Origin of the sequence: Thalassospira lucentensis (assembly GCF_050516545.1) — a bacterium.
Taxonomy (GTDB): domain Bacteria; phylum Pseudomonadota; class Alphaproteobacteria; order Rhodospirillales; family Thalassospiraceae; genus Thalassospira; species Thalassospira lucentensis_C.
In genome coordinates this window covers 3,544,352-3,601,682 of the sequence record NZ_CP191544.1, presented here as the reverse complement: position 1 = coordinate 3,601,682, position 57,331 = coordinate 3,544,352, and the positions used below count along the sequence as shown (strand labels likewise).

General features: G+C 52.9%; 55 protein-coding genes and 1 other RNA gene (2 of these 56 cut by a window edge). 29 read left to right on the top strand and 27 right to left on the bottom strand.

The window, feature by feature from the left end; all coding sequences use genetic code 11:
• Positions 1-1,076, bottom strand: the 5' portion of a protein-coding gene (gene acs / locus ACQ0MK_RS16450) for an acetate--CoA ligase (protein ID WP_430473520.1). It extends 868 nt beyond the left edge of the window; the window shows 1,076 of its 1,944 coding nt (coding positions 1-1,076); the start codon lies at positions 1,074-1,076; the stop codon falls past the left edge of the window.
• Positions 1,077-1,588: 512 nt separating this feature from the next.
• Here acs and rmuC point away from each other — a divergent pair.
• Both rmuC and def read left to right on the top strand, forming a co-directional pair.
• Positions 1,589-3,133: a DNA recombination protein RmuC gene (rmuC, locus tag ACQ0MK_RS16445; protein ID WP_430473519.1), complete on the top strand. Its 1,545-nt coding sequence runs from the start codon at positions 1,589-1,591 to the stop codon at positions 3,131-3,133.
• A 115-nt stretch (positions 3,134-3,248) separates the two neighbouring features.
• A complete protein-coding gene (gene def, locus ACQ0MK_RS16440; protein ID WP_430473518.1) occupies positions 3,249-3,767 on the top strand; it encodes a peptide deformylase in 519 nt (172 codons plus the stop codon).
• 44 nt (positions 3,768-3,811) lie between these two features.
• On the opposite strand, the gene ACQ0MK_RS16435 is transcribed toward def, so the two are convergent.
• A complete protein-coding gene (locus ACQ0MK_RS16435) occupies positions 3,812-4,864 on the bottom strand; it encodes a methyltransferase type 12 (protein ID WP_430473517.1) in 1,053 nt (350 codons plus the stop codon).
• A gap of 30 nt (positions 4,865-4,894) precedes the next feature.
• Here ACQ0MK_RS16435 and fmt point away from each other — a divergent pair, with 30 nt between their 5' ends.
• Positions 4,895-5,821 carry a methionyl-tRNA formyltransferase gene (gene fmt, locus ACQ0MK_RS16430; RefSeq protein WP_430473516.1) on the top strand — a complete coding sequence of 309 codons (927 nt, stop codon included), beginning with the start codon at positions 4,895-4,897 and terminating at the stop codon, positions 5,819-5,821.
• Positions 5,821-6,390, top strand: a complete 570-nt coding sequence (locus ACQ0MK_RS16425; RefSeq protein WP_430473515.1) for a GNAT family N-acetyltransferase — start codon at positions 5,821-5,823, stop codon at positions 6,388-6,390. Before fmt ends, ACQ0MK_RS16425 begins: the two co-directional genes overlap by 1 nt.
• A 6-nt stretch (positions 6,391-6,396) precedes the next feature.
• On the opposite strand, the gene ACQ0MK_RS16420 is transcribed toward ACQ0MK_RS16425, so the two are convergent.
• Positions 6,397-7,380, bottom strand: coding sequence for a LysR family transcriptional regulator (locus ACQ0MK_RS16420; protein ID WP_430473514.1), 984 nt, complete (start codon positions 7,378-7,380; stop codon positions 6,397-6,399).
• A 139-nt stretch (positions 7,381-7,519) separates the two neighbouring features.
• On the opposite strand from ACQ0MK_RS16420, the gene ACQ0MK_RS16415 reads away from it, so the two are divergent.
• Positions 7,520-7,702, top strand: coding sequence for a hypothetical protein (locus ACQ0MK_RS16415; RefSeq protein ID WP_430473513.1), 183 nt, complete (start codon positions 7,520-7,522; stop codon positions 7,700-7,702).
• Between the two features lie 193 nt (positions 7,703-7,895).
• On the opposite strand, the gene ACQ0MK_RS16410 is transcribed toward ACQ0MK_RS16415, so the two are convergent.
• The 6 genes from ACQ0MK_RS16410 to ACQ0MK_RS16385 form a co-directional block, all read right to left on the bottom strand.
• Positions 7,896-9,185 (bottom strand): MFS transporter, encoded by a 1,290-nt coding sequence (locus ACQ0MK_RS16410; RefSeq protein WP_430473512.1) that lies wholly within the window; start codon positions 9,183-9,185, stop codon positions 7,896-7,898.
• 180 nt (positions 9,186-9,365) lie between these two features.
• Entirely contained in the window at positions 9,366-11,381 is a 2,016-nt protein-coding gene (locus ACQ0MK_RS16405) for a TRAP transporter permease (protein WP_430473511.1), read from the bottom strand.
• A 5-nt stretch (positions 11,382-11,386) separates the two neighbouring features.
• Positions 11,387-11,896: a DUF1850 domain-containing protein gene (locus ACQ0MK_RS16400; RefSeq protein ID WP_430473510.1), complete on the bottom strand. Its 510-nt coding sequence runs from the start codon at positions 11,894-11,896 to the stop codon at positions 11,387-11,389.
• Positions 11,893-12,858, bottom strand: a complete 966-nt coding sequence (locus ACQ0MK_RS16395) for a TAXI family TRAP transporter solute-binding subunit (protein ID WP_430473509.1) — start codon at positions 12,856-12,858, stop codon at positions 11,893-11,895. The genes ACQ0MK_RS16400 and ACQ0MK_RS16395 overlap by 4 nt, the downstream gene beginning before the upstream one ends.
• A 494-nt stretch (positions 12,859-13,352) precedes the next feature.
• A complete protein-coding gene (locus ACQ0MK_RS16390) occupies positions 13,353-14,750 on the bottom strand; it encodes a sigma-54-dependent transcriptional regulator (RefSeq protein ID WP_430473508.1) in 1,398 nt (465 codons plus the stop codon).
• Positions 14,747-16,480, bottom strand: coding sequence for a sensor histidine kinase (locus tag ACQ0MK_RS16385; RefSeq protein WP_430473507.1), 1,734 nt, complete (start codon positions 16,478-16,480; stop codon positions 14,747-14,749). The genes ACQ0MK_RS16390 and ACQ0MK_RS16385 overlap by 4 nt, the downstream gene beginning before the upstream one ends.
• 297 nt (positions 16,481-16,777) lie before the next feature.
• Between ACQ0MK_RS16385 and ACQ0MK_RS16380 the strand changes: the two genes are divergently transcribed.
• Positions 16,778-17,494: a response regulator transcription factor gene (locus ACQ0MK_RS16380; protein ID WP_350044246.1), complete on the top strand. Its 717-nt coding sequence runs from the start codon at positions 16,778-16,780 to the stop codon at positions 17,492-17,494.
• An 88-nt stretch (positions 17,495-17,582) separates the two neighbouring features.
• A complete protein-coding gene (locus ACQ0MK_RS16375) occupies positions 17,583-19,232 on the top strand; it encodes a stimulus-sensing domain-containing protein (protein ID WP_430473506.1) in 1,650 nt (549 codons plus the stop codon).
• Between the two features lie 140 nt (positions 19,233-19,372).
• On the opposite strand, the gene ACQ0MK_RS16370 is transcribed toward ACQ0MK_RS16375, so the two are convergent.
• Positions 19,373-20,545, bottom strand: coding sequence for an MFS transporter (locus tag ACQ0MK_RS16370; RefSeq protein ID WP_430473505.1), 1,173 nt, complete (start codon positions 20,543-20,545; stop codon positions 19,373-19,375).
• Between the two features lie 150 nt (positions 20,546-20,695).
• Between ACQ0MK_RS16370 and ACQ0MK_RS16365 the strand changes: the two genes are divergently transcribed.
• The 8 genes from ACQ0MK_RS16365 to ACQ0MK_RS16330 all read left to right on the top strand — a co-directional run bounded on the left by ACQ0MK_RS16365 (position 20,696) and on the right by ACQ0MK_RS16330 (position 27,844).
• Positions 20,696-21,607, top strand: coding sequence for a LysR family transcriptional regulator (locus ACQ0MK_RS16365; RefSeq protein WP_430473504.1), 912 nt, complete (start codon positions 20,696-20,698; stop codon positions 21,605-21,607).
• A 114-nt stretch (positions 21,608-21,721) separates the two neighbouring features.
• Entirely contained in the window at positions 21,722-22,162 is a 441-nt protein-coding gene (locus ACQ0MK_RS16360; protein WP_430473503.1) for an HPr kinase/phosphorylase, read from the top strand.
• A complete protein-coding gene (gene rapZ, locus ACQ0MK_RS16355) occupies positions 22,152-23,123 on the top strand; it encodes an RNase adapter RapZ (protein WP_430473502.1) in 972 nt (323 codons plus the stop codon). The genes ACQ0MK_RS16360 and rapZ overlap by 11 nt, the downstream gene beginning before the upstream one ends.
• A 19-nt stretch (positions 23,124-23,142) precedes the next feature.
• The gene (locus ACQ0MK_RS16350; RefSeq protein ID WP_350044250.1) at positions 23,143-23,547 is read left to right on the top strand and encodes a PTS sugar transporter subunit IIA; all 405 of its coding nucleotides are present in this window, start codon (positions 23,143-23,145) and stop codon (positions 23,545-23,547) included.
• Positions 23,548-23,610: 63 nt separating this feature from the next.
• Positions 23,611-23,886, top strand: a complete 276-nt coding sequence (locus ACQ0MK_RS16345) for an HPr family phosphocarrier protein (protein ID WP_350044251.1) — start codon at positions 23,611-23,613, stop codon at positions 23,884-23,886.
• Positions 23,887-23,953: 67 nt separating this feature from the next.
• Positions 23,954-25,750 carry a phosphoenolpyruvate--protein phosphotransferase gene (ptsP, locus tag ACQ0MK_RS16340; RefSeq protein ID WP_430473501.1) on the top strand — a complete coding sequence of 599 codons (1,797 nt, stop codon included), beginning with the start codon at positions 23,954-23,956 and terminating at the stop codon, positions 25,748-25,750.
• 307 nt (positions 25,751-26,057) lie between these two features.
• Complete coding sequence (ahcY, locus tag ACQ0MK_RS16335) at positions 26,058-27,353, top strand: adenosylhomocysteinase (RefSeq protein ID WP_350044253.1); 1,296 nt, start codon at positions 26,058-26,060, stop codon at positions 27,351-27,353.
• A 116-nt stretch (positions 27,354-27,469) separates the two neighbouring features.
• Positions 27,470-27,844 carry a 5-carboxymethyl-2-hydroxymuconate Delta-isomerase gene (locus ACQ0MK_RS16330; protein ID WP_430473500.1) on the top strand — a complete coding sequence of 125 codons (375 nt, stop codon included), beginning with the start codon at positions 27,470-27,472 and terminating at the stop codon, positions 27,842-27,844.
• Positions 27,845-27,869: 25 nt separating this feature from the next.
• Here the strand turns inward: ACQ0MK_RS16330 and ACQ0MK_RS16325 are convergent, their stop codons facing one another.
• Entirely contained in the window at positions 27,870-28,805 is a 936-nt protein-coding gene (locus ACQ0MK_RS16325) for a DUF294 nucleotidyltransferase-like domain-containing protein (RefSeq protein WP_430473499.1), read from the bottom strand.
• A 161-nt stretch (positions 28,806-28,966) separates the two neighbouring features.
• On the opposite strand from ACQ0MK_RS16325, the gene ACQ0MK_RS16320 reads away from it, so the two are divergent.
• Complete coding sequence (locus tag ACQ0MK_RS16320) at positions 28,967-29,326, top strand: DHCW motif cupin fold protein (protein ID WP_430473498.1); 360 nt, start codon at positions 28,967-28,969, stop codon at positions 29,324-29,326.
• Between the two features lie 9 nt (positions 29,327-29,335).
• Here the strand turns inward: ACQ0MK_RS16320 and ACQ0MK_RS16315 are convergent, their stop codons facing one another.
• Both ACQ0MK_RS16315 and ACQ0MK_RS16310 read right to left on the bottom strand, forming a co-directional pair.
• Positions 29,336-30,592 carry an HD domain-containing protein gene (locus ACQ0MK_RS16315; protein ID WP_430473497.1) on the bottom strand — a complete coding sequence of 419 codons (1,257 nt, stop codon included), beginning with the start codon at positions 30,590-30,592 and terminating at the stop codon, positions 29,336-29,338.
• Positions 30,589-30,777, bottom strand: a complete 189-nt coding sequence (locus tag ACQ0MK_RS16310) for a hypothetical protein (protein WP_430473496.1) — start codon at positions 30,775-30,777, stop codon at positions 30,589-30,591. The genes ACQ0MK_RS16315 and ACQ0MK_RS16310 overlap by 4 nt, the downstream gene beginning before the upstream one ends.
• A 76-nt stretch (positions 30,778-30,853) precedes the next feature.
• Here ACQ0MK_RS16310 and ACQ0MK_RS16305 point away from each other — a divergent pair, with 76 nt between their 5' ends.
• Positions 30,854-33,388, top strand: coding sequence for a PAS-domain containing protein (locus ACQ0MK_RS16305; protein WP_430473495.1), 2,535 nt, complete (start codon positions 30,854-30,856; stop codon positions 33,386-33,388).
• Positions 33,389-33,469: 81 nt separating this feature from the next.
• Here the strand turns inward: ACQ0MK_RS16305 and ACQ0MK_RS16300 are convergent, their stop codons facing one another.
• Both ACQ0MK_RS16300 and ACQ0MK_RS16295 read right to left on the bottom strand, forming a co-directional pair.
• Entirely contained in the window at positions 33,470-34,426 is a 957-nt protein-coding gene (locus ACQ0MK_RS16300) for a 2-hydroxyacid dehydrogenase (protein ID WP_430473494.1), read from the bottom strand.
• Positions 34,427-34,472: 46 nt separating this feature from the next.
• Positions 34,473-35,048 carry a hypothetical protein gene (locus tag ACQ0MK_RS16295; RefSeq protein ID WP_350044260.1) on the bottom strand — a complete coding sequence of 192 codons (576 nt, stop codon included), beginning with the start codon at positions 35,046-35,048 and terminating at the stop codon, positions 34,473-34,475.
• 214 nt (positions 35,049-35,262) lie between these two features.
• Here ACQ0MK_RS16295 and ACQ0MK_RS16290 point away from each other — a divergent pair, with 214 nt between their 5' ends.
• Positions 35,263-35,880, top strand: coding sequence for a hypothetical protein (locus ACQ0MK_RS16290; RefSeq protein ID WP_430473493.1), 618 nt, complete (start codon positions 35,263-35,265; stop codon positions 35,878-35,880).
• A gap of 53 nt (positions 35,881-35,933) precedes the next feature.
• Here ACQ0MK_RS16290 and ACQ0MK_RS16285 read toward each other — a convergent pair whose 3' ends face one another.
• From ACQ0MK_RS16285 to ACQ0MK_RS16270, 4 genes are all read right to left on the bottom strand, one after another.
• Complete coding sequence (locus tag ACQ0MK_RS16285; protein WP_430473492.1) at positions 35,934-37,421, bottom strand: DUF4139 domain-containing protein; 1,488 nt, start codon at positions 37,419-37,421, stop codon at positions 35,934-35,936.
• A gap of 200 nt (positions 37,422-37,621) precedes the next feature.
• On the bottom strand, positions 37,622-38,107 hold the full coding sequence (gene fliW / locus ACQ0MK_RS16280) for a flagellar assembly protein FliW (protein ID WP_430473491.1): 486 nt from the start codon (positions 38,105-38,107) through the stop codon (positions 37,622-37,624).
• Positions 38,108-38,211: 104 nt separating this feature from the next.
• Positions 38,212-39,591 (bottom strand): adenylate/guanylate cyclase domain-containing protein, encoded by a 1,380-nt coding sequence (locus ACQ0MK_RS16275; protein ID WP_430473490.1) that lies wholly within the window; start codon positions 39,589-39,591, stop codon positions 38,212-38,214.
• Positions 39,575-40,309 carry a Crp/Fnr family transcriptional regulator gene (locus tag ACQ0MK_RS16270; RefSeq protein WP_430473489.1) on the bottom strand — a complete coding sequence of 245 codons (735 nt, stop codon included), beginning with the start codon at positions 40,307-40,309 and terminating at the stop codon, positions 39,575-39,577. Before ACQ0MK_RS16270 ends, ACQ0MK_RS16275 begins: the two co-directional genes overlap by 17 nt.
• Positions 40,310-40,758: 449 nt before the next feature.
• Here ACQ0MK_RS16270 and ACQ0MK_RS16265 point away from each other — a divergent pair, with 449 nt between their 5' ends.
• From ACQ0MK_RS16265 to aroQ, 7 genes are all read left to right on the top strand, one after another.
• Positions 40,759-41,784, top strand: a complete 1,026-nt coding sequence (locus ACQ0MK_RS16265; protein WP_350044266.1) for a DctP family TRAP transporter solute-binding subunit — start codon at positions 40,759-40,761, stop codon at positions 41,782-41,784.
• 103 nt (positions 41,785-41,887) lie between these two features.
• On the top strand, positions 41,888-42,370 hold the full coding sequence (locus ACQ0MK_RS16260) for a TRAP transporter small permease (RefSeq protein WP_430473488.1): 483 nt from the start codon (positions 41,888-41,890) through the stop codon (positions 42,368-42,370).
• Positions 42,367-43,635 (top strand): TRAP transporter large permease, encoded by a 1,269-nt coding sequence (locus ACQ0MK_RS16255; RefSeq protein WP_430473487.1) that lies wholly within the window; start codon positions 42,367-42,369, stop codon positions 43,633-43,635. Before ACQ0MK_RS16260 ends, ACQ0MK_RS16255 begins: the two co-directional genes overlap by 4 nt.
• Before the next feature lie 11 nt (positions 43,636-43,646).
• On the top strand, positions 43,647-44,495 hold the full coding sequence (locus ACQ0MK_RS16250; protein WP_430473486.1) for a shikimate dehydrogenase family protein: 849 nt from the start codon (positions 43,647-43,649) through the stop codon (positions 44,493-44,495).
• A 9-nt stretch (positions 44,496-44,504) separates the two neighbouring features.
• Complete coding sequence (locus tag ACQ0MK_RS16245) at positions 44,505-45,161, top strand: GntR family transcriptional regulator (protein ID WP_430473485.1); 657 nt, start codon at positions 44,505-44,507, stop codon at positions 45,159-45,161.
• 112 nt (positions 45,162-45,273) lie between these two features.
• Entirely contained in the window at positions 45,274-47,151 is a 1,878-nt protein-coding gene (locus tag ACQ0MK_RS16240) for a bifunctional sugar phosphate isomerase/epimerase/4-hydroxyphenylpyruvate dioxygenase family protein (protein ID WP_430473484.1), read from the top strand.
• Between the two features lie 66 nt (positions 47,152-47,217).
• A complete protein-coding gene (gene aroQ / locus ACQ0MK_RS16235; protein WP_350161139.1) occupies positions 47,218-47,664 on the top strand; it encodes a type II 3-dehydroquinate dehydratase in 447 nt (148 codons plus the stop codon).
• Between the two features lie 89 nt (positions 47,665-47,753).
• Here aroQ and recR read toward each other — a convergent pair whose 3' ends face one another.
• From recR to ffs, 4 genes are all read right to left on the bottom strand, one after another.
• Entirely contained in the window at positions 47,754-48,347 is a 594-nt protein-coding gene (recR, locus tag ACQ0MK_RS16230; protein WP_430473483.1) for a recombination mediator RecR, read from the bottom strand.
• Positions 48,348-48,469: 122 nt separating this feature from the next.
• Entirely contained in the window at positions 48,470-48,793 is a 324-nt protein-coding gene (locus ACQ0MK_RS16225) for a YbaB/EbfC family nucleoid-associated protein (protein WP_430473482.1), read from the bottom strand.
• The gene (locus tag ACQ0MK_RS16220) at positions 48,790-50,661 is read right to left on the bottom strand and encodes a DNA polymerase III subunit gamma/tau (RefSeq protein WP_430473481.1); all 1,872 of its coding nucleotides are present in this window, start codon (positions 50,659-50,661) and stop codon (positions 48,790-48,792) included. The genes ACQ0MK_RS16225 and ACQ0MK_RS16220 overlap by 4 nt, the downstream gene beginning before the upstream one ends.
• 157 nt (positions 50,662-50,818) lie before the next feature.
• An RNA gene (gene ffs / locus ACQ0MK_RS16215) (signal recognition particle sRNA small type) lies at positions 50,819-50,913 on the bottom strand.
• 191 nt (positions 50,914-51,104) lie between these two features.
• On the opposite strand from ffs, the gene nudC reads away from it, so the two are divergent.
• Both nudC and ACQ0MK_RS16205 read left to right on the top strand, forming a co-directional pair.
• On the top strand, positions 51,105-52,031 hold the full coding sequence (gene nudC / locus ACQ0MK_RS16210; RefSeq protein WP_430473480.1) for an NAD(+) diphosphatase: 927 nt from the start codon (positions 51,105-51,107) through the stop codon (positions 52,029-52,031).
• A 96-nt stretch (positions 52,032-52,127) separates the two neighbouring features.
• On the top strand, positions 52,128-52,925 hold the full coding sequence (locus ACQ0MK_RS16205; protein WP_430473479.1) for a transporter substrate-binding domain-containing protein: 798 nt from the start codon (positions 52,128-52,130) through the stop codon (positions 52,923-52,925).
• A 40-nt stretch (positions 52,926-52,965) separates the two neighbouring features.
• Here ACQ0MK_RS16205 and ACQ0MK_RS16200 read toward each other — a convergent pair whose 3' ends face one another.
• Together ACQ0MK_RS16200 and ACQ0MK_RS16195 are read right to left on the bottom strand one after the other, a co-directional pair.
• Entirely contained in the window at positions 52,966-53,334 is a 369-nt protein-coding gene (locus ACQ0MK_RS16200) for a DUF1636 family protein (RefSeq protein WP_430473478.1), read from the bottom strand.
• Positions 53,335-53,395: 61 nt separating this feature from the next.
• Positions 53,396-54,274: a LysR family transcriptional regulator gene (locus ACQ0MK_RS16195; protein ID WP_350045294.1), complete on the bottom strand. Its 879-nt coding sequence runs from the start codon at positions 54,272-54,274 to the stop codon at positions 53,396-53,398.
• Between the two features lie 158 nt (positions 54,275-54,432).
• Here ACQ0MK_RS16195 and ACQ0MK_RS16190 point away from each other — a divergent pair, with 158 nt between their 5' ends.
• Complete coding sequence (locus tag ACQ0MK_RS16190) at positions 54,433-55,041, top strand: glutathione S-transferase family protein (protein ID WP_430473477.1); 609 nt, start codon at positions 54,433-54,435, stop codon at positions 55,039-55,041.
• A gap of 137 nt (positions 55,042-55,178) precedes the next feature.
• On the opposite strand, the gene ACQ0MK_RS16185 is transcribed toward ACQ0MK_RS16190, so the two are convergent.
• A complete protein-coding gene (locus ACQ0MK_RS16185) occupies positions 55,179-55,847 on the bottom strand; it encodes a glutathione S-transferase family protein (protein WP_430473476.1) in 669 nt (222 codons plus the stop codon).
• 178 nt (positions 55,848-56,025) lie between these two features.
• Between ACQ0MK_RS16185 and ACQ0MK_RS16180 the strand changes: the two genes are divergently transcribed.
• Complete coding sequence (locus ACQ0MK_RS16180) at positions 56,026-56,712, top strand: TetR/AcrR family transcriptional regulator (RefSeq protein WP_430473475.1); 687 nt, start codon at positions 56,026-56,028, stop codon at positions 56,710-56,712.
• Here the strand turns inward: ACQ0MK_RS16180 and dapE are convergent, their stop codons facing one another.
• Positions 56,713-57,331, bottom strand: partial view of a succinyl-diaminopimelate desuccinylase gene (dapE, locus tag ACQ0MK_RS16175; RefSeq protein ID WP_430473474.1) — the 3' portion only. 521 nt of this gene lie beyond the right edge of the window; 619 of the gene's 1,140 nt are visible here — the last part of the coding sequence; its start codon lies off the right edge, out of view — the gene reads right to left on this strand; the stop codon is at positions 56,713-56,715.

Here is a 57,331-nt window from a genome sequence, read left to right as displayed (position 1 = left end):
GCGGTTGGTGCGGTGTAGAAAATATTGACCTTGTGCTTTTCACAGACCTGCCAGAAGCGTGATGCGTCCGGATAGCTTGGCACACCTTCGAACATCAGGGTCGTGGCACCATTGGCCAGCGGGCCATAGACGATATAGCTGTGACCGGTGACCCAGCCAACATCGGCCGTGCACCAGTAAATATCGCCATCATGGTAATCAAAGACATATTCGTGGGTCATCGAGGCGTACACAAGGTAACCGCCCGATGTATGCAGAACGCCTTTTGGCTTGCCGGTCGAGCCCGAGGTATAAAGAACGAAAAGCGGGTCTTCGGCATTGACCTCGGTCGGGGGGCAATCAGGCGATGCTGCGGCACAGGCTTCGTGATACCAGACGTCGCGGGCATCATTCCATGCAACGTCTTTGCCGGTACGTTTGACCACAACCAGTTTTTCAACCGATTTCACACCCGGATGCGACAAAGCTTCGTCGGCATTGCGTTTAAGCGGAACCGCACGACCGCCACGCAGGCCTTCGTCAGATGTGATGACAACCTTGGCACCGCAATCTTCAACGCGACCGGCAAGGGCTTCGGGTGAGAAGCCGCCAAACACGATGGAATGGATGGCACCGATACGGGCACAGGCCAGCATGGCAACGGTCGCCTCGGGGATCATCGGCAGATAGATGACAACGCGGTCGCCTTTGCTCACACCCATCGATTTCAGGGCATTGGCGAAACGGCAGGTGCGCTCATACAGATCGCGATAGGTGATGTGTTCGGAAACGCTTGGATCATCGCCTTCGAAAATGATGGCGGTCTGATCGCCACGTTTTTCCAGATGACGGTCAAGACAGTTGGCCGAAACGTTCAGCGTGCCGTCTTCATACCATTTGATGTAAAGGTCTTTGGTGTCAAAGCTGACATTTTTGACCTTGGTGTATGGCTTGATCCAGTCGATGCGTTTGCCATGTTCGCCCCAGAAGCCGTCCGGATCTTCGACCGACTGTTTGTACATGGCGTCGTATTTCGACTTGTCGATCAGGGCGCTCTTTGCGATGTCGCCGGGGACGGGATAAACGTTCGCAGACATATGTGGCCTCTTGTTCGTTTCCTGTGGTCTTTCCATTCACATCCGACAGTGGCTTGTTGTTCTGTCACAGATCAGAAGCAGGCCCTTTGCCGATGCGATATTTCGGTGCGGTTCAGAGATCAGACTTTTGTCGTTGCAAGCAGTTCCGTAGCGGAAACGCAGCACCCTAAAAGTAATCCTGTCGCTTGCGCCCTATGCTAGTGCGCAGAAGATGTTCAGGAAATACAACTTAAGACGGGGGCCGTGATGCGGAAACTGGCGGATTGCTTGTTGAATTTCGGGGTTGAGTGTTTCGGGACGTCCGGTTGGTGGGGGTTTTAGAAAGGTTCAACCTTAACGTGATATCGTGACGGATCATAACTATCTATTTGATATATAGCGGAAATTTAAATTTTCGCCAGTCATCAGTGACATAAATTCAGATAGGTCTTGCGCGAAATTAAGGCCGTTCGGTTGTGGATTTGATGGAACAAAACAGATACAAAGAACGCAAATGATCATGGAATGGTGGGATGATGGATCCGATATATTTGGGCGCAGGGGCTTTGGCGGTTGCTGTGGCGGCAATTATCTATGGTGTGGTAGCGGTAAAGCGCGTCAAGGATGCGGCCAATAAAGATATAGAGTCGCGCACAGCCCTTTTGGCTTCTCAGCTTGAACAGACCGAAGCCACCCGGCGTGATTTGGCCGCTGAATTGGCCATCACCCGCGACAAGTTGTCCGAGACGTCTGAAAAACGCGCGATTGCCGAAACCACGGCCAACCGTGTCCCCATTCTTGAAGCCGAGATGAAAGAACTTCGCGTTACGCTTGATCATTGGCGAGAAAAAGGATCGGAACTTGAAACCGCGTTGGAAAAAGAACGCGAAGCCGCGGCTGAAAAGCTTGCGATGCTGGAAGATGCCAAGATCAAGTTGCTTGATAGTTTCAAGGCTTTGTCATCCGATGCGCTGAAGGTCAATAATGACGAGTTCATGAAGCTGGCGCGGGAAAACTTTTCGCGTTTGCAGGAAGGGGCCAAGGGTGACCTTGAAAAACGCCAGCAGGCAATTGACGGAATCGTTAAACCCATCAAAGAACGTCTTGAGGCCTTTGATACCAAGGTTAATGAACTTGAAAAAAACCGCAAGGAAGCTTACGGCGAATTGCGCGAACAGGTCGGGACCCTTGTGCAATCACAGACCCGACTGACCAAGGAAACCCAGACGCTAAGCTCCGCCCTTCGGTCGAGTTCATCGGTGTCAGGGAAATGGGGTGAGTTGCAGCTTAAACGTATTGTCGAGCTGGCCGGGATGCTCAAACATTGTGACTTTGACGAACAGGTGCATTTCAACACCGACGAAGGCGTTCAAAAGCCCGACATGGTCATTCACCTTCCGGGTGGCAAGAACATCGTTGTCGATGCCAAGGCCCCGACATCGGCCTATCTCGAAGCAATTGACGAAAAATATGATGATGATCGCCGCGAAGCATTGATGGGGACCTATGTGACCAATGTGCGCAAGGTGATCTCGGATCTGTCGAAAAAATCCTATTGGAAATCGGTTGATAGCCCGGAATTCGTCGTGCTGTTCTTGCCGGGTGAAAGCTTCTTCTCGGCGGCCCTTGAACGGGACCCGCGCCTGATTGAGGACAGTTTCCGCGACGGGGTGATCCTTGCGACGCCGACAACCTTGCTTGGGTTGCTTAAGGCCGTTTCATATGGCTGGCGACAGGAAGCCTTGGCCGAGAATGCGCGCGATATCAGCGAGATTGGCCAGCAATTGTTTGACCGCCTTGGCACGCTCGCCAAAAACTTCAGTTTGATGGGCAAATCCCTTGAAAGCACGGTCAAGAATTACAATAAAACTCTTGGATCGCTTGAAGGATCGGTTCTGGTCTCCGCGCGTAAATTGAAGGAAAAGCATATCGTTGCCGATGATCGCATGATCGAAGAACCAGCACCTTCTGAAACCCATGTCCGCGATGTGACCAAGCTGGAATTACTCGCCGGGCCGGACGACGAAGGTGCCGATGGTGATAAAAATGAGAGCTCAAACGCGATAGAGCATGACTGATATCTCTGCCAGATTGGGCAGTTTGCTTGACTTGGGTGCTGGGAAACCTTATTTCGAAGCGCGAAATTTGCTATTATTGTGTATAGAATTTAGTTCGAAATCGGAATAAAGACCCATGGCCCTGCGTGAAATTCTTATCGTTCCAGACCCGCGCCTGAAAAAGGAATGTGAGCCGGTTACGGACGTGAATGATGAGATCAGACAACTTCTTGATGACATGCTTGAAACCATGTACGCGGCGCCGGGCATTGGTTTGGCCGCACCGCAGATCGGTGTGATGAAGCGCGTTGTGGTCATGGATGTTTCTGATGAAGAAGAAAAGTCAAAGCCGCTGAAACTGATCAACCCGGAAATCATCTGGGAATCGGGAGAAATGGCGGTTTATCAGGAAGGTTGTTTGTCGATCCCGGATCAATATGCCGATGTCGAACGCCCGGCCGAAGTCGGCATGCGGTATCTGGATGAAAATGGCAAAGAGCACGAGATCGAAGCAGACGGTCTGCTTGCCACCTGCATCCAGCATGAGATCGATCATCTTGACGGGGTTTTGTTCACCGATTATCTCAGCGCGCTTAAACGCAATATGATCCTGAAAAAGGTTCAGAAGCTGCAGAAGACGAAAAAATCTGCGTGATTGATTTGATCTGAAACGCGCAAAGGACCGGGTATCCGGCCCTTTTATTTTATCCGGTATTTTGTCTGGCGTTTGATCGTGCAGGCATCCATGCCAACGATCCAGCCTTCGCGTTCGGTAATGACCGGATCAATTGGAAGATGTTCAGGGCGTTTGCCATCGGCAATCCGGATCAGTCCCATCACCCCCACCAGCGCGTCAAAGGCATCATCCTTGCCCTGTTTCGGGCCAAAGCCGGTTGCGATATCGGTCATTACGGCCGGGCTGATTTCAATCGCGTTTTGGGCGGCATAAAGACCAAGCTGTTTGACGGCAATTGCACGACTATCTTGATTTGATTTAGTCAACTCACTTATATCAAGCCAGCGATAGATTTCACCGGGATAGGTTTCAATCAGGGTGACACCGGGGCGTTTTGTACAGGCTGCAAGGTCGCCGGAAAATGGCCAGATGTGAAAGCCGTCTTGCTGGCCGGGGATGATCAGGTTTTCAAGGCCATGCAACATGCCTTTACCGACTTGATTGGCACCCAATGTCCAGAAGGATGGACAGGCGGCGTTGCGATCAATGGTCGCAAGCTCGCAACGGCGATGCAATTGACGGAAATCGGTAAGGCCGAGGGCGGTTAAAAGATGTTCGCGTTTGACGCTGCCCTTGATGCCGGAAATTTTCGGGTAAAATGGGCACTTATAGGTGATTTCATCGGGTGTACTGCAAACATCAAAGAATTTTTGCCAGTTGTCACCACGAAGCAGGCCAAGCAGTGTCTTAAAGTCTTTAACATTCGCGCCATCATACCAGAAATCGACAAAGCCGATCGGCATATCAAGGCCAAGCCAGATGGTCTGATCATGACCAAGATCAGAAAGGGATTGGCGAAATTGATTGAGCATCCCGACCGGCTCAATCGCGTGGATTAACCAGCCATGATCGGATCGCCGGGCCTTGGCGACCCAGCGGCCTTTGGCCGACATGCTCCAATCGGCGTGCCAGATGTGGTCTACGTTGTATTTGTTCGAATTGCTGGTTTGGGTGCAGGCTTGGCTTGTCATTTGATCAAGATAGCGCCAAATTGCCGCCAGAAGATCAAAAATCACCGCCGACCTGATGATGAATGGACCAAGATCATGACCAAGCTGCGCATTGCCTTTATGGGAACCCCAGATTTTGCCCTTGTGGCGTTAAAGGATCTGGTCGCAGGCGGGCATGATGTTGTGTGCGTTTATTCCCAGCCGCCCCGTCCTGCCGGGCGAGGGCAAAAGGAAACACCAAGTCCGGTGCATGCATGGGCGCAAGATCACGGCATTGAAGTCAGAACGCCGGTATCGCTTAAGTCGGATGCGGAAAAGCAGGCGTTTGCCGATCTTGATCTCGATGTTGCGGTGGTCGCGGCTTACGGCCTGATCCTGCCCAAGGCGATTTTGGATGCGCCAAAATATGGTTGCTTGAACATTCATGCATCGCTTTTGCCGCGTTGGCGCGGGGCGGCCCCGATCCAGCGGGCGATTTTGGCCGGGGATGACGCGACGGGTGTGACGATCATGCAGATGGATGTCGGACTTGATACCGGGGATATGTTGCTGATTGGTGAAATCCCGATTACGGCGGAAACCTATGCCAATGCCCTGCATGATGATCTTGCAACGCTTGGCGGGAAAATGATTGTCGATGCCTTGGAAAAATTGCCCAAGGGTGCGTTGGTTGCGACCAAGCAGCCAGAAGATGGCGTGACCTATGCCGCGAAGCTTGAACGGTCCGAAGCCAAGCTTGATTTTAGCGATGATGCACAAGCATTGGAGCGCAAAATTCGCGCCTTTACTCCTTGGCCGGGGGCCTATTTCGAACTGGGTAAGGAACGGATCAAGGTGCAGGCCGCCCTTGTAACCGATCAATCCGGCCCGGTTGGCGAGATCCTTGATGATGCGCTTAGCATTGGCTGTGGCAGCGGGGCCTTGCGTCCAACCCGCATTCAGCGTCCCGGCAAGGCGGCGATGGATGCCAATGCGGTGTTGCGCGGCTATGACAAACTTGCCAAGGGTGTGGTTCTGGGCTGATGAGCGGATCGGGTGTTGTAAGGCCAAATGCGGGCGGAAATTCGGGAAGCGTTACGGGCCTGACCATTCGACCGGCCTTTAACCCCGATGGCGACGGGATTGCAGCCCTGATTGACGCAGTGTTTGGCGAATATCCGGGTTGTGTGTTTGATCGCGATGGCGAGTTTCCCGAACTTGATGCCGTTGCCGATGATTTCAAAAACGCCGATGGTCGGATTTGGGTCGCGGTGGATGATGCGGATCGCATTGTGGGCTGTTTCGGCGTGAAATATGACGACCAGTCTGCTGAGGCCGAACTTCATAAAGTTTATCTTGATAAAGATACCCGTGGTCAGGGTTTGGCTCAGCGCATGATGGCCAAGGCATTGGCGTGGCTAGGGCAAAATCATCCAACTTGCGCGACCGTCATGCTGTGGACCGATACGCGGTTTGAGGCCGGGCATCGGTTTTATGAAAAATGCGGCTTCGCCCGGACTGGCGAACGCCGCATTCTGGATGATCTTAGCCGTTCAACCGAATATCAGTTTCGGTTTGATTTCAGCGCTTATCAAAAAGTACTTACTTTCTAGGCTGCCTTATTTGGCGATATCTCTTGCCGTGGTCCGTGTATCGGTCGAGCCATCCGGGTTCTTTTTAACCGCACGGGCATCGCGGAAGCCAAGCTCCCACGGCGGGACCGGGGTGAATTTTTCAGCCAGGAAATCGACAAAGGCGCGGACCTTGGGCGAGAGATGGCGTTTATGGGGATACACCGCCGAAATCCACGCCTGATCATGGACATATTCGGTCAGAACCGGGGTCAGGCGGCCGGTACGGATATCTTCATGGACCAGATATTCAGCCAAACGCGCCATGCCCAGACCGGCCAGAACGGCTTCGTGCAGAACGTCCCCGTCATTGGCGGAAAACGATCCTTGTGCCCGGAAGGCGACGTGACCGTTCGGGGTTTCAAAGTGCCAGTCATTGAAGCTTTCGCGTGATGACAGATGCAGACAGTTATGGTTTTCCAATTCCTGGGGTTCGCGGGGAATACCATTTTTTTCGAGATATTCCGGCGATGCGACGATCATGCGGCGGTTGACCGCATATTTACGCGCAATCAGCGATGAATCTTCAAGCGCGGACAAGCGAATGGCCAGATCATAGCCATCGTTGACCAGATCGGTGAACTTATCATCGAGTGTGAGCTCGATTCGCACATCGGGATAACGGGCGAGGAATTCCGGGATCAGCGGCACCACCTGCATTTTGGTGAAGGCCACCGATGCGTTAATGCGCAGCGTCCCACGCGGGGCGGCATAAAGCTGGGTGACGACTTCTTCGGCTTCTTCGATCTCGGTCAAGATCGTGCGCGCACGTTCGTAAAAGGCGCGGCCTTCTTCCGTCAGGCTGAGCTGACGGGTGGTGCGCATTAACAGACGGGCGCCAAGGCGGTCTTCCAGTCGGGAAATGTATTTTGACACCGCTGAGGGTGACAGACGCATGGTCCGGGCAGCTGCGGAGAAGCTTCCTTCTTCAACAGCATGGACAAAGATTTCCATTTCCGCGGCGCGATCCATATCTCGGTATCCTATTTATGACGTTACTTCACAAGTAATGTGCATATTGAGGTAATTCTCTTTCCCGGTAAAGAAAATTAGATTGGGTTCATCGAGAGCGACGAGGTTGTCGCAAACACCGAAATTTAAGGAGGTCACCATGGCCACTTACGAAGACATCACCACCCGTTACATCTCCACCAGCGAAATCGAAGCCGGTGTGCGTAAAGGTCAGCAGCTTCGCGCTGAGTTCGTAGGTTCCTTCTTCCGCAACCTGTTCAAAGGTTCGGACAAGGTTTCCGACATCAAACATCCGGCCGGTACCGTTGGCGGTGCTGCCTAATCAGCTTTGATAGCCGGTTGAGCACCGATTGATTTTCCTCCCCAAGAGGTGCTCCCGCTAGCTGATTGAACTGTTTCTATCTAGCGTCTTCCTCCCAAGTTTTGACGCTGTTTTCCCGACTGGCCCGGACACTTTTGTGTTCCGGGCCATTTTTTTTGCTCGGTTGGCGGCATGGATCGCAATTTAACCTGATCTAATGCGCGTCCTGCGGGCTCACACCCGGCGGGACATAAAAGCCCGGCCGTTCCGAGACCCAGGACATCACCGTGATCACGGCCATGACAATCAAGGTTATGATCAGCATCATCTCGATGTGAATGTCAGCTGCAAACATCCAGCCATACATCGCCGGGCCCATGGCAGAGGCCAGCACCATGACGGCGGTTAATGTGCTGCGCGCGGCCCCGATTTCATTCAAAGGAACCAGTTCCGGGATGATTGCGGTGCGCAAGGTGGTTGCGAATCCAACCGTAATCCCGACCAAGCCCATATAGATCAAAATCACATAGGGCTGATGGGTCATGGCAAGGACAGCAATCCCGGCCATCATCGGGATTAAATGCCAGGGGAAAAGACGCCGGGCGGAATGTTTGTCAATCAACGGACCGCTGCCAAATGCGCCCAGAACCGATGTGATGGCAAATACGGTAAAGCCTGCCGCAAACCAGCCAAGATCAATGCCCTTATGGCTGGAAATGGCACCTTGATGGAAAAACAGCGCGGTCATGATCAAGGGCGGGGCGGCTAGCATCGGCAGGCAAAGCCAGACATAAAGTGATTTAAACAGGCGCGGATGGTCGGTTTCGGGGTGGGTTGTGTCGGTGGAGTCTTCGGCCGTGCTGGTCTGGTTTGCGCCAGATGTTTTTGCCGACTCGCCTGATTTGGTCGGGGCGTTGCGGAATTTGGAATCCCCGCGGATCAACAAGATCGCCATGGGGATAAGGATCAGCAGGATAAACACACCTGATCCGGCATAGGTATATCGCCAGCCAAAGGCCGCAATCAGCGCCAGAAGGGTGGCGGGCATGATCGCCTCGGCCAAGGGAAAGCCAAAACTGGCAATTGCCAATGCCCGCCCGCGATTGCGGCTGAAATACCGGGCAATGCCGGTCATGCTCACATGGGTCATCAGGCCCTGTCCGGCCAGACGCAAGATAAACAGGGCGCCAATCAGCATCCAGACGTTGGTGGCAAATGAAATCAGCAAACAGCCAACGGCGAGCAAGACCATTGTCGCCAAGCTGTAAGACAGAATATCGACCTTATCGATCCAGCGACCAACGATGGGCAGACAAAGCGCGCTTCCGATTGTAATGCCAGCATAGATGTTGGCAAATTCGGTTTCGTTGAGTGCCAGGCTTGCCGAAATGAACGGCACGAACAGTGCGACCAAAAAGGTCTGCCCAAAGGACGATCCGAAACTGTGCAATGCGCCAAAGGCAAGCTGCCTTGGGGCTTGGCGCAACAAATGAATAAACTGCATGGGGAATGACGTATCCAGATTTGAATGGCGTCGTTAAATGTATCGATTCAATTGCCGTTGGTCTACTGCCCGCCCGGATAGGGAAAACTGGTCGGTAAAAGTTCGTGATCAAACGCGAATCGGCAAAGAAAAAGCCCGCAACGAATGCTGCGGGCTTTTGAAAGTGTTGGGCAAGGGTGCCTAGCTGGCGGCGACTGCCGGGGTTGGGCCGTTACTTTTGCCCTTCCACCAGTTAACGCCAAGAATAACCAGAAGGACGACGGTGCCTGCGATTTCGGCTGTCAGGTCCGGATAGAACACACCGATTGTCGCCGGAACGATCAGAACCCGTGACAGAATGTCCATATGGGCAAACAGATAGCCTTCAAGGGCTGCTGCAAAGGCCACCAGACAGAGAATGGCGGTAAAGCCGGTCCAGAGAACAATCTCGATCGAGCCACCTTCGATGATTTCCGGGTTGAACACCATGAATGCCGGGATCAGATACAGGCCCTTGGCAAATTTCCAGGCCTGGAAACTTGTTTCCATGGGACTGGCCCCGGCTATTGCGGCCCCGGCAAAGCCGGCCAGCGCAATGGGCGGTGTAACGTTACTATCCTGCGAGTACCAGAACACCACCAGATGGGCGATCAGAAGCGGAATGCCAAATTCGTTTGAAAGGGCTGGTCCAACCAGAACGATCAGAACGATATAGGACGCGGTGACCGGAAGGCCCATGCCAAGGATCAGGCTGGCGATCAGGACCAGCACGAGTGCCAGAACAATGTTGCCACCCGAAAATGCGATCATCATTGACGAGAATTTCAGGCCAAGACCGGTCAGGCCGACAACACCAACAATGATGCCGGCAACCGCACAGGCCATCGACACGGCAACGGCGTTTTTCGCACCAAGTTCAAGGGCGGCAATGGTGATGTGGATACCCTTGAAAACGGCCTGTTTAAGGGCATCGTGGCTTGGCTTTTTGCCGCTCTGCGGTGCGACGATGAAGAACCACAACGCATAGCGCAGGGCCGCAACCGCCATCACCGATATGATCGCCCAGAAACCAACGCGCATCGGCGAGATATTAAGGACAAGCAGATAAATCAAAATGCCCAACGGCAAGATGAATTGCCAGCCTTCTTTAAGAACTTCGCGCCAATTTGGCAGTTCTTCAATTGGCATGCCCTTCATGCCGTTTTTCAAGGCAACGATGTGGACAAATAGGTAAACCGTGCCGAGATACAAGATTGCCGGGAAGATCGAAACCATAACGATTTCGAGATACGGCACCTGCGTATATTCGGAGATCAGAAATGCGCCAGCGCCCATCAGTGGGGGGGTAATCTGGCCACCGGTTGACGCGGCAGCTTCGATCCCACCGGCCTGTGCCGGGCGATAGCCAAGGCGCTTCATCAGCGGAATGGTAAAGGCACCCGTGGTCACCACATTGGCGATGGCCGATCCACTGATCGATCCCATGCCAGCGGACGCCAGAACTGCGGCCTTTGCCGGGCCACCGGGTTTTCTGCCCGTCGCGGCATAGGCCATGTCGATAAAGAATTTGCCAGCACCGGTGACTTCAAGGAACGCACCAAACAGTACAAACATGAAGATATAGGTCGCAGCAACCCCCATCGGCAGGCCATAGATGCCTTCCTGACCAAGGTAAAGTTGACCAACAAGGCGATCCACATCCGCACCGCGATGGGCCAAAATACCGGGCAACCATTCACCAATCCAGGGCAGCGCACCGCGCGGACCCGACAGGGCATAAAGGATGGCGACAATGCCAATCACGGTCATGCCAAGGCCAACTGCACGGCGGCTTGCCTCAAGCACAGTGACGGTGGCGATGATGCCAATGATCAGGTCGGCTTCGCTCCAGAAACCGGCACGGTTGATAATCGCGTCGAGATAGAATGTCAGATAGAAACCTGTGGTAAAGGCACCGGCAAGGAAGGTGAAATCAATCAGCCATCCCAAAGCACCGCGCTTTTTGTTGCTTCCGAAGGCCGGGAACATCAAAAAGGTCAGGAACATGACGAACGCAAGATGGATGCTGCGCTGATAAAAAAGACCAAGTGGTTCGATCCCTGCACCATACATCTGGAACAGAGAAAGGGCGACTGCAATAATCGAAATCGCCATCACAACCATTTTTGGCTGCGGCAGTCTGTCCATCATGGACGGAAGCGGTGCCGGTTCAGACATTTAACTTATTCCCCGGTATCAAGACGGATGGTGACACGGGTGTGTTCAGCCATCTTTGAAAGATAGATTTCGTCACCATCTGTTGTGACGATGCGATGGTTAACGGCAAGGCTCCCGACGCGCAGAACATAGGTATTGTTCCGGACGGGTTCGTCAATATCTTCGATCCAGTATCCACCGCCTTCTGCGCTGGTCAAAATTCCACGGCCGGGATAATGGCCAAGACCTGCTGCAAAGTCGGGTTGATAGGCGCGATGGAGAACCATCTTGCCAAGATCGTCTACGTAACAGTCAATCACCCCGTCGCCCGTTACCGAGTGGTTCCAATACAGGCACCAGCCAGATTGACGAGGAATATCGGTTCTGGCCAGAACCGACCCGTTAGCAGCAATCACTTCAAGATGATCAACCACCGTTCCGGGTTTTGTTTCGTGATGGCCGTTCGGGCCAGCACAGGCCGCGATCGAGAGAAGAAGGGCGGCCACAAGAGGCCGCCCAAATTCACGTAAAATCATGGATAAAGCTTCGGCGGGATCGGTGAATCCGTTTCTTCGTAGTAACGAAGCGCACCCGGATGCATTGGAATCGGGGTGGAGTTCAGAGCGAAGTCAACGGTGGTGTCGTTGGCTGCCGGGTGAATCGCGATCAGTTCGCCGACCTTGTCAAACAGGGTCTTGGTGATCTGATAAGCCAATTCTTCGTCCATTTCTGCGCTTACGAACAGAACGTTCGGGGTCGAAATGGTGTTAACCGGTGCAGTAACGCCGTCATAGATACCTTTGCGCAGCGCATAAGGTGCGAAGGTCGGTTCTGCATCAAGTGCTGCAACGATTTCTTCGTCGGTCAGCGCGATCAGCTTGATCTCGCGGGTGGTTGCAAGGTTAAGGATCGAGCTGGTCGGTGGGCCAACGCTCCAGAAACCGGCATCGATGTCACCATCGCGCAGCGCATCAGCGGTTTCGTTGAAGTTCAGGCGCTGTTCTTCGATGTCATCATAGGTGATGCCATTGGCAGCAAGCAGGGCTTGAGCTGAAACTTCGGTGCCCGAACCCGGTGCACCAACAGAAACGCGTTTGCCTTTAAGATCGGCAAGGCCGTTGATGCCGCTGTCGGCCATGGTGACGATCTGAACCGCATTCGGATAGATCGATGCCAGTGCACGTACGTTATCAAGGGTGCGGCCTTCGAATTTACCGGTGCCCGTGAAGCCAGCATAAACGGTATCGGCAAGACCGATTGCAATGTCGCTGTCGCCACGTGCAACAAGGCCCATGTTTTCAACGGATGCGCCGGTAACTTCGGCAACGGCACTTGCACCGTCAATATATTTGGAAATCAGTTCCGCAAGGCCACCGCCATACGGATAGTAAACGCCACCGGTACCACCGGTTGCGATTGAAAGCTGCTGTGCCGAAGCAGGTGCGGCGGTCAGCATCATGGCTGCGGCTGCTGCTGTAAGCAGAGTACGAAGCTTCATGGTAGTCCTCCCTAGGGTTAACACTCTTTAAGTCAATATGATCAAAAGGTCGTTCAAGATATACGGTCTTAAGGGTCTGTATCTGCCATTTGGCATGACCTGTTGTTCTTGGATTTCATGCGCAACCCTAAAACGGAGCCGTCTGTAACATCGACGACAGTTTCAGAACCCTGCTGGTGCGACATGCAAAAATACAGTCAGCGACCGGCAGATTGATGAAATCTTATTTCATTAAAGGGGAATTGCAATACAGCCATATCGAGCAGCCCGAATGGGCTGGCTGATTGGTATCCTCCCTTAGTTTTTTCATTTTATCATTTTGGAATTCGAATGTGCAATGAGTATGCCAGAATGAAAATAAAAAAGATTGCTAAAAATCAAATGCTTAATGAGTAGTGATTTGGCAAAACAAGCATAATCTTGCCGATTTACCGAATATGATCGGCGGATTTTCGCCGATTTAAGCTGCGTAATGGGACGCCGAGATTGGGGCGTTAGACTGGTTTGTCGCGGCGGATATTAAGTTTTTTCATCTTTTCATTGAGTGTCCGGCGCGGAATGTCGAGTTCTTCCATCACGGATTTGACGTTGCCGTCATGGCGGTCAAGGGCATCGCGAATGACGCGTTCTTCAAAACCACGGACCTGATCGGCAAGGGCGAGATCGGCGGGGCCGGATGTTGCGGTTTCAAGCCCACCTTTAAACAGACGTTTGAACCGTTCTTCGGGGCTTCCGACCAGTAGGACATAGCGTTCAGCCATGTTTTTAAGTTCGCGCACATTGCCGGGCCATTCGTGGGTTTTGATTTGGGCGGTCAATGTCGGAGTGACCCGTTCATAGGGACGTTCGAACCGTTCAGCCGCCCGTTCTGCAAAGATATCAAACAGCAACGCCACATCATCCTTGCGATCGCGCAAGGGGGCGATGGCAAGTTCAAAGGTGTTGATACGAAATAACAGGTCTTCGCGGAAATGACGCGCGGTGACGGCCTCGCTCAAGTCTTCGTTGGTCGCACAGATCAGGCGGAAATCGACTTTGACCGGCGCGTTTGACCCGACCCGAACCACTTCGCGCTGTTCAATGACGCGCAGCATTTTGGCCTGCAGGGCAAGCGGCATGCTTGAAATTTCATCCAGGAACAAGGTGCCGCCAATGGCATGTTCGATCCAGCCGACGCGCTGTCCAGCAGCCCCGGTAAAGGCGCCCTTTTCGTGACCAAACAGTTCACTTTCGGCGGTTCCTTCGGGGATGGCAGCACAATTGACGGCAACGAATTTGTCATTGCGGCGGTCGCTTAGATCATGGATGGCGCGCGCGACAAGTTCCTTGCCCGTGCCGGTTTCCCCGGAGATCAGAACCGGGACTTCGGTTGGGGCAATATTGGCGATTTCGTCCTTAAGGGCGCGCATCGGCAAAGAGTTGCCGATCAGGCGGCTGTCCAAACTGCCGCGATGGGCGATTTGGCGACGCAAATTGCGGTTTTCAATGACCAGACGGCGTTTTTCAATCGCACGTTCCAGGTTTTCGACAATGTCGGTTGGCTCAAACGGTTTTTCGACGAAATCATAGGCCCCACTTTTCATCGCTTCGACCGCCATTGGCACATCCCCATGACCGGTCATGAGGATGATGGGGATATCAGGGTCCGCTGCCAGAACCGATCGGGTGAAGGTAATGCCATCAAGGCGGGGCATTTTCACATCGGTCAGGATCACACCGGCAAAATCGGGATTGATATCGCGCAGGGCCTCGCGGGCATCTTCATAGACCGTTACGGCAAAGTCAGACAACTCCAGCCATTGTGACAGGGCGATGCGCATTGCTTCGTCATCATCGACAATGATGATGTGGGCTTTGTGATCGGCTTTGCGGGTCTGGCTGTTGGTCGTCACGTTGTCTTACCTTTAAGCAGCGGCAGGCGAACTTCAAAACAGGCCCCACCAGATGCACTGTTATAGGCTTTGATGGTGCCGCCGAAGTCACGCACAATGCCATAAGTTACCGAAAGTCCCAATCCCACACCTTGCCCCGGGTCTTTGGTGGTGAAGAACGGATCAAACAGCAGGGCAAGTGTCTCGTCATTCATGCCTTGTCCTGTATCGGCAATGCGCATGATGACGTCATCGTCGTTGGTGGTCAGATCAATACGAATGCGTTTGGTCGGGCTGCTTTCCATGGCATCAAGCGCATTGCGGATGATGTTGACGCAAATCTGTTCAATCCGCACCAGATCGGCATGAACGATAAGCGGGGTGTTTAGTTCATGACGTTCAAGGGTGCATTCTTCAGACTCCAGTTGCGGGCTGAGCAACTGAAGGGCGTTATCAAGGGCTATTTTCAAATCAACGGGTTCAAGCACGCCGGTTGATTTACGCGAGAATGTTTTCAGTTGCCCGGTAATCGCACCCATGCGTTCGGTCAGCGATGAAATCTGGCGGATATTCTGATCAAGTTGTTCGGTTTTGCCGCGTTCGATCATGAGTTTTGCACTGGCGCAAAATGTTCTGATGGCGGTAATCGGCTGATTGATTTCATGCGCAATCGCGGCCGACATTTGCCCAAGGGCGGCAAGTTTTCCGGCCTGCACCAATTCATTTTGGGTGCCGCGCAATTCGTCCTCGGTTCTCCGGCGTTCGGTGATTTCTTCTTCAAGGCGGGTATTCAGGGCCTGAATATGGGCGAATTCGCGGGCTTCGCGTTGGGACGCCAGTTTGAGTTCACGTTCGCGTAAAAACAAAATGACCAAAATGATCATCCCACCCCCAATGATGGCGATCAGCATGACCGCCCCTTGACGATCGGTGACCAGATCCATCGAAGTAAGATAATAAATGCGCCAGTCGCTGCCGCGAATTGGTTTGCTGTCAAACAGGAAACGCTGGGAACTGATGGTGACGATCCCCGATCCCTTTGCCAACTGACGCCCGACATCAAGCGATGTCAGCTCGCGGCCGGAATATTGGCGGTTGCGAACAATGCGATCACGATCCTGATCAGACAGGGGCGAAACCGTCCGGTATTTCCAGTCCCCCCGACTGGTCAGGGTAATGACACCATCGGCATCGGCGACAAAGACGGTTTCCCCACCTTCTTGCCAGTTCTGTTCAAGCTCATCGAGTTCAAGTTTGACAACGACAACCCCGATCGCCTCGCCGTCCTGGCGAATGGGATTGGAAATAAACAAACCAGCCCGCCCGGTGGTAACACCGATGCCAAAGAAGAACCCTTCGCTTCCGGCAATCGATTGGTTGAAATAAGGTCGGAAAGAATAATCTTCGCCCACGAAGCTATCAGGCGTGTTCCAGTTGCTTGACGCAACGGTTTGCCCGGTTCGGTCGAGAATATAAAGGGCGGCCGCACCGGATCGTTCATTGACCCGTTGAAGATACAGATTGGCGATGTGGGCGGTACCCTGTTTCAGGATGGCCTCGATGACCTGATGATGGCGGGCAACGACGTAGGGCAGATAGCGATAGCGATCAATTGCGGCCCGCAAGGAGCTGTCATAGAGGGCCAGGCGCGCCTGTCCGGTATTTTCAAGCTCGCGGATGGTCAGATTGCCTGTCGAACTGACGGCAAGCCAGACGAGCAATGCTGAAATCAGCGTGCCGACAAAGGTCAAACTTGCGCGGCTGAAATTGCGTAACCAGTAAAAAATCGCGGCCTCCCGTATGATCAGGGATCAATTTCGCATCTCGCGCGTTTCGATTGGATTGGGTGATTTACCTGATCAAGGTGATTGTTATTGGGCGCAGTGGCGCAAAGTCAACACATTGAGCGAAGTCGGGCAAAAGCCGTCCGTGTATTCGCTTAGCCTTAATTATGACGCAAGTGGTTATTTTTTCGCCACATTGGAATGTAAATTGTATAGTCACCAAACTTTAGAACAAATTGTATCTGTCCAGATGACGAGGTCCAGGTGAGTAAAATCGCACTTGTAGATGACGACCGGAATATCCTGACGTCCGTATCCATGGCGTTGGAAGAAGAAGGATATGAAGTTCTGACCTATTCTGATGGTTCAGAGGCGCTACATGCCCTGACCAAAGAAGAGCCGGATCTAGCGGTGCTCGATATCAAGATGCCGCGCATGGACGGACTGGAACTTCTGACCCATCTGCGCAAAAAGACCGAAATGCCGGTCATTTTCCTGACATCGAAAGATGACGAGGTTGATGAGCTGACCGGGCTTCGGTTGGGTGCAGATGATTATATCAAAAAGCCGTTTTCCCAGCGTCTGCTGATCGAACGTATTCGCACATTGCTGCGCCGTGCGGAGATCATGCGGGCCGGTGGTGTACGGCCCAGTGGGTCCGATGATGTTGTGCAGCGTGGGGATCTTGTTTTGGATCCATCGCGCCATATGTGTAGCTGGAAAGGTCAGCATGTTAACCTGACCGTGACCGAGTTCCTGTTGATTCAGGCACTGGCAAAGCATCCGGGCCATGTGAAAAATCGTGACCAGTTGATTGATGCGGCGTATGGCGAGCATATCTATGTTGATGACCGTACGATTGACAGTCACATCAAACGCCTGCGCAAAAAATTTCGTGAATCCGATAAGGAATTCAAGGAAATCGAAACCCTGTACGGTGTCGGATATCGATATCGCGATACGGCCACTGTCGCGGGTTAAGGGGTGGAATTTTAGTGCCGGGGCGGTTACGTTCCGGCACATTTCGTTTTTGCAGACCCCTTTCAAAGGGTCAGTTACGCAGGTTTGAATGAGCGATCTAGGTGCTGGCGACAATGACCAGACAACCGGCCAGTCCGAAACACGGACAGCACGGATAGAGGAACGCCACGGGCTGTTTTCCCCTTTGACTTGGCGCATTCTGGCGGTGAATGCGCTGGCTTTGTTTGTGCTGGTGGCGGGTATCTTGTATCTTGGCCGCTATAAACAGGAACTTATTCATTCCGAACTTGAAGCAATGGCGGTGCAGGCGGAAATGTATTCTGCCGCCCTTTCGACGTCTGCGGTCAGTTCCGGTGATGATGCGACCAATCAGGTCAAACTTGAAGTCGCCCGCGAAATGGTGCGGCGACTTGTCGGCATTACCGGTGCACGCACACGTTTGTTTGCCACCAATGGCAAACTGATGGCCGATAGCCGCAATATCCAGTCCTTTGGCGCGGGAACCATTCAGGCCGAAGAACTTCCCGCACCCGGTGATGAAGATGCCTTTGCCGATATTATGCGGGCCCTTACTGACGGGTTATTGACCCTGTTTGAGGGCGAACAGCCCTTACCCTTATATGTCGATCCACCCGTGGCCAGTGCGGCTGATTACCCGGAAGTCCGCGCGGCCTTGGCCGGGTATTCGCGTGGGGTTGTTCGGGTTGATAGTCAGGGACGTCGGGTTTTGTCGGTGTCGGTTCCGGTTGCGCGGTTCAAACAGGTTCTGGCATCGGTGATGCTGACCAAAAACGGCGATGCGATTGAAAATGCGCTGCACGCGGTGCGGCTTGATATCCTGAAAATATTTGTGTTTGCCTTTGGCATAACGGTGTTGCTATCGATTTATCTTGCCGGGGTGATTACCCGCCCGCTTAACCGGCTGGCACGGGCGGCAGAACGGGTCCGACGCAGCAAAAACCGCCAGTTTACCATTCCTGATTTGTCGGGTCGCCGCGATGAAATTGGCGATCTTTCGACCACCTTGCGCGATATGACCGAAACGTTGTGGGACCGGATGGATGCAATTGAACGGTTTGCCGCCGACGTTGCCCATGAAATCAAAAACCCGCTGACGTCGCTGCGCAGTGCGGTGGAAACTGCAACACGGCTTAAAGACCCGGAACGTCAGCGCCGTCTGATGGAAATCATTGCCGAAGACGTGCAGCGACTGGATCGCTTGATCAGTGATATTTCCGATTATTCCCGAATGGATGCCGAATTGTCGCGGGCCGAAAGCGAAGAAGTCGACTTGTCGATTTTGCTTCGGACCTTGGGCGAGCTTTACAATGCCGATCCTAAAGGCCCGCGTATCCGGGTTTCCGCATCGGAAGATCTTAATGTTCCCGCCCTTGAAAGCCGGTTGACGCAGGTCTTTAGAAACCTGATTTCAAATGCCATCACGTTCAGCCCCGAAGGTGGGGAAGTGCGGGTCCGGGCGTGGCGTGATAAGGATTGGGCCGTGATCACGATTGAAGATGACGGGCCGGGGATTCCGCCGGGCAAGGAAGAAGATATCTTCAACCGGTTCTATACCGAACGTCCGGCAAGCGAAAAATTCGGTCAGCATTCCGGTCTTGGCCTGTCGATTTCCAAGCGGATTATCTCAGCCCATAACGGCGAGCTTTCAGCACAGAATCGGATGGTTGATGACGCGGTAAAAGGAGCGGTCTTTACCATTCGTCTGCCCCTTGATTGACGCGCAGCTTTTTGTGTTTCGCGGCATGTGATGATCTTGATGCATACCGTCTTGGAATATGGACAAGCATCGGCCGGGTGATTGCCTTTGCGACCGATGCTTGATCATGTTGTGTAATGAAGGTGTCGGGGGGATGGTTCTCAGGCGCGCTTGCGGAGATGGTTCAAAATCGCAAGCAACGCCAGACCAGCACCAAACAGACTGACGCCTTCCCATCCGGCAAAGCTCATTACCTTGACCCCGATCGCCGAACCAAGTGCAGCGGCGATGTAATAGCACAGCATATAAACAGCATTCATCCGGCTTTGGGCATCAGGATCGATCGAGAACACACGCACCTGATTGGGGATCTGGGCCCCGAAAACGCCAAGATCAAGCAGGATGACGCCAATAACAAGCCCCGCCAGATGATCGCCCCAAAGTGCCAACACGCCAAATGACAGGGCGACAAGAACGAGCGCGCAGGTAATCACAGGCCGGGGCCCCCATGAATCGACCAGTCGACCGGCAAGCTTGGCGCCAAAGATGCCCGACATGCCAACAATGCCGAACAATCCCGCCTGTTGAACCGTAAAGAAGAAAGGTTCACTGGTGACATGAATGGCCAGGGTTGCCCACAGCGCGTTAAAGGCGGCAAACCACAAGGCCCCGGTAAGGGCGGATTCGCGCAACAGACGATGTTTCTTCACCAGCGTAAACATCGAAGCGATCAGTTTCGGATAGGTCAGGGAAACGTTGGGTTTGTTTTCCGGCAGGTTCATCCGTAACAAAATGCCAAAAACCGCAGCCAGCAGGGTGGCAAACAGGAAAACCGATCGCCAGCCGAAATACTCCGCAATGGATCCGCTGACGACTCTTGAAAGCAAAATGCCAAGTGTCAGGCCGGTCATCAGCGTGCCCATCGTCTTGCCACGGGTTTCGGGTGTCGACAGGGCCGCGCCAAGCGGGATCAATTGCTGGGTGATGTTGGCACCAAGGCCAAGAGCAAAGGATGCAGTGATCAGAACGGTGAAATTCGGTGCCAGAAACACGCCAAGCGATGCCAGTGTCATCAATATTGACAGATATCCGATCAGATTGCGGCGCGCCATGGTGTCGCCTAGTGGCGAAATGAACAGAATGGCGGCGGCATAGCCCAATTGGGATGCTGAGGGAATGAGACCAATCAACCCGTCATCGAGACTGAATGTTATCGCGATATCAGGCAGCAGAGGCTGATTGTAATAAAGACTTGAAACCGTCGCGGAAATGGCGGTCGCCATCAGCAATAAAAGCGGTTTGGAAAGACGGGGTGTTTCGGTGCTATCGACCATAATCGTCGGGTCCTTTGTTGGGGCCGCAGGCGCATCGGTTTGTGGCGCTTACGACGCAAAAGCTGTTGGACCGAAAGATACAGAGCTGTGATTGATAATATAAATAATTATATTTGATGCCAGTAATACCAAAACGCTATAAGTGAATGCATGGAGATCAAACTTTTAAAAACATTTGTTACGGTCGCGCGGTTAAAGGGGTTTTCCGCCGCCGCCCGTGAATTGAACACCGTGCAGCCCGCTATCAGCCGCCAGATTTCTGATCTGGAAGAAGAACTGGGCGTCGATCTGTTTTGGCGTTCAACGCGCGCCGTTCGCCTGACATCTGCCGGGGCGGTTCTTTTGCGGGAGGCGCAGGAAATTCTGGCCCATGAAGAACGGGTGCGCAGCACGCTGCGGCGGGTTGGTGACGGGCATGTCGGGCGATTGCGGGTCGGGTTTATCAGTTCCGCCACTCAGGCTTTTCTGCCCGATCTGATCCAGCGTTTCAGAAAGCATTATCCCGGTGTGCAGGTCATGCTTCTGGAAATGACGGCCCGCCAACAGCTTGAGGCCATGGCACAGGACCAGATCGATGTTGCATTTTCGCGTTCCTTGCCGACATCGGCAAAGGACACAACGCGCAGCATTGAAATTTATGCCGATCAGCTTGCCGCTTTCATTCCCGATTCTCATGCATTGACAAAGCGTTCGGGGGTATCGCTTGGTGAATTGGCCGAGGACCCTTTTATTTTGTTTCAGCGTGACGGTGCGCCGGGCTTGTTTGACGTGATCCTCAGTACCTGTCTTGAAGCCGGGTTTTCACCCGATATCGTGCATCAACCCAACAGCATGCAAGCCGTTCTGATCGGGGTTGCGTCCGGGCTGGGGGTGTCGGTCGCACCGGGATGCATCACGCAGCTCAATATGCGCGGTTGCAAAAGGGTGCACCTCACCGATCATGTTTTGCCCGTGCCGTTGGAATTGCATTACCGTCCTGATCATATGGAACGCCCGGCATCGGCCTTTGTTGATTTGGTCACAGAAATGCGCACGGATATCGCGGCAAGAATGGCAAGCTGAGATATCAAAAACCGGCCAGACCGGCAAAAAAACGGTGGGCGTTAAAATCTAGGGCCGTCTTATGCGTCTTTCGCATTTGACAACAGTTGGTCATGGAAGCATCGTTTCCCCGTTATGGTCCAGCTTCATGCAAATTGTGTCCGGATCGGTGCCCATGCGGTGCTGTTGCGCGGACCATCCGGGGCGGGTAAATCCGCGCTTTCCCTGCGTCTGATTACGGCGGGCGGTTTTCTTATTTCCGATGATCGCACAGATATTGTTGCCCGCGATGGCCACTTGATCGCCAGCGCCCCCGATTCGATTGCAGGACTGTGCGAAGTGCGCGGCATCGGGGTTGTGCGTGGATTGCCGGTCAAACCCGAAGGCGACGTTCGGGTTTTGATTGATTTGGAAACATCTGCGCGCGATATCGAACGCATGCCCGAACCCGACAGCGAAGAGATGTGTGGCATTGCCATTCCACGTTGGACATTATGTGCATCCGATTTGGCACTTGAGGCAAAGATCGGCGTCACTTTGGCGCTTGCCACTGGTGAGATGCGACTTGAATCTTAATCTACAGGACCCTGTTTTGCAGAAAAAACCCGTCACATCCGCAGATAAACCCACCGATAATCCAACACCGGCACTTGGTGCTTTTGATGGCAAAAGCGGCCTTGTTCTTGTGACGGGTGTTTCGGGGGCTGGTCGGACAACGACGTTGAAAATTCTCGAAGATTTCGGGTTTGATGCGGTTGATAATTTGCCACTTCGCATGCTTTCGGCCTTGGTACCCAGTGATTGCCGCCCGGAACAGCCGATTGCCATCGGGGTTGATATCCGTACCCGTGATTTTGGCATTGACCAGTTTGTCGAAATTGTTAGCAAGTTGCGCACCCAGACCGGCATGGACCCGTTGATGATCTATGTCGATGCGGACACAACTGTTTTGCAGCGCCGCTTTACCGAAACGCGCCGACCCCATCCGTTAAGCCATGATCGGCCACTGGTTGGTGCGATCGAGCATGAAAAACGCTTGATGGCGCCAATTGCCGCCACAGCAGACATGCGGATTGATACATCGCGTTTGAAGTCAGCCGAGCTTCGCAAGATTCTTCAGGACCAGTTTGATATTGGCGAAAATGAAGGCATGGCGATTTTCGTCAAAAGCTTTTCCTTCCGCCAAGGTGTGCCGGCAGAAGCCGATCTTGTTTTTGACGTTCGCTTTCTGCGCAACCCGCATTATGATCCCGAGCTTCGCATTTTGACCGGCATGAATGCGAAGGTAGGCCAATATATCGAAGAAGACCCGGATTATGCGGGATTCATCACCCGGCTTAAGGCGATGTTGGAACCTGTTTTGCCGCGATATGCGCAAGAAGGAAAAAGTTATCTGACCATCGCCATTGGCTGTACGGGTGGACAACACCGTTCGGTTTATACCGCACGGATACTCAATGACTGGATTGGCGAACTGGGATATGACACACATCTCAGTCATCGGGATAAGCCAGACGAACCGACCTCGGGGGAGTGAATAAAATGGAGAAAACTGCATGATCGGAATGGTGCTTGTCACCCATGGCGATCTCGCGAAAGAGTTCGTTTCTGCCTTGCAGCACGTCGTTGGCGAGCAGGAAAATGTCGCAGCGGTCTGTATCGGGCCGGATGACGACATGGAACAACGTCGCGCAGACATTCTTGCCAGCGTTGAAAAAGTCGATAGCGGCAAGGGTGTAATCCTGCTGACCGACATGTTCGGCGGAACGCCGTCCAATCTGGCGATTTCCATTATGGAACAGGCAAATGTCGAAGTTATCGCAGGGGTTAATTTACCTTTGTTGATCAAACTGGCATCTGTCCGCATTGACGGGACCTTGGCCGAGACGGTCAATGCCGCCCAGGATGCGGGGCGCAAATATATCAACGTTGCGTCGCGTTTGCTGAGTGGCGAAGAATAAGACAGAAACAAGAAAAACAGGCCGGATGCACGGAGACTGCGTATCCGGCTGGCGGGGACATAGATGGCGCAGAAGGAAAAACGCATTTTAACAATCAGCAACCAACGCGGATTGCACGCGCGGGCGGCGGCGAAATTTGTTAAACTTGCAGGCGAATTTGAATCCAGCATCATGGTGCGCAATCGCGGCACCGAAGTATCTGGTGTTTCCATCATGGGATTGATGATGCTTGCAGCATCTATCGGCACCGAGATTGAAGTTGAAGCAACCGGACCGGATGCCAAAAAGGCGATAGAAGCCCTGAACGAACTGGTGGATGACAAGTTCGACGAAGAATAATCAAGGCGCGCAGCGCGCGAACTGGTAAGAATTCGGGAAACAACAAGAATAGGTCCTGATCCTAGGTTTGCAAGTTCCTCCAAAAGACCTAACCACATCAGATGAACCTTCCGCAGGCGTTCGCCGGGTCATAACCGGATTGGGTGCATCGGGCGGGATCGTGATTGGCCGGGTTTTCGTGATGGACCGGCAATATATCCAGATCAGTCGCAAACCCATTGCCGAGGACGCGGTTGGTGCCGAAACCAAACGTCTGCATGACGGTGTTGCCGAAAGTATTGATCAACTCAGACGTCTGAAATCCCAATCATCAACAGCCGACAGTGCCGCATCCGAGGAACTTGGCTTCCTTTTGGACGCCTATATCCACATGCTGACCCAATCGCGGTTGGTGCGTGGCGCCGAAGATTTGATTGTAACGCGCAAACTCAATGCGGTGCATGCGGTCAGCGACGTGATTGACGCCATTGCCGAGCAATTTTCGGGCATGGATGATCGTTATATCGCCGCGCGTGCGACCGATATCCGTGAGGTTGGTCTGCGCCTGATGCGCTGTTTGATGGGGGAAACCGACCGGGTTGTCGATAAGGCCCCCAAGGGCGCGATCCTGATTGCCGAAGATGTCAGCCCGGCCGATATGGCCCGGTTTCAGCCGGGACAGCTAACCGCCTTTGTTACCGCCCTTGGCGGGGCGGAAGGACATACTGCGATTATGGCAAGATCGCTTGGCATTCCGGCGGTTTTGGGGGCTGCGGATATTATTCGCGGCGTTTCAGGCGGTGATCAGATCATTGTCGATGGTGGTCGCGGCGAAGTCATCCTGTCGCCGACTGACGCCGATATTGCCCATTACACCCAGCGCCGCGCAGATTGGCTGGCGGCACGCGATAAACTGGCAAGTTTGCGCGATGTGCCATCGGCCACGCGCGACGAGGTCGATATTGACCTTCATGCCAATATTGAATTGCCGATCGAGCTTTCAGCCGCCCTTGAAAACGGTGCCGGTGGCATTGGTCTTTTGCGCAGTGAATTCATGTTTATGAACAAGGATTACCTGCCCGATGAAGACGAACAATATGGCGAACTTGCCGATATCGTAAAACGGATGGGTGGTAAGCCCGTGACCATCCGTACCCTTGATATCGGCGGGGAAAAGCTTGCCGTTGCCTTGCAGGCGGATATGGGGACCGGACCAAACCCGGCCTTGGGCCTGCGTGGTGTTCGGTTGTCCTTGCGCAAGCCGGAATTGCTTGAAGCCCAATTTGGCGCGATTTTGCGGGCATCCTTACATGGGTCGGTCCGGGTTTTGATCCCGATGGTGGTTGGCGTTCATGAAATGACCCGTGCGCGGCATATCTATGAGGCGGTTGCAAAACGGTTGCGCAAAGAAGGCCATGCCATTCCCGAAACATTGCCGCCACTTGGCGCGATGATCGAAATTCCGGCGGCAGCCATTGCGATAGATACCCTTGCGCGGGAATGTGATTTCTTTGCGATCGGGACCAATGATCTGACCCAATACACATTGGCGATTGACCGGACAGATGATCAGGTGGCGGGGCTTTATGATCCGTTGCATCCCGCTGTTTTGCGGTTGATCCGCGATGTTATCCGGGTCGCAGGCGAACGTGGCATACCCGTCAGTGTCTGCGGCGAGATGGCCGGTGATCCGCGCTATGTTCCGCTATTCATCGGATTTGGTCTGCGCAATCTTTCGATGTCGCCGGTTAATCTGTTGTTGGTCAAGCAACGGCTGCGCCGACTTGATACCCGCAATTCCGAACATCAGGCCAACAGGGTGATGGAGCAATGGGATTCCGCGCGGATCGCCATGATGCTTGACGATTTCAACGATCTGGCCTGACGGGTCTTGCCGCACGTGGCAATCATCCCGACATAGGGGACAGCCTTTGTCCCGAATTTTTCTCTGACCTTTGCTGCGGGTAATATCCGCGTGGAAACCTTTGGGAATTCAAAGCTATCAGGCTTTGGAGCGTGATTTGAAATGCCCGCTTGGCAAAATTGCGCAAGAAAAGACTTGAAATCCATATAAAGAAATCTTTATATGTTCCCCATCGCGGTCAGACGAATGACCGCAACAGAATTTATCGGCGTATCGGCAAGGCAGATGTCTTTGGCGGATGCGCCATTCCTGTTTGATTGGAGACGACATGTCGAACTTTACCGATTGCAAGGTCGCTGACATCTCGCTGGCCGCTTGGGGCCGCAAGGAAATCGCGATTGCCGAAACCGAAATGCCGGGCCTGATGGCGCTGCGCGAAGAATACGGCGCAGCCCAGCCGCTTGCTGGTGCACGTATTGTTGGTTGCCTGCACATGACCATTCAGACCGCTGTTCTGATTGAAACATTGACGGCACTTGGTGCAGAAGTTCGTTGGTCTTCATGCAACATCTTCTCGACTCAGGATCAGGCTGCTGCGGCGATGGCTGCTGCTGAAATTCCTGTTTTCGCTTGGAAAGGCGAGACCGAGGAAGAATTCTGGTGGTGCATCGAGCAGACCATTACCGGCCCGAATGGCTGGAAACCGAACCTTATTCTTGATGATGGCGGCGACGTTACCCAGCTGATTCACGAAAAATACCCGGAACTTCTTGAAGACATCAAAGGTCTGTCGGAAGAAACCACGACCGGTGTGCACCGCCTGTATGAAATGGCGAAAAAAGGCACCCTTAAGGTTCCGGCGATCAACGTCAATGACTCGGTCACCAAGTCGAAATTCGACAACCTGTATGGTTGCCGTGAAAGCTTGGTCGATGGCATCAAACGCGCAACCGACGTAATGGTTGCTGGTAAAATCGGTGTTGTTGCCGGTTTTGGTGATGTTGGCAAAGGTTCGGCTGCTTCGCTTCGCAGTCAGGGTGCCCGTGTTCTGGTAACCGAAATCGATCCGATCTGCGCATTGCAGGCCGCGATGGAAGGTTACGAAGTCACCACCATGGAAGACGCAGCACCGGTTGGCGATATCTTTGTCACCACCACGGGCAACATCGACATCATCACGCTTGACCATATGCGTGCGATGAAAGACCGCGCCATTGTGTGCAATATCGGTCACTTTGATTCCGAAATTCAGATCGGTTCGCTTAAGAACTTCAAATGGGACAATGTTAAGCCGCAGGTCGACGAAGTCGAATTCCCGGATGGCAAACGTCTGATCGTTCTGGCCGAAGGTCGGCTGGTGAACCTTGGTTGCGCAACCGGTCACCCGAGCTTTGTGATGTCAGCTTCCTTCACCAACCAGGTGCTGGCACAGATCGAACTGTGGAAAAACTTCGCCAACTACAAAAACGAAGTTTATGTCCTGCCGAAACACCTTGATGAAAAAGTTGCAGCCCTGCACCTTGATCGTCTTGGCGTGAAACTGACCAAATTGTCGCAGGAACAGGCTGATTACATCAGCGTCCCGCAGACCGGTCCGTTCAAGCCGGATCATTATCGCTACTAATCGACATTCGTCGATTTTCATCAAAGCCGGCCCGATTGAACGGGCCGGCTTTTTTGTGTTCAGAGATTGGCAATTGCTGGTAAAACGGATCGCCATCCCCAACCGGACCAAAACAAATGCCCCAAATTGAAATCGAATATTCCGCCAAACTTCCGATCCGTGATGAATTGCCCAAGCTTGCAGTCGATCTGCATTATGTCATCGCCCGGCAGGTCGATGCCGAACTGGCATCGTTCAAAACCCGCATTTCGCCGTTGGAAAATGTCGTGATTGCCGATGGGGATGACAAATACGCCATGGTGCATCTTGATATTCGGTTGTTATCGGGCCGTGGTGATGCGGTGAAATTTGCGACAGGCGAAGCCGCCCTTGCGGTGCTGCGCGATCGGTTGGAATGGCTTGTCGGGGACTATGCAGTGCAATTTACGGTCGAGGTTCATGACCTTGATCGGGTCAATTACCATAAGCATGTGACGGATGCTTCTACTTAACTGCGATGGGTGAATTGGCTGTTGGTTACATCAAGAGGGCTTCGTGGATCGGATGATTTGGTCCGTAACGGTCATTCAGCAGTTTGATCAATTCGCGTGAGAAACCTTTGCCCGCATCCAGAAGTGATCGCAATTCGGCATCGTTGCGATCATGGGGGCCGACACCTTCAAGCCGTTTGCGGACATCCGGGTCGGATAATTCGCGCAAGAAACGATCATAAAGTTCCAGTGCAGGCAGGCTTTTCTCACCAAATACGGTTTGTAATCGCGTAATTGGCGGGAGTTGTAAAAGTTCCGATAATTGTTCGCGTTTGCCAGTATAATCGTGGCCTGCGGTTTCTGCGGCCGCGATAATACCGCCAAAATAAAGCATCTTCCGTGAAAATACGAGTTTCAGACGGCGCGGTGCCCAGGCCTTGCTGGCGTCGCCTTCGCGGGTTTTGATTTCAAAATCGACACTGATGGTGCGGTAATAGCGGATCACGTCATTGACCAGAAACCGCGCGATTGATTCACGGGTGACGGATGTTGTGACGTAATTGGCAATCAGATCGTCAAAAAACTTGCGTTTGCCCGCCTCGTTATACAGCCATTCGCATTCCAGCAAGAACAGCAACCGGCGGGTGGTGATGGAATTGGTATCGCCATCAAGTCCGATGCGGTTCACCAGTTCTTCGGCGGTGACATAGGATGAAAACGGGCCGTTTTCGGCAGGTTTTTTTGTCACCATCTTGCCAAGGATTTCGGCGACTTGTTGGTGTGGTGCCTGACTGCGTTCGGCTTCACGCCCGATGATGAAGTAATCCAGATCAGACTGATCGGATGCTTCGTGACGGCCATAAGACCCGGTGACCACCACACAAAACGTATCGCCGCTCAGGCGTTTACCCAATGCATCACGCATCTCGGCCAGACGGGCGGCCGAGTATTGCTGATTGATGGCGATGGTTTTCGGTAACAAGATGGATCAGTCCTTTGGCGCGACTCGTTGATCACCAAGTATCTGCCTATAGTGTAAAGATTAATACCGCGTTTATCTGATATGGGTGATCGCCACTGCGAAGCAATTGACCAGCGTTTGAGCGGGGCATAGTTTGGTCTGGTTATCCGGCACCGGATTGCATGCTCCACATTTCATCGAAAGCAATCTTTATGGATATTGCCAATTTACCGTTCGGCACAACGGACTGGTCCGCAATTGAGCGAACCGAACATCGTGGCGAAACCGGGATGGCCACCTGGCGCACACAACAGTTTGGTCCGATCCGGGTCCGGATGGTGACATATTCACCGGGTTATCTTGCCGATCACTGGTGCAGTAAGGGCCATATCCTGTTTTGCCTTGAAGGCGAATTGGTGACCGAGCTTGAGGATGGCCGAACCTATACGCTGTGTTCAGGGATGAGTTATCAGGTGGCAGACAATGCCGAAGCCCATCGTTCATCGACCAAAGCCGGGGCGACGCTGTTTGTCGTGGATTAAGGATCAGCCCTAGTCAAACAGACTTGCCGCAGCCGCCTGTTGGGCCGGGTCGGTCAGGCTGCCGACACGGCGCAGGAAGGAATTTTTTTCTTCGTAATAGCGTTTTGACAGGTCGGCAAAGCAGCGTACTTCGACATCTTTATTGATGTGGAATTCGCGTCTTGGCACCTTGGCTTCATTCAGATCAAGGGTGCTGACCGATGCGCTTATATGGGTGTCGACGGCATCGGCAACGCCGTCCAGCTCAATCCGGTTTTTGAGGCTGTGGAGGAATTTCTTGAAGGCCGGATGGCTGTTCAAGAACGCCTTTTCGGTCAGCAGGAAATCATCGGCGGCAAAGTCCGGGGCGTTTTTGACAACGAATTCGCGGCACAGATGGTCGGTGGCAAAGCACATCGGACCAAAAATGAAATTGCGATAGATGTCTTCTTTAAGCTGCCAGAACTTATCGAGCCGTTTGAGCGAGTCGGCATCAAGTTTTACCGCAGCTTCAAGCAACAGACGCGGGTGACAATGCACATGGTTGGGATGGACATAGGTCTTGGTGCGGCTGATTCCTTCTAGCGTGTCGATATTGACGGGGCCGGAAAACAGGCTGGCATGCGGATGGGTGGATTTTTTCGACAGCAGCGCAATCACTTCATCGGGATCAACGTCATGCTTGACCAGCAAATGATTAACCGACAGGTCAAGCTGGACTTCGCCGGTGATGATCTGATTGGTCAGTTGATGATGGTTGCGGTCAAACCGCCGGGCAAATTCCGGTTCCAGCGTATGGGAAAACGGCCCGTGACCGATATCGTGCAAAAGGGCCGCCGCGCCAAGCAAATCACAATCGGCATCCGATAACCCCATCAGGCGGCAATAGCGCTGTGAAAGCAAGGCAACGCCGATGGTGTGATCATAACGCGAATGACGGATATTGGCGGGCTTGCCATTGGGATGGAACAGATAGTCGATCGCGCCAAGGAACGATATTTCACGCAGGCGTTCAAACGCATGCGACGCAATCAGCTTTTTATGCAGCGGACGGTCAAAGGCGGATGCGATCTGGGCGCGTTTGAAATGGTAGTTATATTGCGGGACATCGCGAAACAGCAGTTCCCATTCGGCGATATCAGCGGCATTGAAATTGGTGTCAAACAGATCGCCGATTTCAGGTGATTCGTTCTGGGCGGCCTTGAGCGCGGCAGACTCCTTTTGCGGCGCGGCGGGCTTGGTCGCTGCGCGGGGGGTAAAAAGATCTAGCTGCGGTTTGGGGCTCATCTTCGGACAGGTACGCTGTATCGGTTGTTAATGACGGAACCGCAGGCATAGCCCGATTCAAGGGCTGTGTCATTGCGGTTTTTCCACAGGCGTGCCCCGTGAAACGCGGCTTTAGACAAGGCTGTTGCCGAGATGATGCGAAACGGTGGTAAAAGCGCACCGTTTTCACCATAATAATAGCTCATAAACACAAACGGTTAACAACACGTGACACGGCGCACATCCGAGCAAGCTTCAAAGCAGGGTAAGGGAAAGAAACAGGTGGGGGCATTTTTGTCCAAATTGCCCAAAATTCGGCTGTCCGCGTTCCTCCAGGGCAGCGTTGCGACCTGTGCCACGTTGATTCTTGGCACCAGCTTGCATGCCCAGGAAAAGTTTCGCGTTAATCAGGCGCCCGAGGCAACCGGACCTGATGGCATTGGTGCGACCATTTTTGGAAGTCTGGCTGGGTTAAGTGATCGTGATTGGCTGGTTGTTGGATTGGCCGCGATTGGTGGTGCGGCGATTGCGGGCTGGGTTGGATGGCGATTGTCGTTGCGGATGAAGCGCCATCTTGAAGAAGTCGAAGATCACGAACACGAACTGGCCGGTGAAACCGAACTTTTCACCCATCTTTTGTTTGCCGGTCCTGATCCGGTTTATTATTGGAGCCAGAAGGGCTTTGCCGAAGGTGCGAGCCCATCTTTGCGGCGCGCCTTTCAATTGGGCAATGATGGGCGTTTTCCTGATCTTCTTGATCTTTTGCGCGATGATGATGCCAAGGCGCTTCAAGACCGCGTGCGCAACCTTAAATCCGGTCATGACCGGTTTGAATTGTGGATTACCACCCTTGATGAGCGCAAATTCCATGTGACCGGCATGGTGGCGCGCAAGGATCGTTCCGCAGCGGTTCTCGCCCATGCATTATGGTTCCGCGATGAAACCCGCCATACCCGCGAACGCGAAAGCCAGTTTGGTGATTTTCAGGCTTTAAAGCATGAAGTGTCCGGGCTTCGGGCGTTGCTTGATAGTCTGCCTTTCCCGGTATGGCGCCGTGATGGTGAATTACGCCTGATTGATTGCAATGCGGCCTATGCCGATGCGGTGGAACAGGCCAGCATCGAAGATGCCCTTGCCAGCCAATCGGAAATCGGGGCGGGGATTATCCCCGATCAGGGTCGGTCCTTGGCGGCATCCGTGCAGCGCAATGGCGAACGGTTGACGCGCGATTATCATGTGGTCATTCGTGGTGATCGCAAATTGATGCGGATTACCGAGATGCCATCGCGTCAGATTGACGGGGCCGACGGGCTGTTCGGGTTTGCCATTGATTGCACACCGGTCGAAGAATTGCAGTCCGATCTGTCGCGCCATATTCGCGCCCATGCAGAGGTTCTAGAAAACCTTGGCACGGCGATTGCGATTTATGGTGGGGATAAGGGGCTTATTTTCTTTAACACCGCCTTCACCAAGCTTTGGGATCTCGATGACGAATGGCTGTGGACCGAACCGGCACATGATGACGTATTGCGGCGGTTACGCGATGAACGCAAATTGCCCGAGGTCACCGATTTCGCCCAATTCCGTAATACGGAAAATCAGCGTTTTACCGATCTTCTGAAATCTGAAGAAGATTTGATGCATCTGCCCAACGGCATGACATTGCGGCGCTTTATCTCGCCGCATCCCTTTGGCGGATTGATGTTTGTTTATGAAGACGTCACCGACAAGCTTGTGCTTGAAAGTTCCTATAACACCCTGATTGCTGTGCAGCGTGAGACGCTTGAAAGCCTGCATGAGGCAGTTGGCGTGATCAGTGGCGATGGGCGTTTGCGGCTTTATAACCATGGGTTTGCCGACTTGTGGGGGCTTGATGCAGCCTTCCTTGATGCGGCACCGCATTTGGCGGAAGTGGTTGAAAAGTCCAAGGATTATTGGCGAGACCGCGAAGACTGGGACAAGTTCAAAAGCCGGATGGTGGCGCGTATCACCAATCATGAGCCGATGAATGGCCGGCTGGAGCGATCTGATAACACCATCATTGATTTTGCCATTGTGCCGCTGCCGGACGGGGCGGTGATGATGTCTTATATTGATGTGACCGATACGATCCGGGTTGAGCGCGCCCTTCGTGAACGCAATGAAGCATTGCGCACCGCCGATCAGATGAAGTCGGACTTTATTTCGACTGTGTCGCGCGAACTGACCAAGCCGCTTGATCATATCAATGGTGAGTCTGATCGATTGATCCCGCATCTGACTGGCAATGTTGCGCGATCGGTTGAAACCATCCGGGCAGAAGCACAAAGCATGCTGGCCCTTGTTGATGATATGCGTGATCTTGCGACCCTTGGATCAGGGCAGGTCGCCCTTGAGCTTGATACGGTTGATCCACGGCGGTTGTTAAGATCGCTTGAAGCATTGACCCGTGCACGTCTGGCTGAATTGAACGTGTCATTGCGGCTTTATTGTTCGCGCAATATTGGCTGGATGGTGGCTGATGAACGCCGCCTGAAACAGGCCTTGTTCATTCTGGTGACCAACGTTTTGCGCACAGCACCGGAAGGCAGCGAGGTTTCTGTTGTTGCCCGACGGCGCGGCGAGAATATCGAAATTTCCATCTCGCTTTCTGATGAAGCCCCGCAACCGATGTTGTTTGAGGGCTTGCGCGATGGCGAGTCCCCATCGGCACGCCGTGCCCTTGGTATGGCGATGGTCCGCGCGGTGGTCGAAATCCATGGCGGGCGGGTCAAGATCAGCCGCGATGGCCGCGAGATTACCTGCATCCTGCCTGCGGGCGAAGAAAGCGATCTGTAATAAGCAGCCCGAGACGTCTGAACACGAAAAAGGCGCCAATTGCGGCGCCTTTTGTTTTGATTGGCTATGTAAGACGCGTTTTTAGACGATAAAGGGTACGTCTTTACCCGCGACAAAGGCATCAATGTTATCAAGAGCGCGAAAACCCATGGCATTGCGGGTTTCGACCGTTGCCGATCCGAGATGTGGCAGCAAGAATGTGTTTGTAAGATCGCGGTAATCCGGTTCGATATTCGGTTCGCCGGCAAACACATCAAGACCAGCTGCGGTCAGGCGACCCGATTTAAGGGCGGCAATCAGATCGGTGTCATTGACCACATCGCCGCGTGCGGTGTTTACAATGATCGCCCCTTTGGGCAGCTTGGAAATGAAGTCACTATTGACCATGCCGCGCGTTTCCGGCGTTGATGGGCAGTGAAGCGACAGGAAATCACAGTGGGGCAGAAGGCCGTCGATGCTGTCATGGTAGGTCGCCCCAAGTTCCTGATCGGCGGGCAACTGACGGCGGTTGTAGTAATGAATATCCATGTCAAACCCGCGCGCGCGTTTGGCAACCGCCTGACCAATCCGGCCCATGCCGATAATGCCCAGTTTCTTGCCGGTAACCTGTGTGCCCATCAGATGAGTGGGCCGCCAGCTTGACCATGTGGCGTTGCGGACTTCGGCTTCGCCTTCGCTGGCGCGGCGTGCGGCACCAAGGATCAAAAGCCATGCGATATCGGCCGTTGCATCGGTCAAAACACCGGGTGTGTTACCAATGATAACGCCATTTTTCCTGGCCGCAGCCAGATCAATATGATCGGTCCCGACCGAGAAGGTGGCGACGATTTTGACACTGTCGGGCAGTTCTTCAAAGAAGATCGCATCAATCGGATCACCAACCGAGACAAGGGCGGCATCCGCCCCATGACACAGGGTCAGGATTTCATTGCGCGACAGCGGATCGTCACCTTCCTGGGTTTTGATATCATAGCTTTGGGCAGCGCGTTTCGCGACGGCATCTGGCAGTCGGCGGGTCACGACAAGGACAGGTTTCATGATGTGTTTCTCCCTGATGAGGATGCGTTTTTTATGGTTTCTGGTTTTAGAACAGCTGGCCGATTGCGAGACGAATGCCAATTGATGTGATCACCATGGATAGCAGGAAATCGGCCATGACAATGGCACTTGCCGTTGGCAGCGGTACAGAAAGGGTCAGCCGCGCAATATAGACACCGTAAACCAGCATCGCGATGACGGCGACCATGACAAACCCGCCCGCCCCAAGGGATGGAAACAGAACCCCGAATGTGAGGGCAACCAGATAGACGCCCATTTGCAGAACGCTTGACCAGTTATAGACAGTGATAAAATTGATATAGCGTTCGGCGCGGCCCAGCATGGGCAGGATGTGAAGCATCACAAGGGGAAAGGCGACCCATTTGATGACATATGCAATCACCTCGACCGTCATATAGCGTCCGACCGGGAAGTCTTGCGGTGCCTCGCCCAGATCATGCCAGCGCAAGAAGGCGAAGGCCGGAAAAACGATCACGGCGGCAAAGAAGGATCGCCAGAATCCGTTGATCGAAAATTCAAAAAATCCAAGCCCGTTTGCATCGCCACGGGCAATACGCCAGGTGCCGTAAAGGGCGCGCAGGGTTTCGGTTTGTATGCTCATGCGGGGCTGATGTCCGGGCTGTGGGGCAAATACGATTGGGGTTTGACCCATTTTAAACATTCTATTGGGTCCCGAACCTAGCAGGCTGGTCGGTGCTGCGAAACAGCTTATCCTTGATTGCCCATCCTTCACAAGACACCCGCAAGGAACGTCTTTCTGTGCATGGCTGAAACAGTCATGTGCGGTCATGGTGTAAAAGAGGTGCGGGATCAGGATGGGTGACAAATCGGACGAATATGCGTTGCGTTTGTCCTATCTTGAACAGACAGATGCCGATTCTTTGGCGGTGGCGCGGCTCTATCTGGAAATGGCCAGCAATCAGCATTACAGCGACCGCGATTATGCGCTGAGCCTGTTTGACAAGGCCGATGCGCTGTTTGCTCTTCATCTGCCAACGGCACGCGATGCGGCGGTGGCGGGATTAGCACTTAGCCTGAACAATCGGGCAGCCCTTGAGATTGAAGCACAAGAATGGGACTGGGCGATTGATGCGGCCAGTCAGGCGGTGTCATTGCGCCAGGACAGGTTGCGCAATTGTGTCGGGCGCAAGGATGATACTGAACGGCTTGATCTTGGATATTCTTTGGCTGCCTTGGTCTTGGCCACCCGCGGTGCGAGGAAATTCGACCTTGCCTGTGCGGCGGCCAGCGATGGGATCAAGGTGCTGGGCAAGTTTGCCGGGATGGGCAATCAGGAAGCATTTGTGTTGCTGACCAAGCTGATTTGCATTTACGCCGATCTTTGCAGCGAAACCGATCAGTTGCCAGATGCGAGTTTGTTGCTGCCTTTGGCCAAGGCGTTTTACAGCACGCGTTCAAACGGGAAATCATAAAACGGCTATAAAGCAGATTGCTCTATAGCCGTTTTAAACAATGGGCATTTGGTTTAGCGGGTGCTGTCGACGGACCAGGTCAGGGTCACTTCGCTCTTGGCCGGAACGTCGATTTCCCAGGTGATCAGGCCGGGTTGCGGGCGTTCATGTTTATGACTTTCCGACGTTACCGACCAATCACTTGGTACATATTCACGGATGGTGATGGTTTCTGCGCGTGAGCTGGTGTTTTCGACCGTCCATTTCAAATCGGCACTAACGTCATCGGGAAGGTTTGGCCGGGCTTTGCGCGAGAAAGCCGTCACTTCGCGGGTGCCAGACATCTCGCTGGCTTTGCCGATGCGTAATGTTGCATCCCGTCCGACCGGGGTCAGAGAAAGATTATCTTCGGCAAGGAAGCCGGTGTTACCATCGGGTGTTTGGGCAAAAATGCGAACGATGCCATCGGGCCAGGGGCTTTTGGTATCTTTGCCACCGTCATTGGTGATTTTGATTTCGAGATCCGGGCGAACAAAATCAGGTTCGCCACTTGCATCCATGCCGTATGGATTGCTGAGCCCGTTAAAGATCAAATGGCGGGTAACAGGCAATGTTTGCGCATCAATCAATGGCAGAATGACCGTATCGCCATCCTTCATGCTCAGGCCGTCAAACGGGCCATAGACATGCAGGTTTTCGAAATTTGCCCGATCAGGTCCGCTGGCGGCCGACCCTGCAGAATCGGCCATTGCCGACATCATCATTTCAGTGCGCGCAGCCTTGACCATGGGGGCGTTCTGTACGCGGTTTTGATCCCCTGCGATCAGACGCAATTGTGCGCCGTCATATGCACTGCCGGAATGATTGGTGATCCGCGCAATGGCGGAAAGGTTCAATTTATTTTCAATACTGTCATAAGCGGCAAGATATGATGTGCTCCAATCAATTCCGCCAAACAAATATGCCATGGAGACATGATCAAGCGGGGTGCCGGTTGCGATGTCCGCATCAATGAAGGGCATCGCGCTGAAACCTTCGGGAAGGTCGGAAATAATGATCTGATCAACCGGCACCTGTTCAATCCCGGCACCGGTTTGAACCAAGGCAAAGTGGGTCAAGGCGATAAGGGTACCTTCAATCAGGTCATTATCATCGCGCCGGATGGTAACCGTTTTACCAATCTGGTCTTGCAGCAAAGCTTCTAGTGCGTTGTAGCCATTGGTCCGGTTGCGCAAGGATGACCATACGAGATCGCTTTCCCTGGCCGTGCCAATCAGAAGCGAATCGTCAATCAGGGTACTTGGCAGTCCCGCAATGCGAAGCGTGATTTGGCCGTCTGGAATGGCAATACTGCGTTGCTCGGCGATCATGGCGAGATTGCCGGGATAGACGGTTAATTGCAGCTTGCTGCGGGCATCCGCCGAGAGCGGGATGACAGTATTGGCATTGTTGCGGTCTTCAACCGAACTTTGCGCAACGGCAGTTTCAATATCCGGTCCGAAAAATACCGCTGTTCCCAACAGTGCTGCCAGTGCAAAACGGTTTCGCAATGCTGCGGTCATGCCCGATCCCTTATTTGGTTTTTAAAATACACTGATGCTACTCTTGCGCGAAAAAAGTGGCAGAATCAAGGACGTAGCAGGACGATTTCAAGGGAGGAAGGATTGCGCGGCAAATCGCGCATAGATGCACCAAACCTGGACCGGAAGGGATCCACATTTTTTGCTTTGCCAGTCTCGCGGCGAATAGCTGAAGAGTGACCCTAGCTTACGACGTGATGGTAGGAATAGCCGCCAGCTTCGGGCAGATGATGCTGATAGGCCGACTGACGGGCTGTATCGATAATGATCGGTGCACGTAGATTGACCGACATAATGACATCGCCATCATCTGGTTTATGCAATGTGACGATCAACAGAACCGCGCCATCATTCTTTCCGATACCATGAATGTTAAAGGCCTGCTCAAGATGTTCCGGATTGATCGTATCGCTTTCAAGATTGTAGGGGGCAACGATAAAGGCCAGTTCCGGCTCGGTCAGGCATTGCATCAGGATGAAGGCGCTTTGCTCTTCGCTGGGGAAGCTGGCAAGGGCAAAGACATTGTGATCAGGAAAACCCTTAAGCCCGGCAGGGAAATAGATCGCCTTGTCCCAGGCAAATTCACGTTCGCCAAACAAGGTAGATAACTTTACGGCGGTCGGGACGGTACCCGCGGCCGGTGGGTTTGAGTCTGACGTCGTTACCATCGCTTCCTCCTGTTAGCTCTCATGTTAGAGCGTAGTAGCAATTATGGAAAGCATTTTGGATTGGTATGCCCAAATTTCAAGGGTTTGTCAGATTGGTTCGGGTTTTATAACCCGTTTTGTGTCTCTTTATGGAACAGGACCGCAACCGGCTCGCTAAACCCTTTGACTTGGATGGTTTGCGTTTGTGCATATCGTGCCAACAATATCGGCGCACCTACCGGCGTTTCGAGATGCATTTTCTGGGCAAATTGTCCGCTCATGACGGTGTCGCTATCAAGTTCGCGGGTGGCTTGTTCAAGGCGGGCTGCCAGATTGACACTTGCGCCAATGACCGCAGATGTTACCGCCTCGCGTTGGCCGATATCACCGACAACGGCGGGGCCAAAATTCAAACCAACCCCGATTTGAAGCGGCCTATCCCCATCGGCCGGATCGCGTTCCTGCCATTCGGCGACGTGGGCAATGATTGCCTGTGCTGCGCAAAAGGCATTTGCCGCAGGTCGGTCAAGATCGTCAAAGGCAGCAAAACTGGCCATGACCGCATCACCGATATATTTCTCGACAATCCCGCCATAAGCACCGATTTGCGATGTTGCAATTTGATGGAAATGATTGAGAAAGCGCATGACTTCCTGGGGATCGCGTTTTTCGGCAAAACGCGAAAAGCCGATGATATCAGCAAATAAAATGACGCATTCGCGCCGTTCGCCAACCCGGATCGGTTCATCACGATCGGCAAGTTGGTCGGCAAGGACGGTGGGGAAATAGCGTGCCAGATTGCCATGCGCACGTTCGGCGGCGGCAAATTGATTGATCAGAACACGTAGGCGCGACACCATCACGGCACAGGCAAGTGTGAAGACAATGACGATGACGACCTGTTCGGCCAATGCCGAGATATCGACAAATTCCGGCAGGTTATAGGTATCGATCGATTCTTGCTGGGTTGGGTTCCACTCATCGCCAAAATGTTGCGAGACAATCACACCCGGCCGGGTCATCAGCCACCAGATTGCCCCGCACCATGCAGTAAACAGCCAAAAGCCAAACCACAAGATCAGGCGCGGTGAAAACGTCATGATCACAAGGGCCATCATGATCATGGAAAACACAACGCCGCGGTCGCGCACGACAAAACCATAAAGCCATGCCGGATGATCGATCAGGGGATTAAGCGGATCAGGAACGACGGAGACATAGACAATCAATCCGGCATCAATCACCGCAAGGAGATAGATCATCCAGTAGGATTTTTTGCCGCGCATCGCGACAAACAGCTGGATGAAAACACCGGGAATGAACCAGCCAAGGACTTCCAAAAGCGTATAAAGCTTGCCCGTTGGGGAATCCGGTTTGCTAAACAGCAACAGGATGAAGGCCAACATGCATATGCGTAAAAACGCAACGACGATCAGCCCACGCTTTTCTTCGCGCGCGACAAGGCGGTCAAATAATGAATCCGAAGGTTCAGTTTTTGATGGCATCAGCAAGAAGTTGTTTGAGCCCGTCGCTATTTTTGATGACCAGACGACCGTCACGACGCGTGATCATGTCCTGTTTTTCAAGTTCACGCAGTTTTTTGTTTACCGCTTCGCGGGTAACGCCAAGCATCAAGCCAAGTTCCTGCTGCGAGAGCGGAAGGGCAATCCGAATGCCTTCGGGATCCGGACCGCCATGACGTTCGGCAAGCCAAAGGATACGTTTGATCAAACGTGCAGTCAGATCAAGGAAATTGGCATCTTCCAAAAGATCACTGACCCAACGCAGGCGACGGCACAAAAGGGCGGTGATGTGACGGCGCAGCGGTGCTTCGCGGTCAAAGATTTCAAAGAAATCATCGCGTGAAATAAACAGGGTCCGGGTCGGACCAACGGCACGCGCGGTTGCTGTGCGCGGTTCGCCATCAAGCAGGGCGATTTCGCCAAACACAGCACCCGGTGCCAGAACGTTCAGCACGATTTCCTTGCCGGTTTCAGAAACAGACGAAATGCGGATTTTGCCCGCCTCTACCGCATAGAGCCCGTCGGCAGCCGCACCTTTTTCGAACAGCAATTGACCATCTTCAAACCGACGCACAGTTGCCTGATTTGATAGCTGTTCAAGCAGTTCGGGATCGAGATCCTCAAACAGGAAGCTGCCTGCTAAAATGCGCGACGCGATTTTTGCGAGCTGTGGGGATGTTGGGCAGTTGACACTGTTCACGGGATTCACTTTGGAAATAGCGTTATTTCAAGGGTCGAATCGATAAATTTCACAGTTAAAGTAGCACAAATAACCAGATTTACAGCAAGCTGTTTTCGCATCCACGGTTATCGCGGCTAGATGCAACCGATCTGGTACTTATTATGGGATTCTCGCATTCTACACGGCGTTCTGGGGATCGCATCTGATGGGACGCGTACGAATGTTCATTTTGTGAAGTGATCGAACTTTACTGCCTGTTTTGGGTTTTTGGGGCGCAAAAACTAATGGTGCGCATTTTGTTTGGTGGTCAAATGGCGCATAAACTGCTGATTTCCCCAAAAATATAGAATGTTTGACAAAATCTCCTATGTTTTTTAAATTATCCTAATTCCGGGCACAGACTGCTCAAGAACAAGAGTGCTTCATGCAACCACGGTCTGCGGAATTCGTTCAATCGGGAGGAAGTAATGAAGATGATTTCTAAAGGCGCCTTGTTCGGTGCCGTTTCTATCGCTGCTGCATCGTTTGGTTTTTCCGCGCATGCTGCTGATGTGACCTTGAACTTTGCCCATGTTGATCCGGCAGAGTGGACCACCTCGAAAAAAGGTGCAGCATCGCAGGTCTTTAAAAATATTGTCGAAGCAGAATCGGCCGGCCGTATTGAGGTCGCCCTTTTTCCGGCTGGCTCGCTGGGTGGGGAAACCGATCTGCTTCAGAATACTCAGGACGGAACCCTTGCCATGTCCATGGTTTCAGGTCCGTTTTCGAAAGTCTGCCCTGAGGCAGCTGTTCTTGATATCCCGTATGTTTTCCCGAATGCCAACGTTGCGTGGAGCGTTCTGGACGGTGATTTCGGTAAAGAACTTGCCGCACATTGTCAGGAAAAAACCGGCCTGCGTACGCTGGCTTATGGTGAAACCGGTTTCCGTAACTTCACCAACTCCAAACGCGCTGTTGCCGAACCAAAAGACATGGAAGGTCTGAAAATCCGTGTCATGACCGTTCCGCTTTTCGTGGAAATGGTCAAAGCTCTTGGTGGCGATCCGACCCCGATTCCTTGGCCGGAAGTTCCGACCGCCCTTACCACAGGTACGGTCGATGGTCAGGAAAACCCGATCAGTGTGATCTATGCCAACAAATTCTATGAAATGCAGAAATACCTGACCCTTGATCGTCACGTATATGGCACCGATTTCATCGTGATCAACGAGGCCATCTATCAGGATCTTTCGGATGCTGATCAGGCGCTTCTGCGCCGCGCAGCAGGCATTGCATCGAATGTCGGCCGTGCCATTCAGCAGTTTAATTCTGCAGAAGGCGTTGCCAAGCTGGCAGAGGAAGGCATGGAAGTCACCACGCCGACCGCCGAACAGCTTAAGGCCTTCCGCGACGCTGCACAGCCAGCTGTCATCAACTGGCTTTCCGGTCAGATTGATGCCGAGTGGATTGAAAAACTGCAGGCAGCCGTATCGAAAGCTGAAGCTTCGATGTAATCGGCATTGGCAGGCCGGGTGCTCCTCCTTGCATCTGGCCTGCTCTTTTTCCCGCCACCGTGCTTGTCAAAGCACTTGAATTTTCCGCGATCCGGGGGAACCCATGCAACGCGCCGAGAATGCTTTTAAGCGTTTGCTCGCCGGACTTTCGGGGCTCAGTATCCTCGTTGTCTTTGGTGTTGTTTTTGCTGGCAGTGTCAGCCGCTATCTCTTTTCTGCCCCGCTGCAATGGAGCGAAGAAGTCGCAAAATACGCGATGATCTATGGCTGCATGTTTGGTGTGGCATATGCCTACCTGCAGGGTACCCAGATTACGTTTAGCATCGTGATTGATACTGTTCCGGCAGCCATGCGCCGCAAGCTTTCCGTGCTGGTTGATGCTGCGACACTGATCCTTGGCGGTGTTCTTGCCTATGCGGGTTGGATTTTTGCGGCAAAGCGCGGCGGCATTGTTGCATCGGGCATCGGCATTCAGATGTATTGGGCCCAGATCGCCATTACAATTGGCGGGGTGTGCCTTGTGATTGCGGCGATCCTGCGTCTTGTTTCCTATTTCAAAACCGATCCGAGCGAGGGTGAAGCATGATTACCGGTGTTACCCTTATTGTGCTGCTTGCGATTGGCGCACCGGTTGCCTTTGCGATTGCACTTGGCCTTGTTGCCTATATCTCGACCGGGACGTTTGGCATTGATCTTTTGCCGCAACGTATTTTTGCCGGGATGGACAGCTTTACCATTTTGGCGATCCCGCTGTTTGTTCTGGCAGGTGAATTGATGAATGCCAGCGGCATTACATCGCGCGTCATCAATTTGGCCAATGCGCTTGTCGGGCATGCAAAGGCCGGTCTGGCACAGGTCAATATCTGGTCATCCGTGATCTTTGCCGGTCTGTCAGGATCGGCTGTTGCCGATACATCGGCCATTGGTCGTATCTTTATTCCATCGATGGAAAAAGAAGGCTATCCGCGTGATTTTGCCGCTGCCTTGACCGCTGCATCGTCGGTTATTGGTCCGATCATTCCGCCCAGCATTCCGGTTATCATCTATGCGCTGATCACCACCAACGTATCGGTGCCGGCCCTGTTCCTTGCCGGGATTGTGCCGGGCGTTTTGTTGGCGATTGCCTTGTCGGTTTATGTGCGGTTCTTTGTGAAGAACTACGCCAAACCGCGTGAACGCATGAATATGGCGGAAAAGCTAAAAGCGGTCTGGAATGGGTTGATCCCGCTATTTATGCCGGTCTTTGTCATTGGATCGATCCTGGCGGGGATCGTGACACCGACAGAGGCCGCAAGCTTTGCGGTATTTTATGCGCTGGTTGTTGGTCTGTTTGTCTTCCGCGAATTAAAGCCGGGTGATCTTCCGGGTATTTTTTCCGGCGCGATGCGTGATTCTTCAAGCATCCTGATTATTATGGCAACGGTTGCAGCGGCCAATTGGTTTATGACTTTTGCCGGAATTCCACAGGCGGTCAGCCAATTTGTTTTGGGCTATGTCGACAGCCCGGTCACCTTCCTGCTTTTGATCAATGTGATGCTTCTGGCGGTTGGTCTTGTGCTTGAAGGTATTGCAGCGATGCTGGTTTTGGTTCCAATCCTGCATCCGATTGCAATCAGCCTTGGGATCGATCCGACCCATTTTGGCATCATTGTTATCTTTAACCTGATGATTGGTTTGATTACGCCGCCAATGGGCTTGTGCCTGTTTGTTGCGGATGCGGTTGCCGGTGTCGGGATGGCGCGCATGATCCGGGCAATTATGCCGTTCTTCTTTGTCGAACTGCTGGTGCTTTTGATCATTACGTTTGTTCCGAGCATCGTCACCTTCTTGCCTAACCTGTTTGGATTTTAGGATACCATTCCATGTTGAAACTTGGTCTTATCGGTAAAGGCATTTCACGCAGCCAGTCAGCACGACTGCACGTGTTGCTGGGCCGTATGTGCGGAATGGATGTGACATACGATTATCTCGACAGTGAACAGATCGCTGATTTTGATCTGATCAAACAGCTAACGACATGTTCGGAAACCGGCTATGCCGGGGTCAATGTTACGCATCCTTATAAAACCAGTGCCCGCAAACTGATCACGCCGCGTAAACGCCTGCCAAGTGCGCTTGGTTCGGTGAATACGGTGGTTTTCCGTGAAGATGGTTGGCGGGGTGATAACACTGATTTTGTCGGGTTTATGCGGGGCTACGGCCAGCAATTTGGCGATGCCAAGCCTGGGACTGTTTTACAACTGGGGGCTGGTGGTGTTGGTCTTGCAACTGCCTTTGGCCTGCGTGGGCTTGGTGCGGACAAGATCCTGATCCATGACAAGGATATTGCGCGTGGCGAAGAGCTGGTTGCGACCCTTGTTGCGGCGGATGCGAATGCGGCATTTGTTGGTGAAGATGATCTTTCCGATGCGGTGCGGAATGCAGATGGTTTGATCAATTGCACACCGGTCGGCATGAACCAGTATCCGGGCAGCCCGTTTGATGACAGCCTTCTTGGCGGGCAAAGGTGGGCCTTTGATGCCGTTTACACCCCGGTTGAAACCGCATTCCTGCGATCTGCTGCGAAATCAGGGATTGAAGTCATGACTGGCTTTGAACTCTTCTTCTTTCAGGGTATTGAAGCATTCGAGGTTTTCAGTGCGGCAGAGATTGATGCCGATGCTGCAAGAAAAGAATATTTCAATGCCTATCCCGAGGCATTGACAGGCTAGGGGAACGTCATGAGTAGCAGCAGTACAGTCGCCGAGACAGTCTATAACGAAATTCGCGATGATGTTTTGTATGGCGAATTGCAGCCGGGCTCCAAGCTTAAGCTTGAAGTGCTGCGCGAACGTTATAGCGTTGGCGTCAATACGCTGCGCGAAGTGTTAAACCGCCTTGTCGCATCCGGATTTGTTTTTGTCGAAGGGCAGAAAGGTTTTCGTGTCGTCGAAACATCGTCGTCCAATTTCATGGAATTGACGTCGATGCGGCTTTTGCTGGAACGCGATGGCTTAAGCGCATCAATCAGGCATGGTGATGTGGAATGGGAAGCCCGCGTTGCAGGTGCCCACCACAAACTGGCGGCAACCGAAAAGAAAATGATCGCCGAAAACAGCCGCGAATTGACCGCGCGTTGGAGCCAGTATGACCGTGAATTCCATCAAGCGCTGATTTCGGCATGCGGTTCGGACCTTCATCTCCGCCTTCACCGCGAGATTTTTGATCAGTTCCGACGTTATGTCGTGATCGAATTGAAAACCCATGGATTCCGTGGTCAGGAAATTATCGATGAGCATCGTGAGCTTTGTGAGCTTGCACTCGCCCGCGACGTTGATAACGCGATCGCAAGATTAACCGTCCATATCGAAACATATCGGCATCGTTCACAGGATTGAGCTTTTGACGCGGGCGCATGGCGCTTTGTCCAATGCTTCTGGCATTTGGCACGTCGCAGCATCTTTTCCCTGAGGTGCCGGTGATCTATTTTGAACGCCCCGGAGGGATAAAATGCTGACCTCGATTGCCACAGTTTCACTGTCTGGCGACCTTCAGGAAAAACTCGACGCCATCGCCGCTGCAGGCTTTGACGGTGTCGAGATTTTTGAAAACGATCTTTTGTCCTTTGACGGATCACCCGCCGATGTCGGCAAGACGATCCGCGATCTTGGTTTGAAACTCGTGACGTTTCAGCCATTTCGCGATTTCGAAGGCATGCCAGAACCGCAGCGCACCCGTGCGTTTGAACGGGCAGAGCGAAAATTCGATCTGATGGAACAGCTTGGAACGGATCTTTTGATGGTTTGTTCGAACGTTTCCCCACACTCGTTGGGCGGGCTTGATCGTGCGGCCAAGGATTTGGCGGAACTTGGCGATCGCGCGGCAAAACGCGGATTGCGGATCGCGTTCGAGGCCCTGTCCTGGGGCAAGCATATCAGTGACTATCGCGACAGCTGGGAAGTCGTGCGTCGGGCCAATCATCCGAATGTTGGTTTGGTTCTTGATACTTTCCACATCATTGCGCGCAAGGTGCCGCTTGATGCGATTTCATCGATTCCGGGCGACAAGATTTTTCTGGTTCAGGTTGCTGATGCACCGACGTTAGAAATGGATGCGCTTTCCTGGAGCCGCCATTTCCGGTGTTTCCCGGGGCAGGGGGATTTCCCGCTTGATGACTTCATGCGCAATCTTGCCATGACCGGATATGACGGGCCGCTGTCACTTGAAATTTTCAACGATCAGTTCCGGTCCAGCTCCACCAAGAACGTCGCCAAGGATGGTTTGCGGTCGTTGATTTATCTCGGCGATGGTATCGACGGTGTCAAAGTTGGCGAAAAGGCAACCGTTCTTCCGCCCAAGGCGCATGCGCAGGATGTCGGCTTTGTCGAGTTTGCGGTTGAAGAAGAAACAGCTGAAAAGCTGGGTAAACTGTTTGCCGGTTTGGGGTTTGAAAAGCGGGGCAGTCACAAATCCAAGGCCGTGACATGGTGGAAACAGGGTGACATCAACCTTGTGATCAACTGTGACAAGGATGGTTTTGCCCATTCCTATAACATCGTGCATGGGCCGTCGGTCTGTGCGGTGGGGCTGAAGGTCGAAAATGCCAAGGCAACCCTTGATCGTGCGCAATCGTTATTGGCTGCACCGTTTAGCCAGGCGGTTGGCGAAGGCGAAATTGAAATGCCGGCCATTCGTGGCGTTGGCGGCAGTCTGGTTTATTTCCTGGACGATCACAGCGAGTTGTCGCGCATTTGGGATGTTGAATTTGATCTGACCAAGAATGCTGATGTGGGGGCGGCCAAGGCCAAGCTTCGTTCCGTCGATCACGTTTCCTATTCGATGCAGTATGAGGAAATGCTGACCTGGCTTTTGTATTTCACGTCGATCTTTGATTTGACCAAGATGCCGACCCTAGATATTCCCGATCCGGGCGGGCTTGTGCAAAGTCAGGTGGTGCAAAGTGGTGCGGTGCGTTTGATCCTGAATGGATCACAAAGCCCGCATACCCAGCATTCCCAGTTCTTGAACGAGTTCTTTGGAAGCGGGGTTCAGCATCTGGCATTTTCAAGCGATGATATCTTTGCGTCTCTTGATTATTGTGCCGAAAACGGGGTCGAGATTCTGCCGATCCCGGAAAACTATTATGACGATATCGAAGCCCGTTTCGATTTGGCGCCGGAACTGCTTGATCGTTTGCGTGCACGTAATATTCTTTATGATCGCGACGATGAAGGTGAATATTATCAGGCCTATACGCGCACCTTTGCCAACCGTTTCTTCTTTGAACTGGTGGAGCGTCGGGCGTATCGTGGGTTCGGGGCGGCAAATGCACCGATCCGACTGGCATCGCAAACGCGGATGAACCGCCGCGGTGATGCTGCGAAATAGACTGACGACATAAACCAGACGATGTAACCAGACCTTCTAAACACTGGGCTTCAGGGGAAAAAAGAAATGAGCGCGCCGGAAATTCTTGTCATCAATGGTCCGAACCTGAACCTGCTTGGACAGCGTCAGCCGGAAATTTATGGCTATGACACGCTGCAAACCATCGAAGCAAAATGTGCCGAACTGGCCAAGGATTTGAATGTTACCGTTCGGTTCGGTCAGTCCAACCATGAAGGTGCGATCATTGATCTGATCCATGAAGCCCGTGAAAAGTCTGCGGCGATCATTATCAATGCCGGTGCCTATACGCATACATCAGCTGCGATCCATGACGCGCTTAAGACGTTTGATGGCTATATCATCGAGTTGCATATTTCCAATCCGCATGCCCGCGAAGAATTCCGCCATAAAAGCTGGATCAGTCCGGTCGCAGATGCGGTGATGGCCGGGGCGGGTGCCTATGGCTATGAACTGGCAACGCGTTTGGCGTCTGAGAAGATCAAAATCAGTTAAAATCAGGCTGAAATTATTCAATCCTATTTCGATTTTTTTATGTAAATTGTGCAGAAAATGGTTTGAATAATAGCGACAAATGTTTGGATTTAGACCGAGCTACGTGATCGCAGGGCTGCGGCCAAGGTTCCATCATCAAGGTAATCCAGTTCGCCTCCGACCGGGACGCCGTGAGCAAGTCGGGTGACCTTTACCCCGGTTTCGATCAACCGTTCGGTGATGTAGTGGGCTGTGGTTTGGCCATCGACCGTGGCATTGGTGGCAAGGATGACCTCGACCACGGTTTTATCGCGGGCACGATTGATCAATTGATCAATTTTCAGATCATCCGGGCCGACACCATCAAGCGGGGAGAGAGTTCCGCCCAGAACATGATACTGGCCCTTGTAAGATGCACCGCGTTCGAGTGCCCAAAGGTCCTGAACTTCTTCGACGACACAGATGATATCGATCCCGCGGTTCTGATCGGCACAGATATGGCAAGGGTCGGTCACATCGATATTGCCGCAATTGGCGCATGTGGTCATGGCCTCGGCAGTTTCGTGCAGGGAATTTGCCAGTGGAAGCATCAGGGTTTCGGGTTTTTTGAGCATCTGTAAAACCGCGCGGCGTGCCGAACGCGGGCCAAGACCCGGAAGGCGCGACAGAAGCTTGATCAGATTTTCGATTTCCCGTCCGGTCATTATAATCCCGTCCCTGATGATGGCGTCTTGTTAGCTTGTATCAAAAACAAAGGGCGGCGCAATGCCACCCTTTGTTCGGCACTTTAAGTAAGTGCAAAATTTTGCATCGGCGTGTGGCCAGATCAGAACGGAAGTTTGAAGCCTTCGGGCAGGTTCATACCGCCGGTGACGTCTTTCATTTTGTCCTGAACAGCGGCCTCTACCTTGACCTTGGCGTCGTTATAAGCCGCCACGATCAAGTCTTCGAGAACTTCGGTGTCGTTGGGGTCAACGATGCTTTTATCCAGCGAAAGGCCGCGCATTTCGCCTTTGCCGTTCAGCAAAACTTTGACCATGCCCGCACCGGACTGGCCTTCGATTTCAAGTTCAAGCAATCCTTCTTGCATTTCCTGCATTTTGGTTTGCATTTGCTGGGCCTGTTTCAGCATCCCTGCGAGATTCTTCATAGCTCGTCGTCTCCTTCGAGATAAAATGCGTCGTCATATACTGAACCGCTTTCGTCTTCTTCGCCCTCAGTAAGTTCCTGACCGGGTGGCAGATGGACGGCAACGATTTTGGCTTTGGGTAATCCATCAAGAATGGCCTTGACCAGCGGGTCTAGCGAGGCATCTGCCTTGCGCTGTTCAAGGGCTTCAAGTTCCTGTTCTTTAAGGGTCGGTGCCCCTTCTTCACGCTCGGAAACACTGACCAGCCAGCGATGTCCGGTAAGGCCGTTCATTGCTTTGATCAGTTGGGTGGAAAGGTCCGAACGTGCACCGCGTGCCGGGCGAAATTCGATCCGGCCCGGTTCGTATTTCACAAGGTGCATGTAGTTTTTGACCTGCATGGCAATGCCAGTGGTCTCGCGGTCCTTTGACAGGAGTTCTGCGACCTCTTCAAAGCTTTCAGGCATCTTGGCATAGACCGGCTGTGCGACCTGTTCAGGTTCGCCAAGCGGGTCTGGACGGCGTTGAGCAACGGCTGCGGCGCCACCGCCGCCATTAACAACCTGCATACGCGGGCCCGGTCCATTGCCACTGCCGTTTCCGCCACCACCTTGCGGGGCGTTGCCACCGGACGCATTTGCCATGTCCTGGCGCAGTTTTTTGATCAAATCGCCGGGGGGCGGCATTTCAGCGGCATAGGCCAGACGGATCAAGATCATTTCAGCGGCCTGAATCGGCGAAGGTGCAATCCGCGTTTCTTCCAACCCCTTAAGCAACATCTGCCACGAACGGGTAAGCTGCGGCATGGCGAGTTTGGCAGCAATTTCCTTGCCGCGTTCGCGTTCGATTTGCGACACGCTGGGATCGTTGGCCGCATCAGGTGACAGCTTTACGCGGGTCAGCCAGTGGGTCAGATCAAGCATGTCTTGCAGCATCACAGCCGGATCGCCGCCAAGCGCATATTGGGCGCTTAGAAGTTCCAGTGCCTCGTTGATTTCGCCTTTCATGGTGAAATCAAACAGATCGAAAATGCGCGATCTGTCCGACAGGCCGAGCATGTCACGGACCTGCTGGGTGGTGACTTTGCCTGCACCATGCGAAATCGCCTGATCAAGCAAGCTCATGCCATCGCGCACCGACCCATCGGCAGCACGGGAAATCAGGGTGACGGCTTCTTCTTCGATTTCGGCCATTTCCAGCCCGGCAATGCGGGTGTAATGGGCATTGAGTTCTTCGGTCTGGACACGGCGCAGGTCAAACCGCTGACAGCGTGACAGAACCGTGATTGGGATTTTGCGAATTTCAGTGGTGGCAAAGATGAATTTCACATGCTCTGGCGGTTCTTCGAGCGTTTTGAGAAGCGCGTTAAACGCACTTTTCGACAGCATGTGCACTTCATCGATGATGTAGATCTTGTAGCGAGCTGATGTCGGGCGATAGCGCACCCCTTCTATCAGTTCGCGAATGTCATCCACACCGGTGCGAGACGCGGCATCCATTTCAAGAACATCAACATGGCGGTCTTCGGCGATTGCCCGGCAATGTTCGCAAACACCACATGGATCAATGGTCGCGCCACCTTTGCCATCGGCACCAATACAGTTCAGCGCACGGGCGATGATACGGGCCGTGGTGGTTTTACCAATCCCGCGCACCCCGGTTAGAACAAACGCATGGGCCAAACGACCGCTTTCAAGCGCGTTTGACAGCGTTTTGACCATCGGGCCATGACCGATCAGCTCATCAAAGGTTTTCGGGCGGTATTTCCGCGCAAGTACCTGATATTCGCTTTTCGGTGCTGCTGCAGCGATGGCTGTTTCGGGCGCAGGCGCACCTGATGCGTCACCTTCGGGCGTATCTTGGCTGGCGGTCTCGATCTGGTCCGTCATTCATCCGGTCCGACATATTGTAAACTGGATTGGTTTTAGCAGTTTCAGTCCCGCATGGGAAAGGCCAAGTGGGAAATTTCCCACACAAAACCACATCATGCCCGACGATGTCGATTGCATGGTGGAAAACGGCAATTTCAAGGGGGAATATAAAAGGGTGAGAGACTGAACCGTGACCCGGAAAAACTCGTTACGGCTGCTACCTTCCGGTCCTGACCGGGTTGGCGAGCGGTCCGTCCACGGCCAGCCTCTCGCCCCCTATATCGCGCAAGGTGCGATAAAACGCAAGCCTTGGCTGGGAATTTTTCAATCATCGCGCAATCGTGGCTTTTGGCATTGCTTCATGCGCGTTAATGTCTTGGCCCGCCACCACAGAAAAACCCGGTGTCTCAGTGGGTTGATACCGCCCCAAACCGGGAATGAATTTAAGGAAGCCCACCACCATGAACAGGCAGTTCTTTGAGGCCACCGACCTTGATCGCGATGCATTGCTGCGCAAGACGGAGAATTGGCAACAGATTCTGTTGGCTGAGGAGTCGTTGCGCATCCTGATTTGTCATGCGGGCGATCCGCTTTTTGCCTGGCCCGAAGATATCGATGCCCATGAATTGGTGGTGATGGGCGCACCGGCCGTGCCCCATCTGGACGTTGATTTAAATGGCGGGCACTGGATTTATCTTGGCCGTGATGCAAATGGACCGGTGATTGCGGTTGATATTGCACCCGTTGTTTCAGATCGGGATGATGCGGTCCGGCGGCTGGGTGGTGGGTTTGGTGATATGCGCACCCGTATGGCCGCCCTTTCAAGCGACGAAGCGGCCTTGGCGGCACAAGCACGCGCAATATTTAACTGGCATCGCGGACATCAATTTTGCGGGGCGTGCGGGCATGCCAACAAAATTGTCGAAGCCGGGTATCGATTGCACTGCACCAACCCCGATTGTGGCAAGTCCCATTTCCCGCGCACGGATCCGGCTGTGATTATGTTGATCCATCATCAGGACCATGTGTTGCTGGCCAGATCGCCGCAATTCTTGCCCGGAACGGTGTCGGTTCTTGCCGGTTTTGTTGAACCGGGGGAAACGTTGGAGCAGGCCGTCGCGCGAGAGGTTTATGAGGAAGTCGGCGTTAAAATCAAACGGGCGCAATATGTCGCGTCACAACCTTGGCCGTTTCCGGGGTCACTTATGTTGGGGTTCATTTCAGAGGCGGAAACGACCGAGCTTTCCCCCGATAACGAGGAAATTGAATATGCCATGTGGGTACATCGTGATGAGGTCGCGGGCCTGCCGGAAAAGGGCATAAATCTTCCGCGTCCGATTTCAATTGCACGCTTCCTTCTGGAAAATTGGTGCGCGGGCCGTATATAAGAAAGTAAAGGTCGATTTGAAAGCGCTGGCTTCGTTGCTGGGCTGGTGTGCTTTCAGATTTTCTTTGGTGGTGGAACTGCAGGAACATACCTATTGATGACGGATCGTTCAGGTCGAAATGTTTTTGTGAAGGTTTGGGCATTTTGCGTGGTTATGCTGATGTTTGGAACGACACCGGCAAAGGCGCAAGACCCTGTGACCATTAAAGTCGGGGTCTACGAATATGGTGTGGTCTATTATTTTGAGGATGGCAAACAACACGGCATTGCACCGATACTGATCAATCTTCTGAACGATTTACAGGACGACTACAGGTTTCAACTTGCCGAAACATCTTCGCGACGTAGATATCGGGCTTTGTCGAGTGGCGAAATTGATCTTGTGTTACTCGAAAGTTCGCAATGGGAATGGCAGGAACTTGATGTCAGTTTCTCAGACCGGATTGTCACCGAGCGTGATGTTTATCTGACATCTTCGAGCCGGCTTGACGCGCAATCATTGTTTGCAGACGTGACGGCACACAGGATACTTTGTGTGCTTGGTTTTCATTACGGATTTGCTGAATTTAACGCCAACCCACAATATCTGCGCGACAACTTTGATATCTTGCTGCGCTACAATGAAAAAGACGTTTTGAACGGTGTGCTGACAGATGAAGCCCCAATCGGAATCGTTTCAGCCGGATTCCTTGGCCGGCAATTTGTTGCCGATTCAAGGATGCGGGACCGGGTTGTTATCGCCGATGAGCCCGATGGGGTATATGATCTGGTTTCAGTACTATCGAACAATTCAGCCATTTCACTTGAACGGTTCAATCAGTTGATTGCCCAATTGCATGAAAATGGAGAGGTTGACCGTCTGTGGCAGCAACTACATATCGGTATGTCAGATTAAGGTTAACGCCAACGCCAACGCCTTTCGAGGTGCCGGGGCCTTAATCCAGTGGCGGTATGCGGGCAATGACGTTACGGCGTAAGGTTTCCGGGCGTTCACGCCATGCAACGATGCCCTGTTCGCTATCGGCATAGCGGATCGCAAGATCACAAAGATCATCGATCATGCTTTGCGGATCGACATTGCCGTAAACATATCCCCATTTACCCGCACCGCTCAGCGCAACCGAACAGCCCGATTTGCAATTGGTCAGACATTCGGCGGGATGCAGATCAAAAGGCAAATCACGCTCATTACAGATTTCCTGCATTCGATCAAAAAGCTGTTTGCCATGGCGAGGGTCGGTTTGGCCGTCGGCGGTGGACGCGGTGCAGGTGATGCAAATGTTCAGGCGGGACTTGGTGGTCATAAGGCCGATCTTTGTTTGCGAAGGTTGATAGGGCAACCATGATTGCGGGGTGCGCATCCAATCAGCTTGCGACCTGTCGGGTCAAGGCATCATCGAGATTTTGACTAACATATTCCTGAATTTGGCTTGCCAATTGGCGGGAAACCAGCGGATGGCTGTTTTCGGTGAGCATCAAGGCAACACCGACGGCAGGCAAAGGCGGGAAGCCATCATGGCTGTCTAGAATTTGAAATTCATCCGTCACACTGGCCGCCGCCAAGGCCGCAACGCCCAGACCATCGCGCACCAGATGCAAAAGTGATGCGGCCTGCCGGGTTGTGGCAAACAGGGTGAAGGGGCGATCGGACTTTGAAATAGCATCAATTGCCCATGCATGAAATTTGCAATCTTCGGCCGGTAGAACCAAGGGCAATGGATCAAGCTTATGCTGCTTATGGATGGGGGATGTGACCCAAACGCCGGGTTCGTGGCGCAGAAAATAGCCTTCTTCGCCCATGGCAGAACGACTGACGAGCGAGATATCAAGTTCCCCCTGATCGAGCATACGTTGCAGCAAGATGGTCGGGTTTATTGAAATGAAAAACTTGGCATCCGGGATGACCTTGCGGATGGCGCGCAGAACAACGGGCAGGATTTTGTGCGCGTAATCATCCGGGCAGCCAATGCGGATCGGGCGGGATGCATCCTGTGTGCGCAACTTGTACATTGCTTCGTCCTGAAGCGATAAAATGCGCCGGGCATAGCCGACAAAGGTGATGCCATCATTGGTCAAAAGGACATTGCGACCGTCCCGTTCAAACAGCTTGTTATCAACAAGTTCTTCCAGCCGTTTCATCTGCATTGAAAAGGCAGACGGTGTGCGACCAATACGGTCAGCAGCACGGTTGAAGCTGCCACATTCGGCAAAGGCGACGAAGCTTCGCAACAGGTCGGAATCCATTGGTATCCCCTTTGATCAGAAATCATGATCAATTATATTGAACAATGGAGTCAAAACTATTCGATTGTTTGAAAATCATCCAGCGGCAAATATCACCCCCGGCCGGCCAATGCTTATAACGCCAACGCTTTTGATGCATGTGCCACAAGGATATTAAGATGATTTTGAACGACTATTTGCTTTCCGGGAACGGATATAAAATCCGTTTGCTGCTGTCTATGATGGGTCAACCGTTTGAATATATCGAACGTGACATCATGAAGGGCGAAACCCGCACCCCGGAATATATCGCAAAGATCAACCCGAACGGAAAAATTCCGGCACTTGTGCTTGATGACGGGCGGGTATTGGCCGAAAGCAACGCCATTTTGACCTATTTGGCGGAGGATACAAATTTCATCCCGGTTGATCGGTTTGAGCGTGCTGAAATGATGGGTTGGTTGTTCTTTGAGCAATATGACCATGAACCGAATATCGCGGTTCTGATTTCATGGCATGCCTTTAAGGGATTGCCGGAAAACGCAGATATTTTTGTTCCGATGAAAGAAGCCGCCGGCAAGCGTGCGCTTGATCTGATGGAAAAGCGTCTGTCTGGGCATAACTGGCTGGTGGGCGAGTCTTTGACGATCGCTGACATCTCGCTTTATGCCTATACCCATCGGGCAGAGTTGGGAAAAATCAGCCTGCAACCGTATCCCGGTATTCGTGCGTGGCTTGATCGGTTCTCGGCCCTTCCGGGCTATGTGCCGATCACTTGGACGCCGTAATCAGAATTAAAAAAGCAGCCACCACAGGCAAGAAACCCGTCGTTCACATGGGGATGGGGGATGGCGAATTCCCGACCTGTGGTGGCTGAAAGACCCTTGTGCGATTAAGGGGAACACAAGGGCAGCGGTTAACGCGATCAAGCAGATTTTAGAACCTGTTCGGGCAATAGAGGATCGGTTTGGGATGCGGAGCTCCGCGCTTTAAACCGTTGATAGGCACCCAATACATTTGGCGCATCGCCCAACATTTCCGGACCACCGGGCATGGCATTGAGGTAATGCAACATTGGCATGATCATCATGTCGGGGATGGTGAAACGTTCGCCAAAGAGCCAGCCTTCATCATAAGCCGGGTTTAGAACCGACAAATCATGCCGGATCACATCGGCCAGTTGGTTCATATGGATCGAAAAACCCGGATCATGGCGTTGCTGAGAATCGGCAAATACCATCGGGATGACGAATTTTCGAATGATGTTTTGATCAAGCCGTGTCATCGCAAGGCTGATCCATTGGTTCATCCGGGCAATCTTTTTATCCGAGACCGGGCGCAGAAGGGGGCCGGGGAAACTGTCATCAATGTAACGGCAGATCGCAGCGGTCTCATAGAGAGTGAAGGAGCCATGCTTTAGGACCGGCACCTTGCCGAACGGGTTGTGTTTCAGAACCGCTGATGTGGGTTCTTGCCCGGGGTTTTGCACATTCCGGCTGCTGAAATCAAAGCGGATTTCTTTTTCGATACAGGCAATTCGAACGGTGCGCGTCAGGTTGCTGCGCGGCATTCCGACAATGATGACATCCGACATGGCGGGGTCCTTTGCTGCATGACTTCCGATCCCTGTTTGCCTGCTCCGGTGTGGTGCAGGTTGGGCAATCGATCTGCAGCTAGGATTACGTGCGGCATAATATGTTCAAGAACATATTATAAAGATGTGTCATATTTTCCGAAACGACAGTCCAAAACACCGCCTGGCGGAGTAGAAAATGCCCTATAGCGCCGACCATAAAGCCAAAACCCGCATTCGCGTGATCAATGCCGCGACCGCCTTGTTCAAGAAGGAGGGGTATGAAAACATCACGATTGATCAGGTGATGGCCGCAGCCGGATTAACCCGCGGCGGGTTTTATGCCCATTTCAAAAACAAGGAAGACCTGTTTGTCGCCTGTGTTGAAAATGGCATGTCGCTTTTAGCATCGCCGATACTGGCGAAGCTACGTAAGGCAGAGCGCGGTGGCAATGACTGGATAACGTCCTATGCCGAACTTTATCTTTCGCGTGCCCATATCGAAAACCCCGAGATGGGCTGTGTCTTGCCGACATTGTCGACCGAAGTGGCTAGGTCGGGAGAGAAGGCCCGGCAGGCCTTTTCCAAATTGATCAATCAGGCATCGGAAAAGCTGGCATGGAAACTGGCGAAAGAAGACAGCGTTCCGGGGATTGATAACCACATCAATCTTGATACCGAGGAAAAACCACGCAATGTTCCCGTAGAATATGAACGGGACTCGATGGCGATGCTGGCGATGATGGTTGGGGCGGTGGTGTTAAGCCGCGCTGTTGATGATGACACGGCTGATCAGATCCTTAAATCCACGCGCGATAGCATTGTGGAGGGGCGTGAAAAAGGATCTGAACATTCCAAATTGGCCGAGATTAAAAAGACCGGTTAATCAGTCAAAAAAGCCGCTGAGGACTTCGGCATAGATGCTGACGAGGTTTTCGATGTCATCGACCATGGCATGTTCATCGACCTTGTGCATGCTTTGCCCGACAAGCCCGAATTCCGCGACTTCGGTATATTTCTGGATAAAGCGTGCGTCGGATGTTCCGCCGGTGGTGCTCATTTCCGGGCGCTTGCTGGTTACTTTTTCCGAGGCATCGGCAATCAGGCCGGCAAGTTTTCCGGGCGTGGACAGGAATGCCTCGCCGGAAATTTTGACCTTAAGATCATGTGCGCCTGCGTGATCAGAACAGACATCTTCGATCCATTTTTTCAGATCCGCCCCTGTGTGCTGATCGTTAAAGCGGATGTTAAAAGCGGCACTGACTTTGGCGGGAACCACGTTGGTTGCGGTATTGCCGGCATCAATCGTGGTGACTTCAAGGTTGCTGGGCTGGAAGTGGTCGGTTCCTTGATCAAGCTCGCGAGTATTTAACACATCAAGCGTTTTGATCATGCGCGGGACCGGATTGTCAGCCAGATGGGGATAGGCAACGTGGCCCTGTGCACCATAAACCGTCAGCCAGCCGGTGATTGATCCGCGACGACCAACTTTCATCATCTCGCCA

Excerpts from the sequence above, each read along its gene's own strand:
- rmuC (WP_430473519.1), top strand. The coding sequence starts at position 1,589 with ATGATGGATCCGATATATTTGGGCGCAGGGGCTTTGGCGGTTGCTGTG.
- def (WP_430473518.1), top strand. The coding sequence starts at position 3,249 with ATGGCCCTGCGTGAAATTCTTATCGTTCCAGACCCGCGCCTGAAAAAG.
- fmt (WP_430473516.1), top strand. The coding sequence starts at position 4,895 with ATGACCAAGCTGCGCATTGCCTTTATGGGAACCCCAGATTTTGCCCTT.
- ACQ0MK_RS16425 (WP_430473515.1), top strand. The coding sequence starts at position 5,821 with ATGAGCGGATCGGGTGTTGTAAGGCCAAATGCGGGCGGAAATTCGGGA.
- ACQ0MK_RS16420 (WP_430473514.1), bottom strand. The coding sequence starts at position 7,380 with ATGGATCGCGCCGCGGAAATGGAAATCTTTGTCCATGCTGTTGAAGAA.
- ACQ0MK_RS16415 (WP_430473513.1), top strand. The coding sequence starts at position 7,520 with ATGGCCACTTACGAAGACATCACCACCCGTTACATCTCCACCAGCGAA.
- ACQ0MK_RS16410 (WP_430473512.1), bottom strand. The coding sequence starts at position 9,185 with ATGCAGTTTATTCATTTGTTGCGCCAAGCCCCAAGGCAGCTTGCCTTT.
- ACQ0MK_RS16405 (WP_430473511.1), bottom strand. The coding sequence starts at position 11,381 with ATGTCTGAACCGGCACCGCTTCCGTCCATGATGGACAGACTGCCGCAG.
- ACQ0MK_RS16400 (WP_430473510.1), bottom strand. The coding sequence starts at position 11,896 with ATGATTTTACGTGAATTTGGGCGGCCTCTTGTGGCCGCCCTTCTTCTC.
- ACQ0MK_RS16395 (WP_430473509.1), bottom strand. The coding sequence starts at position 12,858 with ATGAAGCTTCGTACTCTGCTTACAGCAGCAGCCGCAGCCATGATGCTG.
- ACQ0MK_RS16375 (WP_430473506.1), top strand. The coding sequence starts at position 17,583 with ATGAGCGATCTAGGTGCTGGCGACAATGACCAGACAACCGGCCAGTCC.
- ACQ0MK_RS16370 (WP_430473505.1), bottom strand. The coding sequence starts at position 20,545 with ATGGTCGATAGCACCGAAACACCCCGTCTTTCCAAACCGCTTTTATTG.
- ACQ0MK_RS16365 (WP_430473504.1), top strand. The coding sequence starts at position 20,696 with ATGGAGATCAAACTTTTAAAAACATTTGTTACGGTCGCGCGGTTAAAG.
- ACQ0MK_RS16360 (WP_430473503.1), top strand. The coding sequence starts at position 21,722 with ATGGTCCAGCTTCATGCAAATTGTGTCCGGATCGGTGCCCATGCGGTG.
- ACQ0MK_RS16350 (WP_350044250.1), top strand. The coding sequence starts at position 23,143 with ATGATCGGAATGGTGCTTGTCACCCATGGCGATCTCGCGAAAGAGTTC.
- ACQ0MK_RS16345 (WP_350044251.1), top strand. The coding sequence starts at position 23,611 with ATGGCGCAGAAGGAAAAACGCATTTTAACAATCAGCAACCAACGCGGA.
- ahcY (WP_350044253.1), top strand. The coding sequence starts at position 26,058 with ATGTCGAACTTTACCGATTGCAAGGTCGCTGACATCTCGCTGGCCGCT.
- ACQ0MK_RS16330 (WP_430473500.1), top strand. The coding sequence starts at position 27,470 with ATGCCCCAAATTGAAATCGAATATTCCGCCAAACTTCCGATCCGTGAT.
- ACQ0MK_RS16320 (WP_430473498.1), top strand. The coding sequence starts at position 28,967 with ATGCTCCACATTTCATCGAAAGCAATCTTTATGGATATTGCCAATTTA.
- ACQ0MK_RS16315 (WP_430473497.1), bottom strand. The coding sequence starts at position 30,592 with ATGAGCCCCAAACCGCAGCTAGATCTTTTTACCCCCCGCGCAGCGACC.
- ACQ0MK_RS16310 (WP_430473496.1), bottom strand. The coding sequence starts at position 30,777 with ATGAGCTATTATTATGGTGAAAACGGTGCGCTTTTACCACCGTTTCGC.
- ACQ0MK_RS16300 (WP_430473494.1), bottom strand. The coding sequence starts at position 34,426 with ATGAAACCTGTCCTTGTCGTGACCCGCCGACTGCCAGATGCCGTCGCG.
- ACQ0MK_RS16295 (WP_350044260.1), bottom strand. The coding sequence starts at position 35,048 with ATGAGCATACAAACCGAAACCCTGCGCGCCCTTTACGGCACCTGGCGT.
- ACQ0MK_RS16290 (WP_430473493.1), top strand. The coding sequence starts at position 35,263 with ATGGGTGACAAATCGGACGAATATGCGTTGCGTTTGTCCTATCTTGAA.
- ACQ0MK_RS16285 (WP_430473492.1), bottom strand. The coding sequence starts at position 37,421 with ATGACCGCAGCATTGCGAAACCGTTTTGCACTGGCAGCACTGTTGGGA.
- fliW (WP_430473491.1), bottom strand. The coding sequence starts at position 38,107 with ATGGTAACGACGTCAGACTCAAACCCACCGGCCGCGGGTACCGTCCCG.
- ACQ0MK_RS16275 (WP_430473490.1), bottom strand. The coding sequence starts at position 39,591 with ATGCCATCAAAAACTGAACCTTCGGATTCATTATTTGACCGCCTTGTC.
- ACQ0MK_RS16265 (WP_350044266.1), top strand. The coding sequence starts at position 40,759 with ATGAAGATGATTTCTAAAGGCGCCTTGTTCGGTGCCGTTTCTATCGCT.
- ACQ0MK_RS16260 (WP_430473488.1), top strand. The coding sequence starts at position 41,888 with ATGCAACGCGCCGAGAATGCTTTTAAGCGTTTGCTCGCCGGACTTTCG.
- ACQ0MK_RS16255 (WP_430473487.1), top strand. The coding sequence starts at position 42,367 with ATGATTACCGGTGTTACCCTTATTGTGCTGCTTGCGATTGGCGCACCG.
- ACQ0MK_RS16250 (WP_430473486.1), top strand. The coding sequence starts at position 43,647 with ATGTTGAAACTTGGTCTTATCGGTAAAGGCATTTCACGCAGCCAGTCA.
- ACQ0MK_RS16245 (WP_430473485.1), top strand. The coding sequence starts at position 44,505 with ATGAGTAGCAGCAGTACAGTCGCCGAGACAGTCTATAACGAAATTCGC.
- ACQ0MK_RS16240 (WP_430473484.1), top strand. The coding sequence starts at position 45,274 with ATGCTGACCTCGATTGCCACAGTTTCACTGTCTGGCGACCTTCAGGAA.
- aroQ (WP_350161139.1), top strand. The coding sequence starts at position 47,218 with ATGAGCGCGCCGGAAATTCTTGTCATCAATGGTCCGAACCTGAACCTG.
- recR (WP_430473483.1), bottom strand. The coding sequence starts at position 48,347 with ATGACCGGACGGGAAATCGAAAATCTGATCAAGCTTCTGTCGCGCCTT.
- ACQ0MK_RS16225 (WP_430473482.1), bottom strand. The coding sequence starts at position 48,793 with ATGAAGAATCTCGCAGGGATGCTGAAACAGGCCCAGCAAATGCAAACC.
- ACQ0MK_RS16220 (WP_430473481.1), bottom strand. The coding sequence starts at position 50,661 with ATGACGGACCAGATCGAGACCGCCAGCCAAGATACGCCCGAAGGTGAC.
- nudC (WP_430473480.1), top strand. The coding sequence starts at position 51,105 with ATGAACAGGCAGTTCTTTGAGGCCACCGACCTTGATCGCGATGCATTG.
- ACQ0MK_RS16205 (WP_430473479.1), top strand. The coding sequence starts at position 52,128 with ATGACGGATCGTTCAGGTCGAAATGTTTTTGTGAAGGTTTGGGCATTT.
- ACQ0MK_RS16200 (WP_430473478.1), bottom strand. The coding sequence starts at position 53,334 with ATGACCACCAAGTCCCGCCTGAACATTTGCATCACCTGCACCGCGTCC.
- ACQ0MK_RS16195 (WP_350045294.1), bottom strand. The coding sequence starts at position 54,274 with ATGGATTCCGACCTGTTGCGAAGCTTCGTCGCCTTTGCCGAATGTGGC.
- ACQ0MK_RS16190 (WP_430473477.1), top strand. The coding sequence starts at position 54,433 with ATGATTTTGAACGACTATTTGCTTTCCGGGAACGGATATAAAATCCGT.
- ACQ0MK_RS16185 (WP_430473476.1), bottom strand. The coding sequence starts at position 55,847 with ATGTCGGATGTCATCATTGTCGGAATGCCGCGCAGCAACCTGACGCGC.
- ACQ0MK_RS16180 (WP_430473475.1), top strand. The coding sequence starts at position 56,026 with ATGCCCTATAGCGCCGACCATAAAGCCAAAACCCGCATTCGCGTGATC.